52 protein-coding genes and 1 tRNA gene (2 of these 53 running past the window's edge) are annotated in these 55068 nt (G+C 69.4%); 22 read left to right on the forward strand and 31 right to left on the reverse strand.

What is annotated here, in order from left to right:
• From EP26_RS00520 to EP26_RS00540, 5 genes are all read right to left on the reverse strand, one after another.
• On the reverse strand, nucleotides 1–609 hold the 5' portion of the coding sequence (locus EP26_RS00520; RefSeq protein WP_043334481.1) for an MBL fold metallo-hydrolase. It extends 384 nt beyond the left edge of the window; only the first 609 of its 993 coding nucleotides appear in the window; it begins with the start codon at nucleotides 607–609; its stop codon lies off the left edge, out of view.
• A 75-nt stretch (nucleotides 610–684) separates the two neighbouring features.
• Nucleotides 685–1932 carry a class I SAM-dependent RNA methyltransferase gene (locus tag EP26_RS00525; protein WP_245624250.1) on the reverse strand — a complete coding sequence of 416 codons (1248 nt, stop codon included), beginning with the start codon at nucleotides 1930–1932 and terminating at the stop codon, nucleotides 685–687.
• A 4-nt stretch (nucleotides 1933–1936) separates the two neighbouring features.
• Nucleotides 1937–2221 (reverse strand): DUF2721 domain-containing protein, encoded by a 285-nt coding sequence (locus EP26_RS32890; RefSeq protein WP_084112225.1) that lies wholly within the window; start codon nucleotides 2219–2221, stop codon nucleotides 1937–1939.
• A 150-nt stretch (nucleotides 2222–2371) separates the two neighbouring features.
• Nucleotides 2372–3574 (reverse strand): acyl-CoA dehydrogenase, encoded by a 1203-nt coding sequence (locus EP26_RS00535; protein WP_043334484.1) that lies wholly within the window; start codon nucleotides 3572–3574, stop codon nucleotides 2372–2374.
• 103 nt (nucleotides 3575–3677) lie between these two features.
• Complete coding sequence (locus EP26_RS00540) at nucleotides 3678–5510, reverse strand: DEAD/DEAH box helicase (protein ID WP_245624252.1); 1833 nt, start codon at nucleotides 5508–5510, stop codon at nucleotides 3678–3680.
• A 275-nt stretch (nucleotides 5511–5785) separates the two neighbouring features.
• Here EP26_RS00540 and EP26_RS00545 point away from each other — a divergent pair, with 275 nt between their 5' ends.
• Entirely contained in the window at nucleotides 5786–6484 is a 699-nt protein-coding gene (locus tag EP26_RS00545; RefSeq protein ID WP_043334486.1) for an alpha/beta fold hydrolase, read from the forward strand.
• A gap of 3 nt (nucleotides 6485–6487) precedes the next feature.
• Here the strand turns inward: EP26_RS00545 and EP26_RS31535 are convergent, their stop codons facing one another.
• Nucleotides 6488–9268: a PAS domain-containing protein gene (locus EP26_RS31535; RefSeq protein WP_052388620.1), complete on the reverse strand. Its 2781-nt coding sequence runs from the start codon at nucleotides 9266–9268 to the stop codon at nucleotides 6488–6490.
• Between the two features lie 295 nt (nucleotides 9269–9563).
• Between EP26_RS31535 and EP26_RS31540 the strand changes: the two genes are divergently transcribed.
• The 3 genes from EP26_RS31540 (at nucleotide 9564) to EP26_RS00560 (ending at nucleotide 14111) form a co-directional block, all read left to right on the forward strand.
• A complete protein-coding gene (locus EP26_RS31540; RefSeq protein ID WP_052388621.1) occupies nucleotides 9564–11816 on the forward strand; it encodes a PAS domain S-box protein in 2253 nt (750 codons plus the stop codon).
• A 59-nt stretch (nucleotides 11817–11875) separates the two neighbouring features.
• Nucleotides 11876–12112, forward strand: coding sequence for a hypothetical protein (locus tag EP26_RS31545; protein ID WP_157033357.1), 237 nt, complete (start codon nucleotides 11876–11878; stop codon nucleotides 12110–12112).
• Between the two features lie 256 nt (nucleotides 12113–12368).
• Entirely contained in the window at nucleotides 12369–14111 is a 1743-nt protein-coding gene (locus EP26_RS00560) for a sensor histidine kinase (RefSeq protein WP_043334488.1), read from the forward strand.
• Here EP26_RS00560 and EP26_RS00565 read toward each other — a convergent pair whose 3' ends face one another.
• The 4 genes from EP26_RS00565 to dps all read right to left on the reverse strand — a co-directional run bounded on the left by EP26_RS00565 (nucleotide 14112) and on the right by dps (nucleotide 20206).
• Nucleotides 14112–17012 carry a PAS domain S-box protein gene (locus tag EP26_RS00565; RefSeq protein ID WP_043334490.1) on the reverse strand — a complete coding sequence of 967 codons (2901 nt, stop codon included), beginning with the start codon at nucleotides 17010–17012 and terminating at the stop codon, nucleotides 14112–14114.
• Between the two features lie 37 nt (nucleotides 17013–17049).
• Nucleotides 17050–17481, reverse strand: coding sequence for a hypothetical protein (locus EP26_RS00570; RefSeq protein WP_052388623.1), 432 nt, complete (start codon nucleotides 17479–17481; stop codon nucleotides 17050–17052).
• A gap of 99 nt (nucleotides 17482–17580) precedes the next feature.
• Nucleotides 17581–19575 (reverse strand): DNA topoisomerase IV subunit B, encoded by a 1995-nt coding sequence (parE, locus tag EP26_RS00575; RefSeq protein WP_043334497.1) that lies wholly within the window; start codon nucleotides 19573–19575, stop codon nucleotides 17581–17583.
• A 124-nt stretch (nucleotides 19576–19699) separates the two neighbouring features.
• A complete protein-coding gene (gene dps, locus EP26_RS00580) occupies nucleotides 19700–20206 on the reverse strand; it encodes a DNA starvation/stationary phase protection protein Dps (RefSeq protein ID WP_043334499.1) in 507 nt (168 codons plus the stop codon).
• A 242-nt stretch (nucleotides 20207–20448) separates the two neighbouring features.
• Between dps and EP26_RS00585 the strand changes: the two genes are divergently transcribed.
• Nucleotides 20449–20643, forward strand: coding sequence for a hypothetical protein (locus tag EP26_RS00585; protein WP_043334502.1), 195 nt, complete (start codon nucleotides 20449–20451; stop codon nucleotides 20641–20643).
• On the opposite strand, the gene EP26_RS00590 is transcribed toward EP26_RS00585, so the two are convergent.
• A complete protein-coding gene (locus EP26_RS00590) occupies nucleotides 20644–22245 on the reverse strand; it encodes an MFS transporter (RefSeq protein ID WP_043334506.1) in 1602 nt (533 codons plus the stop codon).
• 89 nt (nucleotides 22246–22334) lie between these two features.
• Nucleotides 22335–23051 (reverse strand): glutathione S-transferase, encoded by a 717-nt coding sequence (locus tag EP26_RS00595; protein WP_052388624.1) that lies wholly within the window; start codon nucleotides 23049–23051, stop codon nucleotides 22335–22337.
• A gap of 110 nt (nucleotides 23052–23161) precedes the next feature.
• Between EP26_RS00595 and EP26_RS00600 the strand changes: the two genes are divergently transcribed.
• The 4 genes from EP26_RS00600 to EP26_RS00615 are packed head-to-tail and all read left to right on the forward strand — an operon-like array spanning nucleotide 23162 to nucleotide 27280.
• Entirely contained in the window at nucleotides 23162–24382 is a 1221-nt protein-coding gene (locus EP26_RS00600) for a polyhydroxyalkanoate depolymerase (protein ID WP_043334508.1), read from the forward strand.
• 2 nt (nucleotides 24383–24384) lie between these two features.
• The gene (locus tag EP26_RS00605; protein WP_043334510.1) at nucleotides 24385–25674 is read left to right on the forward strand and encodes an NCS2 family permease; all 1290 of its coding nucleotides are present in this window, start codon (nucleotides 24385–24387) and stop codon (nucleotides 25672–25674) included.
• Nucleotides 25675–25676: 2 nt separating this feature from the next.
• Complete coding sequence (locus EP26_RS00610; RefSeq protein ID WP_043334511.1) at nucleotides 25677–26333, forward strand: polysaccharide deacetylase family protein; 657 nt, start codon at nucleotides 25677–25679, stop codon at nucleotides 26331–26333.
• Nucleotides 26330–27280 carry a Bug family tripartite tricarboxylate transporter substrate binding protein gene (locus EP26_RS00615; protein WP_043334513.1) on the forward strand — a complete coding sequence of 317 codons (951 nt, stop codon included), beginning with the start codon at nucleotides 26330–26332 and terminating at the stop codon, nucleotides 27278–27280. Before EP26_RS00610 ends, EP26_RS00615 begins: the two co-directional genes overlap by 4 nt.
• Here the strand turns inward: EP26_RS00615 and EP26_RS00620 are convergent, their stop codons facing one another.
• The 5 genes from EP26_RS00620 to EP26_RS00640 all read right to left on the reverse strand — a co-directional run bounded on the left by EP26_RS00620 (nucleotide 27281) and on the right by EP26_RS00640 (nucleotide 32229).
• Nucleotides 27281–27700 carry a hypothetical protein gene (locus EP26_RS00620; RefSeq protein WP_043334516.1) on the reverse strand — a complete coding sequence of 140 codons (420 nt, stop codon included), beginning with the start codon at nucleotides 27698–27700 and terminating at the stop codon, nucleotides 27281–27283.
• Nucleotides 27701–27777: 77 nt separating this feature from the next.
• Complete coding sequence (locus tag EP26_RS00625; protein WP_052388625.1) at nucleotides 27778–28950, reverse strand: aminotransferase; 1173 nt, start codon at nucleotides 28948–28950, stop codon at nucleotides 27778–27780.
• On the reverse strand, nucleotides 28947–30158 hold the full coding sequence (locus tag EP26_RS00630; protein ID WP_043334519.1) for a CaiB/BaiF CoA transferase family protein: 1212 nt from the start codon (nucleotides 30156–30158) through the stop codon (nucleotides 28947–28949). The genes EP26_RS00625 and EP26_RS00630 overlap by 4 nt, the downstream gene beginning before the upstream one ends.
• 94 nt (nucleotides 30159–30252) lie before the next feature.
• Nucleotides 30253–31674 carry a type I glutamate--ammonia ligase gene (glnA, locus tag EP26_RS00635; RefSeq protein WP_043334522.1) on the reverse strand — a complete coding sequence of 474 codons (1422 nt, stop codon included), beginning with the start codon at nucleotides 31672–31674 and terminating at the stop codon, nucleotides 30253–30255.
• A 216-nt stretch (nucleotides 31675–31890) separates the two neighbouring features.
• Nucleotides 31891–32229, reverse strand: coding sequence for a P-II family nitrogen regulator (locus tag EP26_RS00640; RefSeq protein WP_043334525.1), 339 nt, complete (start codon nucleotides 32227–32229; stop codon nucleotides 31891–31893).
• A gap of 288 nt (nucleotides 32230–32517) precedes the next feature.
• On the opposite strand from EP26_RS00640, the gene EP26_RS00645 reads away from it, so the two are divergent.
• From EP26_RS00645 to EP26_RS00655, 3 genes are all read left to right on the forward strand, one after another.
• Nucleotides 32518–33714, forward strand: a complete 1197-nt coding sequence (locus EP26_RS00645) for an aminotransferase (protein WP_043334528.1) — start codon at nucleotides 32518–32520, stop codon at nucleotides 33712–33714.
• Between the two features lie 47 nt (nucleotides 33715–33761).
• Nucleotides 33762–33834 (forward strand) — tRNA-His (locus EP26_RS00650).
• 65 nt (nucleotides 33835–33899) lie between these two features.
• Nucleotides 33900–34685, forward strand: a complete 786-nt coding sequence (locus EP26_RS00655) for an SDR family oxidoreductase (protein ID WP_043334531.1) — start codon at nucleotides 33900–33902, stop codon at nucleotides 34683–34685.
• A gap of 19 nt (nucleotides 34686–34704) precedes the next feature.
• On the opposite strand, the gene EP26_RS00660 is transcribed toward EP26_RS00655, so the two are convergent.
• A complete protein-coding gene (locus EP26_RS00660; RefSeq protein WP_052388626.1) occupies nucleotides 34705–35061 on the reverse strand; it encodes a hypothetical protein in 357 nt (118 codons plus the stop codon).
• Between the two features lie 115 nt (nucleotides 35062–35176).
• On the opposite strand from EP26_RS00660, the gene EP26_RS00665 reads away from it, so the two are divergent.
• On the forward strand, nucleotides 35177–35989 hold the full coding sequence (locus EP26_RS00665; RefSeq protein WP_245624253.1) for an aspartate dehydrogenase: 813 nt from the start codon (nucleotides 35177–35179) through the stop codon (nucleotides 35987–35989).
• Here the strand turns inward: EP26_RS00665 and yddG are convergent, their stop codons facing one another.
• Nucleotides 35990–36829: an aromatic amino acid exporter YddG gene (yddG, locus tag EP26_RS00670; protein WP_043334720.1), complete on the reverse strand. Its 840-nt coding sequence runs from the start codon at nucleotides 36827–36829 to the stop codon at nucleotides 35990–35992.
• Nucleotides 36830–36895: 66 nt separating this feature from the next.
• Between yddG and EP26_RS00675 the strand changes: the two genes are divergently transcribed.
• A complete protein-coding gene (locus tag EP26_RS00675) occupies nucleotides 36896–37237 on the forward strand; it encodes a phage holin family protein (protein ID WP_043334535.1) in 342 nt (113 codons plus the stop codon).
• Between the two features lie 686 nt (nucleotides 37238–37923).
• Here the strand turns inward: EP26_RS00675 and EP26_RS00680 are convergent.
• The 5 genes from EP26_RS00680 to phbB form a co-directional block, all read right to left on the reverse strand.
• Entirely contained in the window at nucleotides 37924–38904 is a 981-nt protein-coding gene (locus tag EP26_RS00680) for a glycosyltransferase family 2 protein (RefSeq protein WP_052388627.1), read from the reverse strand.
• 106 nt (nucleotides 38905–39010) lie between these two features.
• Entirely contained in the window at nucleotides 39011–39622 is a 612-nt protein-coding gene (locus EP26_RS00685) for a GDSL-type esterase/lipase family protein (protein WP_052388628.1), read from the reverse strand.
• On the reverse strand, nucleotides 39619–40269 hold the full coding sequence (locus EP26_RS31550; protein ID WP_052388629.1) for a YciI family protein: 651 nt from the start codon (nucleotides 40267–40269) through the stop codon (nucleotides 39619–39621). The genes EP26_RS00685 and EP26_RS31550 overlap by 4 nt, the downstream gene beginning before the upstream one ends.
• A gap of 54 nt (nucleotides 40270–40323) precedes the next feature.
• On the reverse strand, nucleotides 40324–40566 hold the full coding sequence (locus tag EP26_RS00700; RefSeq protein ID WP_211259339.1) for a hypothetical protein: 243 nt from the start codon (nucleotides 40564–40566) through the stop codon (nucleotides 40324–40326).
• A 150-nt stretch (nucleotides 40567–40716) separates the two neighbouring features.
• Nucleotides 40717–41439 carry an acetoacetyl-CoA reductase gene (gene phbB, locus EP26_RS00705; RefSeq protein ID WP_043334538.1) on the reverse strand — a complete coding sequence of 241 codons (723 nt, stop codon included), beginning with the start codon at nucleotides 41437–41439 and terminating at the stop codon, nucleotides 40717–40719.
• A 149-nt stretch (nucleotides 41440–41588) separates the two neighbouring features.
• Between phbB and EP26_RS00710 the strand changes: the two genes are divergently transcribed.
• Nucleotides 41589–42563, forward strand: coding sequence for a Bug family tripartite tricarboxylate transporter substrate binding protein (locus EP26_RS00710; protein WP_043334540.1), 975 nt, complete (start codon nucleotides 41589–41591; stop codon nucleotides 42561–42563).
• A gap of 107 nt (nucleotides 42564–42670) precedes the next feature.
• Here EP26_RS00710 and EP26_RS00715 read toward each other — a convergent pair whose 3' ends face one another.
• Entirely contained in the window at nucleotides 42671–43273 is a 603-nt protein-coding gene (locus EP26_RS00715) for a glycine zipper family protein (RefSeq protein WP_157033358.1), read from the reverse strand.
• Between the two features lie 87 nt (nucleotides 43274–43360).
• Nucleotides 43361–44506 (reverse strand): M20/M25/M40 family metallo-hydrolase, encoded by a 1146-nt coding sequence (locus tag EP26_RS00720; RefSeq protein WP_157033359.1) that lies wholly within the window; start codon nucleotides 44504–44506, stop codon nucleotides 43361–43363.
• Here EP26_RS00720 and EP26_RS00725 point away from each other — a divergent pair.
• From EP26_RS00725 to EP26_RS00745, 5 genes are read left to right on the forward strand one after another with little or no spacing between them, the layout of a single operon-like run.
• Nucleotides 44505–45629, forward strand: coding sequence for a pyridoxal-phosphate dependent enzyme (locus EP26_RS00725; protein ID WP_043334543.1), 1125 nt, complete (start codon nucleotides 44505–44507; stop codon nucleotides 45627–45629). The genes EP26_RS00720 and EP26_RS00725 overlap by 2 nt on opposite strands.
• Entirely contained in the window at nucleotides 45626–46726 is a 1101-nt protein-coding gene (locus EP26_RS00730) for an alanine racemase (protein ID WP_043334546.1), read from the forward strand. Before EP26_RS00725 ends, EP26_RS00730 begins: the two co-directional genes overlap by 4 nt.
• 11 nt (nucleotides 46727–46737) lie before the next feature.
• Nucleotides 46738–48045: a dicarboxylate/amino acid:cation symporter gene (locus tag EP26_RS00735; RefSeq protein WP_043334549.1), complete on the forward strand. Its 1308-nt coding sequence runs from the start codon at nucleotides 46738–46740 to the stop codon at nucleotides 48043–48045.
• 49 nt (nucleotides 48046–48094) lie between these two features.
• Nucleotides 48095–48502 carry a 4Fe-4S dicluster domain-containing protein gene (locus tag EP26_RS34575; protein ID WP_157033360.1) on the forward strand — a complete coding sequence of 136 codons (408 nt, stop codon included), beginning with the start codon at nucleotides 48095–48097 and terminating at the stop codon, nucleotides 48500–48502.
• Nucleotides 48493–49389: a (Fe-S)-binding protein gene (locus tag EP26_RS00745; protein ID WP_043334552.1), complete on the forward strand. Its 897-nt coding sequence runs from the start codon at nucleotides 48493–48495 to the stop codon at nucleotides 49387–49389. Before EP26_RS34575 ends, EP26_RS00745 begins: the two co-directional genes overlap by 10 nt.
• Nucleotides 49390–49393: 4 nt before the next feature.
• On the opposite strand, the gene EP26_RS00750 is transcribed toward EP26_RS00745, so the two are convergent.
• Genes EP26_RS00750 through EP26_RS00770 form a run of 5 tightly spaced genes read right to left on the reverse strand, consistent with a single transcriptional unit; the run spans nucleotide 49394 to nucleotide 54255 of the window.
• The gene (locus EP26_RS00750; RefSeq protein WP_043334554.1) at nucleotides 49394–50374 is read right to left on the reverse strand and encodes a Bug family tripartite tricarboxylate transporter substrate binding protein; all 981 of its coding nucleotides are present in this window, start codon (nucleotides 50372–50374) and stop codon (nucleotides 49394–49396) included.
• A 30-nt stretch (nucleotides 50375–50404) separates the two neighbouring features.
• The gene (locus EP26_RS00755; RefSeq protein ID WP_052388630.1) at nucleotides 50405–51370 is read right to left on the reverse strand and encodes a Bug family tripartite tricarboxylate transporter substrate binding protein; all 966 of its coding nucleotides are present in this window, start codon (nucleotides 51368–51370) and stop codon (nucleotides 50405–50407) included.
• A gap of 1 nt (nucleotide 51371) precedes the next feature.
• Nucleotides 51372–52334 (reverse strand): Bug family tripartite tricarboxylate transporter substrate binding protein, encoded by a 963-nt coding sequence (locus tag EP26_RS00760; protein WP_052388631.1) that lies wholly within the window; start codon nucleotides 52332–52334, stop codon nucleotides 51372–51374.
• A 49-nt stretch (nucleotides 52335–52383) separates the two neighbouring features.
• Entirely contained in the window at nucleotides 52384–53010 is a 627-nt protein-coding gene (locus EP26_RS00765) for a trimeric intracellular cation channel family protein (protein WP_043334556.1), read from the reverse strand.
• A gap of 9 nt (nucleotides 53011–53019) precedes the next feature.
• Nucleotides 53020–54255 (reverse strand): MFS transporter, encoded by a 1236-nt coding sequence (locus EP26_RS00770; RefSeq protein WP_052388632.1) that lies wholly within the window; start codon nucleotides 54253–54255, stop codon nucleotides 53020–53022.
• A gap of 80 nt (nucleotides 54256–54335) precedes the next feature.
• Between EP26_RS00770 and EP26_RS31555 the strand changes: the two genes are divergently transcribed.
• A complete protein-coding gene (locus EP26_RS31555; RefSeq protein WP_052388633.1) occupies nucleotides 54336–54602 on the forward strand; it encodes a hypothetical protein in 267 nt (88 codons plus the stop codon).
• Nucleotides 54603–54654: 52 nt separating this feature from the next.
• A protein-coding gene (locus tag EP26_RS00775) for a glutathionylspermidine synthase family protein (RefSeq protein ID WP_052388634.1) crosses the window boundary here: on the forward strand, nucleotides 54655–55068 show its 5' end (the start). 651 nt of this gene lie beyond the right edge of the window; 414 of the gene's 1065 nt are visible here — the first part of the coding sequence; its start codon is at nucleotides 54655–54657; its stop codon lies beyond the right edge, outside the window.

Below are 55068 nucleotides of genomic sequence, written 5' to 3' on the forward strand. Positions count from 1 at the left end.
GCTGTTGGCGAAATTGCCGCGTTGGCCCTCCGGGCTACGCGTCTCGTTGCCGGTGTCGCTCCACCAGGCCCATTCGGCAGCGGGGACGACGACCTCGGCATTGGGGAAGGCGGCAGCGCCGGCGCCGTTCAGCAACCCGTTCACATGGTCGCCGTGGAAATGGCTCATCACCACCAGATCGACCTTGGCCGGGTCGATGCCGGCCGCGGCCATGTTCTGGATCATCTTCCCCTGGGTCGCGGTCGCGGGCAGCACGCCGTTGCCGCTGTCGAAGACCACCAGCCGGCTGCCGGTGTCGAGGAAGGTGACGGTGAAGGGGATGCGGAAGCTGTCGGTCGGCAGGAAGCTCTCCGCCAGCACCTTCTGCACCTCGGCAAGCGGCGCGTTGCGGATGAAGCCCTCCAGCGGCCGCACGAAAAAGCCGTCATGCACCGTGGTGACGGTGAAGCTGCCGACCTTGAAGCGGTAGAAGCCGGGCGCCTGCGACACCTGAGCTGGGGCTGGGGCCGCCGGCGCGGTCTGCGCCGCGGCGCTCCGCAGCAGGGCCGGGGCGGCCAGCCCGGCAGCAAAGCCGCCGAGCGCTAGGCGGCGGCTGGTGGTGTCGGTCATGACTCTCTCCTGCGAATGTCGCGCCGCCTATTGGTGGGGAGGGACCATCCGGGATCAAGCCATTCCGCACCTCGATCAGCGCGTGAAGGCGACTACTGCCTCCAAATGCGGCGACCAAAGGAACTGGTCCACCGGCACCGCCATGGAGACGCGGTAGCCGGCAGCCTTCAGCGGCTTCGCATCGCGCGCCAGGGCGACCGGGTTGCAGGAGACATAGAGGATGGAGGGCACTCCGGCGCGGGCCAGCAGCGCCGTCTGCTCGGCCGCGCCGGCATAAGGCGGATCCAGCACCGCAGCGGCGAATTCGCGCAGTTCCGGCCCCGCCAGCGGCTGCCGGTCGAGGTCGCGCCGCACGGCCTTCACCCGCAGCCCGGCCTTGCCCGCCGCCGTGCCGAGGGCCGCGACCGCCTCCGGCACCGCCTCGAAGGCGGTGACCCGGGCGCGCGCGGCGAGCGGGAGGCTCAGCGTACCGAGTCCGGCATAGAGATCGGCGATGGCCGCGCGCCCGGGGAGCTTGCGCGGCAGCCCCTCCAGCAACGCGGCAATGATGGCCGCCTCACCCTCCGGGCTCGCCTGTAGGAAGGCACCCGGCGCCGGCACCACCTGCGCGCCGGACAGCAGGTGCCGCACCGGCCCGAGCTGGGCCGCCACTTCCGCCGGCCCGCCCTTGCCACCCCAGGCGATGCGCGGGATGCGTTGCGCCGTGGCGAAAGCGGCCAGCAGGCGGCGATCCGGCATGGAGAGCGGCGCATCGGTACGGAGCAGAATGTCCGGCCCGCTGGCCAGCATGTTGATCACGGCCGAGCCGAGGCGGCGCAGGCCCTCGATATGGCGGAGCGTCTCGGCCAGCGGCCCGAGCAGCGCGACCAGCCCGGGTTGCAGCACATGGCATTCCAGCATCGGCACCAGCGCCGTGGTGCCGCGCTGGTGGAAGCCGATCTGCACCCTGCCGTCGGGTAGCCGCTCCAGCCCGAGATCGGCGCGCTGCCGGGAATTCCGTGGCGTCGTCACCAGCGGGGCAACCGGGGCATCGGGGAAGCCGGCGCGGGCAAGCGCCTCGACCAGCCTGCCGCGCTTCCATTCGGCATAGGGCTCCGCCGCCCAGTGCTGCAGCACGCAGCCGCCGCAGGTGGGGAAATGCCGGCAGGGCGGCGCGACGCGTGCCGGGCTTTCCTCCAGCCAGGCGTCCACCTCGGCCCGCTTGCCGGACAGGCGCGCCCGCACCCGCTCGCCAGGCAGCGTCTGCGGCAGGAAGACCGGGCCGCCGGCCGCCTGCGCCACGCCGTCGCCGGCCGCGCCCATCGAGTCGATCAGCAATTCCACAGGATCAGCCTTCGTCGCCGGTGAGCGGCAAATGGTGGGAGGCGACACGCACCTCGGCCAGGAAGAAGCCGAGCGCCGAGGCCAGCAGCAGCATCGCGCCGATCAGCAGCCCGGCCAGGACCCAGGCCACGGCAAGGCCGAGGAAGGCGCCGCCGAAGGAGAGGACGATGAGCATGCAAAGCGCCATGGCGGCCAGCACACAGCAGGTGATGGCGCGATAAATGAGCCAGGCCCGCTCGGCGAGGCGCCGCCGCTCGCCGAGAGGGGCAGGGAAGAGGCCATTGCGGATGGCCCTCCCCGGTCGATCAGCCGGGCGAGCCGCCCGGCCAGCACGTTCAGCGCCGAGAAGATGCCGGTCAGCAGGAAGGCCGGCGCGATGGCAAGCTGGATCGTCCGCTCCAGCTCGGCCACGTCATGGGCGCTGAACACCGCAGCGCCATCAGCCCCCGAAGGCGTTCAGCCCGGTGATCGCCCGGCCGAGGATCAGCGCATGGACGTCATGCGTGCCCTCGTAGGTGTTCACCGTCTCGAGGTTCATGACGTGGCGGATGACGTGGTACTCGTCCACGATCCCGTTGCCGCCATGCATGTCCCGCGCGACGCGGGCGATGTCGAGCGCCTTGCCGCAATTGTTGCGCTTGACCAGGGAGATCATCTCCGGCGCCACCTTGCCCTCATCGAAGAGCCGGCCGACCCGCAGCACGGCCTGCAGGCCGAGGCTGATCTCCGTCTCCATGTCGGCGAGCTTCTTCTGCACCAGCTGGGTCTGGGCGAGCGGGCGGCCGAACATGGTGCGGTTCAGCGTGTATTCACGGGCCGCATGGAAGCAGAACTCGGCAGCGCCGAGGGCACCCCAGGCGATGCCGTAGCGCGCCCGGTTGAGGCAGGAGAAGGGGCCTGCGAGGGACTTCACGCCCGGCAGCCGGTTCTCCTCGGGGACGAAGACCTCGTCCATCATGATCATGCCCGTGGTCGAGGCGCGGAGCGAGAACTTGCCCTCGATCTTCGGGAAGGTGAGGCCCTTCATCCCCTTCTCGAGGACGAAGCCGCGCAGGATGCCCTCATCGTCCTTCGCCCAGACCACGGCGAGGTCGGCGATCGGCGCGTTGGTGATCCAGGTCTTGGAACCGGAGATCAGGTAGCCGCCATCGACCTTCTTCGCCCGCGTCCGCATGGAGGAGGGATCGGAGCCGGCATCTGGCTCGGTCAGGCCGAAACAGCCTACCCATTCGCCGGTGCGCAGCTTCGGCAGGTATTTCTCCCGCTGCGCTTCCGAGCCGAAGGCATGGATCGGGTACATCACCAGCGAGGACTGCACCGAGAAGGCCGAGCGGTAGCCGCTATCGACCCGCTCGACCTCGCGCGCCATCAGTCCGTAAGCGACATAGGAGACGCCGGCGCAGCCATAGCCCTCGAGCGTGGCGCCGAGGAAGCCCATCTCGCCGAACTCGTTCATGATCTCCCGGTCGAATTTCTCGTGCCGGTTCGCCATGAGGACGCGGGGGAACAGCTTCTCCTGGCAGAACTGATGCGCCGACTCGCGGATCATCCGCTCGTCCTCGGTGAGCTGGTCCTCGAGGAGCAGCGCGTCCTCCCAGGCGAAGCTGGCCAGGCGCTTGGGGGGCTGGGTGACGACGTTCATGGCTGGCTCCTCGGGGCTCTTCTGCCGCGGGTATTTGGCGCCTGGGGCGCGGTCGGACAACGGGTAGCAAGGCGCCCGCGGGATATTGCCCGCGGGCCGGGGATCACGCCGCCTCGGCCTCATGCTCCGGCTGCTGGTCGCGGCGCGGGCGGGGAATGGGGATCAGCATGAAGGCGGGCACGGCATCGCCGAAGCCGACCACCGACGGGCCGAGATCGTCGCGGTCCCGGTCGCGCCGGCGCGGCGCCTCGCGATCCCAGCGGCGCTCCTCACGCGGCGCCCGCTCCTCGCGGACCGGGCGCTCGTCGCGGGCTGGACGCTCCTCGCGGGCGGCGACGGGGGCACGGTCCCGGTCGCGGTTGCGCTCGGGCCGATCACGTTCGCCACGGCTCCGCTCGGGGCGGTCGCGGTCACGCCCGCCGCGCTCCGGCCGGTCGGCCTGCGGCGCCGGACGGCGGTCGCGGCTGCCGCGATCCCGCTCGCGCCCGCCGCCACGGCCGGCGCTGCCGCCGCGCCCGCGCTTGGGCCGGGAGGCCGCCTCGGCGATCTCCTCATTGCTGATCGGGTCGAGGCCTTCGACCTCAATGCGCGGGATCGGCTTGCCGGTCAGGCTTTCGATGGCGGCGACGTTGCGCGCATCATCCGGCGTGGCGATGGTGAAGGCCGCGCCCTGCTTGCCCGCCCGGCCGGTGCGGCCGATGCGGTGGACATAGTCCTCGGCGTGGAAGGGCACGTCGAAATTGAAGACGTGGCTGAGCCCGCCGATATCGATGCCGCGCGCGGCGACATCCGAGCAGACCAGCAGCTGCAGTTCGCCCGCCTTGAACTTGTTCAGCGTGGCGAAGCGGCTCGGCTGGTCCATGTCGCCATGCAGCGCGCCGACCGAGAAGCCGTGCCGCTTGAGCGACTTGTAGAGGACATCTACCTCGATCTTCCGGTTGCAGAAGATCAAGGCGTTCTGCACCTCCTCGCGGCGGATGAGGCGGCGCAGCGCCTCACGCTTGTCGAGCTCGCGCGTCCAGAGCAGGCCGGCGGTGATGGTCGTCGCCACGCTGGCAGGTGCCGAGACCGAGATCTCCTTCGGGTTCTGCAGGAAGGCGTCGGCGAGCTTCCTGATCTCCGGCGCCATGGTGGCGGAGAAAAACAGCGTCTGCCGCATGGGCGGCAGCATGGAGACGATCCGCTCCACATCCGGGATGAAGCCCATGTCGAGCATGCGGTCGGCCTCGTCGATGACGAGGACCTTGCAGTCGGCGAGCAGGATGCGGCCGCGCTCGAACAGGTCGAGCAGGCGGCCCGGCGTCGCGATCAGCACGTCGACACCCTTCTCGAGCACGGCGCGCTGGTCGTTCATGCTCTCGCCGCCGATCAGCAGGGCATGCACCAGGTTGAGGTGCTTGCCGTACTTCACGAAATTCTCGGCAACCTGCAGCGCCAGCTCGCGCGTCGGCTCGAGGATCAGGCTGCGCGGCATGCGCGCCTTGGCTCGGCCGCTGGCCAGGATGTCGAGCATCGGCAGGGTGAAGCCGGCGGTCTTGCCGGTGCCGGTCTGGGCGCAGCCGAGCACGTCGCGGCCCATCAGCACGATGGGGATGGCGGCTTCCTGGATCGGCGTCGGCGAAACGTAGCCAGCCTCCGCGACGGCCTGGAGAATCGGCTCGGAGAGGCCGAGATCGGCGAAGGTGGTGCGGGGCGTCTCGTCCTCGCCGTCCTCCTCCTCGTCCTCGCTCTCCTCCTCTTCGTCGTCCTGCTCCGCCTCCGGCTCCGCGGCGGCGTCGATCGCCGGCGGCGGCAACTCGGCCGGGTCAGGGATGGCGGCAGGGGCCTCGGCGGCAGGTTCTATGACCGCAGGGGCGCTCTCCGCCATCAGGGACTCGGGCGCATCCTCGGGCGCCGGCGCAGGCGCGGGCTCAGCCGCCATGGCTGCGGCGGGCATGGTTTCGGCCTGATGGCCCTCAGCCTGATGTTCGTTGTGCGCAGTCTCGGCCGCGTCAGAAGCGGGCCGGTCGGGGGTGTCGGTCAAGTGCGGTCGGTTCCTTCGCCGGGACAGCGGCGGCATGGCGGCCCACATGGCCGAAAACCGACGCCCGGCTCGTCCTATTCCAAGACTGCCGTTCCAGGTCCGCCGCGCATATGCGCCAACAGCGCCTGAAAATCAAGGCGCGGCGGGGCTTGTCCCGGCTTTTCCCGCCTCGTAGAGGCAGGATCGCCATGCCAGACCCCATCGATCTCCTCCTGTTGCCCGGCCTGCTCTGCGATGCCGCGCTATGGCAGGCGCAGATCACCGGTCTCGACGGCGTGGCGCGGTGCCATGTCGCCGATGTGGCGCAGGATGACAGCCTCGCCGCCATGGCCGCGCGCGCCCTGGCCTCGGCCCCGCCGCGCTTCGCCCTGGCCGGGCTGTCCATGGGCGGCTACCTCGCCTTCGAGCTCCTGCGCCAGGCGCCGGAGCGGGTGACGCGGCTCGCCCTGCTGGACACCTCCGCCCGGCCCGATACGCCGGAGCAGGTGCGCCGCCGCCGCGCGCTGATCTCGCTCGCCCGCAGCGGGTTGTTCAAGGGCGTCACCCCAAGGCTATTGCCGCAACTCGTCCACCCGGACCGGCTGGATGGGCCGGTCGGCCAGGCGGTGATGGCGATGGCAGAACGCGTCGGGCGGGATGCGTTCCTGCGCCAGCAGGCGGCGATCCTCAGCCGCCCCGATTCGCGTCCCGATCTGCCCCGGCTGCGCCTGCCGACGCTGGTCGCGGTCGGGGAGGCCGACCAGCTGACGCCGCCGGACCTGGCCGAGGAGATCGCCGCCGGCATTCCCGGCGCCCGGCTGCACCGCCTCCCCGGCTGCGGCCACCTGCCGCCGATGGAGGCACCAGAGGCGGTGACCGGGCTGCTACGCGACTGGCTTCTGTCCTGATCCTCAGGCCGCCGCCTTCTCCGCCGCTTCCACTCCATCATGGCGCGCGAGCGGCATGGTGATCTCGCAGACCAGCCCGCCCGGCAGCCAGCGCCGCGTTACCGTGCCGCCAAGCTGCACCTGCACCGTCTGCTCGATGACGCGGGAGCCGAAGCCGCGGCGGGCCGGATTCGCAACCTCCGGCCCGCCGCGCTCGCGCCAGAGCAGGCTCAGCACCCGCTGCGCGGCATCGAGCCGCCAGCTGACTTGCAGGTGCCCGCCGCGGCGCGAGAGGGCGCCGTATTTCATCGCATTGGTCGCCAGCTCATGCACCGCCATGCTGAGCGGCTGCGCGGCATGGGGCGCGATGGTCACCGCCGGCCCCTGCAATTCGGCCCGTGGCGCGTCGAGCCGGATGCCGGTGAGGAAGGCGGCCAGCTCGCCCTCCAGCAGCGCATGCAACTCCGCTCCTTCCCAGCGGCGGCGGGCGAGGATGGTCTGCGCTCGGGCCAGCGCCGCGACGCGCCCCTCGATGATCCGAACCAGTTCCGCCGGCGTCTCCGCCCGGCTCAGCCGCAGCGCCGCCTGCACGACGGCGAGGGCATTCTTGGCGCGATGGTCGACTTCGCGCATCAGCAGCTCGTTGCGTTGCTCGGTGCGCTTGCGGGCGGTGATGTCGAGGGCGAGGCCAGTCAGCCGCACCGGCCAGCCATGTTCGAAATGCACCTGGCCGATCGTGAAGATCCAGCGCTCCTCCTGCGCCTCGCCGCCCAGCACCCGGAATTCGGCCTGGTAAGTGCCCGGCCCCTTCGGGTCCTTGGCGCGGCGCATGGCAGCCCGCCGCAATGCCCTGTCCTCCGGATGGAGGCCGGCGAGCAGATGGCGGCTGGTTATTGGCACTGCCTCCGCCAGCCCCCAGAAGGCGCGCATCCGGCTGTCCCAGGTGACGGCGCCGGTACGGAAGTCGTGATCATAGATGCCGAAGCCTGCCGCCTCCTGGGCCAGGCGGAGCCGCTCCCCACTCGCCGCCAGGGCCGCCTCGGCACTGTGCCGCTGGGTCACGTCGAGGATGATGCCGGCGGCCAGGCGTGGAGCGAAATGCCCCGGATGGCGCGGCTGAGCCTCGCCGCGCGCCAGCAGCCAGCGAAAGCTGCCATCTGCTTGGCTGATGCGGAATTCCAGGTTGAAGCCGCCGCCATGTCGCCCCAAACCGCGATAAGTGCTGGCGAGCAGCCGGCAATCCTCCGGATGCAGGCGGGAGGCGAGCCTGGCTAGCGTCAGCGGCTCGGTCGGCGACAGGCCGAAGAGGCCCGGCATGGCGGCATCCGCAACCACGGAGCCATCCTCGGCGAGCTCGAAGGCCACCGCCCCGCTCGCCTCCTGCGCCCGCTGCAGCCGCGCCTCGCTGCGGCGGAGCGCGTGCTCCGCCTGGTGCAGGGCGCTGAGATCGGTCCGCGTGCTGACGATGGATTGCGGCATGCCGGTCTGTGGGTCGCGGCGCAAGGCCCAATGGGCACTGATGACGATCGGGATGCCGTCGCGCCGGTACTGCCGCAGCTCGCCCTGCCACTGCCCATGCCGCAGCAACGTGGCCAGCAACCCCTCGCGGCCGCCCGCGGCGAATTCGGTGCACAACAGCGCAGCCACCGGCCGGCCGAGCGCCTCCTCGCGGCTGTATCCGTAGAGCCGCGCACAGCCCTCCGACCAATGCAGGATGACGCCTTCCAGATCCGTGATCATGCAGGGGGTCAGGTCCAGCGCTTCCGAGATCTCGGCGAACGCGGCGGTGCGCTCGGCAACCCGTGTCTCAAGCCGGTCATTGGCGGCGATCAGCCGGCGCTGGCCGCGCCAAACCAAGGCGGTGAGGCCAAGCAGTGCCAGCATCGCCGGCAAGGCGATGGCGAGCTGCGGCAGCATCGTCTCGCGCCAAGCGGCGACGATCGCAGCGCGGGGGCGGAGGGCAGCGACATAGGCCGGGAAGCCTTCCAGCCGGCGAAGGCCGATCAGCCAGGGCTTGCCGTCGAGCGCGGCATCGCCGGCGACGACCGCCCGTTCGATCCCGGCCGCGCCGATGGCCAGAAGCTGCGCCGTCGCCGGCAGCGGAGCGGCGAGGCTGCCTGTGCGGGCAAGAATGCTGCCATCGCTGCCCACAAGGGCGATGATGTCGTCCCCGGTGGCACGCAGTCGCCGCAGTCCTTCGGCGATGGCCTCCGGCTCCACGACTATGTTGATCACCCCATCGAATCCGTCGACCATGGGCGGGTTGCCCGTCCGTGTCCGCCGCCGGGTGATGGAGAGGATCGCCCTGCCGTGCAGCGGACTGGCGAAAGCGTCGCTGAGATGCAGTGGCGGCGCACCGGGTTTGCGCATCGCCGCGAAGAAATCACGGTCCAGCCCGCTCGCGCCCGGCGGCAGGGGGTAGTCGTCCGTCGCCAGCAGCATCGCACCGTGCCGGTCGAAGACGGCCGCGTTACCGAGATGGGGTAGTTCGGCGTTCAGAGCCCGGGCCATCGGCCGCAAGGCGGCAGCCTGCACCAGGACCTCGGCATCGCTCAGTCCATGCAAGAGGTCGTCGAGGCGGCTGGCGCCGATGCCGTAGTTGAGCAGCAACCGCGTCGCGTATTCCGCGCCGGCATCCGCCCCCTGCGCCACCTCGTTCCGTGCCTCTCTCCAGGCGTCCTGCCATGCTAGCCAGCCGCTCGCGGCGAGCAGAAAGGCCGGCAGGCCGATCGCCGCAACCAGCAGCCAGACAAGGAGCCAGTTCAGCGGACGGGCGGCGAGCCGGAACCCGTTCGCCTGCTCCACCGGCGCGGATCGGTGTGCAGCATTTCCATGTCGATGCGATTTTGGACCGGTTCTTCGACGCATGCGACGAAATACCGTGATCAGTGGCTAGTAGGCTGATTCTCGCAAAAAGGTGATTCAAATGTAAAGTTCGACGCGATTTTCGTCAGGGATATTTCCCGTGAAAGTTGCCTGACGAGAACAAACGCATCATTTGGGTGTTCTGTGGCACGGACGGGCAAATAGTCCATGCGATAGTAGCAAAATTTTATGATCTGCAGTTACGGACCGCCCCTACGCTCGGGAGAACGCCGATTTGGCCCTGATCGCCTTGCGTGAGGTCGAAGTCACGGCGAGCGTGTTCCAGGCCCTCGGTGATTGCTCTTATGTCCTGGACAGCAACTTCTGTTTCCTCGCCTGCGATGAAGCCGCCTCCGCCTATTTCGGTCAGCCCATCAACATCCTTCTAGGCCGATCCATTTGGGAGGTCTTCCCCACTACGGCCGCGGCTCCGTTCGGCCCCCTGCTGCGCCAAGCGATGACGGATCGGCGCCCGGTGCGGGCGGAGATGGCGGGCACGATCCGCCCCGAACGCTGGCTTGAATACATCATCTTCCCGACCGCCGACGGGCTGGGGGTGGGGGTCGCATTCCGCGATCGCACTATGGTCCACCGCGCCACCGAAACGCTGCAAGCGAGCGAGGTGCGGCTGCGCGATCTGCTGGCGACGCTCGACCTCGGCAACTCCATGGCGCGCGACCTGGACGGCACCATCCGCTACTGGTCTGGCGGTTGCGCCCTCCTTTATGGCTGGACAGCGGAGGAGGCGCTCGGCCGATCCGCGCATCAACTGCTCGGTACGCAATTCCCGGTGCCGGTGGACGAGGTGTTGGCGGCGCTCGGACACACGGGCGAATGGAGCGGCGATCTGAGCCAAGTGGCGCGCGACGGCCGCCGCCTGATCGTCGCCGCCCGCAAGGTGCTCCGGCGCGATGCCGAGGGCCGGCCCGTCCCGGTGCTGGAGGCACTCACCGACGTAACCGCCCAGCGCGAGGCCGAGGCAGCGCTGGCCGAGAGCGAGGCGCGCCTCGCCTTGGCCACCGCCGCGGCCGAGATCGGCATCTGGGACTGGACGCTGAGCGCCGACCGTCTGATCTGCACCTTGCATGTACCGGCCATCTGCGGCCTCGATCCGGCCGCCGAGGTGACGCTCGCATTGGCCTGGCGGCTGGTCCGGCCGTGCGACCGTCGCCGCATGATCCAGGCCCTGCGTGAAGCGCGCGACCCGGAGCGGCGGGCCCGACTCGACCTGGCCTGCCGCATCCGCCGGCCGGACGGCACGGTGCGCCAGGTGGTGATCCAGGGCGAGCCGGTCTTCGCCGAGCGGGCGGCAGGAACCGCCGCCGTCCGGCTCGTCGGTACGCTGCGCGACGTGACCGAGCGTTGGCAGATGCAGGAGGAGCGCCTTTCCAACGAGACGCGGCTGCGCCTCGCGCTCGGCGCCGGGCGCATGGCAGTCTCGGACGCCGACCTGCTCCAGGGCCGCGTGACCGGCTCCGCCGAACTGGCTCGGCTGTTGAGCTTCCCGGATGACGCGTTGCCGGATCTCGACACGATCCGCGCGCGCTTCGCCCCGGGCGAGCGCGCCCGGCTCCGGGTCGCCTGGGCGGCGGCGCTGGCGAATGGCGAGCAGTTCCTCGAAGCCGAGTTCCGCTACCTGCGGCCGGATGGTGAGATGCGCTGGCTGATGCTGCGGACCGAATTCATCGTCGATGCGATGAAACGCCCGACCCGCGTGATGGACGTGGTGCTCGACATCACCGAGCGCCGACGTACCGAGGAGGCGCTGCGCGAAAGCGAGTCCCGGCTGCGCCTCGCCGTCGCCGCCGCCGGACTGGTGTCCTGGGAGATCGACATCGATACCGGCATTGTCCGGCGCAGCGCATCAGTCCGTCAGACCAGCCTGACGTTCGAGGAAATCCCGCTATCGGATATCCTCGGCCGCATTCATCCCGAGGATCGCGCAGGGGTCGATGGCTGGCTCGCCGGCATTGCTGAGGGACGTTTCGAGGAATTTGCCGTTGAATACCGTCTGCGGACCGCTGGGGATGAGGACTGGCATTGGGCCGAGACGCATGGTGCCGTCGCCGACCGGGACAGGGTGACCGGTCGGCCAGTGCGGATCGCCGGCATCACCCGCGACATCACCGAACGCAAACAGGCGGAGGAGCGCCAGGCGCTGCTGGCCCGCGAAGTCGATCACCGCGCGAAGAACGCCCTTGCCGTGGTGCAGGCTGCGCTGCGACTGACCCCGAAAGAAGATTCGGATGCCTATACGCGCGCCGTCGAGGGCCGCGTCGCCGCTTTGGCCCGCGCGCGGACCCTGCTGGCCCGTGGCCGCTGGAGCGGCGCCGAGTTGCGCACCCTGCTGGAGGGCGAACTGGCTCCCTTCCTCGCCGAAGGGGCCGGCGCCCCTCGTGCCCGGCTGACCGGGCCACCGGTCCTGCTCTGGCCGGCGGCTGCCCGGCGCTTTCCATGGCATTCCATGAGTTGGCGACCAACGCGGTAAAGCACGGTGCTCTTGGGCGTCGCGGTGGGACTGTGGTGGTGCGCTGGCGCGTCGAGCCCATGGAACGGCTCCTCCTCCGCCTTGAATGGCGGGAAAGGGGCGGACCGCCGGTGCCGGGCAGCCCGAGCCGGCGCGGCTTCGGCTCGCGGGTCCTGGACGGGACGGTCAGGGCCCAGCTTGGCGGCAAGGTCAGGCAGGGCTGGTCCGCCGAGGGGATCGAGGTGGAGTTGGATATTCCCCTCCTCGGGGGCAAAGCCCCACCTCTGCCGACAGATACCGCCGCGACCTTGGACTGACCTGTTGCAATTAGATCAGTTTGCATAACTTCGGAGAGCATGCCGAAAGCCATACTCGCGGCGCGGGAGAATTTGCAGTAGACGGGTGATCAACCATACGGTTCCTGCCCCCTTCTCCACCCTCTTCGGAGACATCATGCCGGCCGATCCCGTTCCGGCGTCTTCCGGCACCGTTGATGGGGCTTCGCCATCGCTCGTGCCCACGGTCTCCCGCGTTGGTATCCGCTCCCGCGTCCTCGCTCTGGCATTGATGAGCATGGCCATTCCCGCCCTGCTGGCTGGCGCCTATTTCGAAAGCCGTGCCCGCGAGCGGTTGCACCTCGCGGAGCTCCGCGCCGAAGACGAAGCGAAGGCCGGTGCGCGGGAGCTTGATGCTCTGATTGTCCAGACCCGCATGCTGGTCACCACCCTGGCGGCAATTCCCGAAATCCGCTACGGTGAGGGAGCGGCCTGCGCCGATACGCTGCGGCGCTTGCTGCCAACAGCCGGCTGGCTGGTCAGCCTTTCTGTCATCCGCGCCGATGGGTATGTGCTTTGCAGCACCAACCCGACCGTGCCCGGCCTCAATGTCGGCGACCAGCCGCATCTCCGCCAGGCGCTGGCGACCCGGCAATTCGTCTTCTCCGACCTGGCTGCCTCGCGGGCGCGCAACGCACAGCCCAGCCTCTATGCGGTGGAACCTGTGCTGCGGCGGGAGGACGGTTCGGTCGAGGTGCTTGTGGTGGCCGCACTCGACCCGGAATGGCTGCTGCAAAGCCTCATCGCCCGGTTAGAGGATGAGCGGCGCATCGGCATCGTCGACGGTCAGGGCATGCTGGTGGCGCGTTACCCGCCGGTTCCGGAGGCGATTGGCAGAAGCTTCGGGGATGGCCCGGTCGTCACCGCCGCCCGCGCCAACCGGAACGGCCACGTCCTGGCTCCCGGCCTCGACGGCCGCCCCATCGTCTTCGGCTTCGCCCCCGTCGAGGCCTCGGGCGCCTGGGTGTTCGTGGGCCGCGAGGCTTCGGCTATCCTCGGCCCGATCGAGGCGGAGAGCCGCAGCTCCTACCTAGTCCTCGCCCTGTCCGGCTTGTTGGTCCTGCTGGTCGGCCTGGCCGGCGGCGAGTGGCTGCTGATCCGTCCGATCGCCGCCCTCCGCCGCACCATCGACCGGCTGGCCGACGGCGATCTCTCCGCCCGGGCGCGGCTTGGCCAGTTCTCGGCACCCGAACTCGCCGCGCTCGCCGCCCAGGTGGCACGGATGGCCGAGCGCCTGGGGACGAAGGAGCGCGAGCTGATCGAGGCCCGCGACGCGGCGACGGCGGCGAGCGCCGCCAAGAGCTGGTTCCTCGGCGCCGCCAGTCATGAGTTGCGGGCGCCGCTCAACAGCGTGCTCGGCTGGGCCCAGGCATTGCTGATCGACCCGCGCCTGCCACCCGCGCTCCGCGATCAGGTGGAGGATATCGGCCGCGCCGGCTGGCGGCTGAACGCGATCGCCTCACGCTTGCTCGAGGCGACGCGGCTCGAGACCGAGGCGCCGCAGTTGGGCGACATCGACCCTGCTGGGCTGGGAGAAGCCTGCCTCGACCTCGTCCGTCCCGCCGCCGCCGAGGCCGGCCTTGCCCTGGTACTTGAGGCCGGCCCCGCCCTACCGCCGCGGGTGCGCACGGATGAACGGCGGCTGCGGCAGATCCTGCGTAGCCTCCTCGAGAATGCGGTGAAGTTCAGCCGCGACGGCGAGGTGCGGCTGCGGCTCTCCTGGCAGGCGGCAAGTGGGTTGCTGCGGGCCGAGGTGTTGGATCACGGTCCTGGCGTCCCAGCCGGGTTACGCAACAAGCTCTTCCAGGACTTCGCCCATCACGATCCGGGCGGTCAGGTGGGGCGGGGCCTCGGCCTCGGCCTCTCGGTCTCGGCCCGGCTCGCCGTGCAGCTCGGTGGCGAGGTCGGGCATGCCGACCGGCCAGACGGACGGCCCGGCAGCCTCTTCTGGCTTCAGGTGCCGGCACCGAGCGCCGCCTGATCAATCCTTGATCTGGGCGAAGAGCGGCCGGTCCGAAGCGCCCTCGTCGAGATCGGAGGCCAGCCGGCCAAGCGGCACTTCCAGCGTGCAGTCGAGCCCGGCCGCGGTCCAGTCGTGACGGACCGCTCCTCCCAGCTGGTCGCGGATGGTCCCCTCCATGACCCGGCTGCCAAAGCCGCGGCGCTCCGGGGGCGCGGTGATCGGCGGACCGCCTGTCTCGGTCCAGCGGATTCGCAGCAGCCCGGCCGGATGGTCGAGCGCCCAGGACAGCCGCACCACTCCGCCCGGCGCCGAGAGCGCGCCATGCTTCGTCGCATTGGTCGCCAGCTCGTGCAGCGCCATGGAGATCGCCTGCGCCGCGCTCGGCCCGAGCAACACGGCGGCGCCGTCCAGCACCACCCGTGGCGCCCGTACATCGCCGCCGGTGCGGGCGGGGAGGAAGGGCGCCAACTCTCCCTCGGCCAGTTGGTGCAGCCTGGTGCCGGACCAGCGCGCCTGGGCCAGCAGGTTGTGCACCCGGGCAAGGTTGTTCACCCGCCCTTCGACCGCCTGGGCATAGCGGGCGGCATCGTTCTTCGGCGTCAGGCGCAACGCCGCCTGCACCACGGCGAGGGCGTTCTTGGCCCGGTGGTCCACTTCGCGGGCCAGCAGCCGCAGCCTTTCCTCCGCCTCGCGCCGCTCGGTCACGTCGATGGCGACGCCGATGAAGCGCACGGCCTGGCCGCTTGCCGGGTCGCGCAGGACGCTGGCGCGGCCGTTGATCCAACGGACGGCGCGATCGTTCGGGCGGACGATGCGGAATTCCGTCTCCCAGACGGTGGCGGTCCCGGCGAGCGTGGCGTCCAGCATCGATTCCACGCGTAGGCGGTCCTCCTCGGAGATCAGCTCGCGCCAGGCGGCATCGGTGAGGGGTTGCGCCGGATCGGTGCCATGCAGGCGGTGGCAGCTCTCCGACCAGTAAAGCGCACCCGTCACCACCTCCCATTCCCAGGAACCGATGCCGCCGGCCTCCTGGGCCAGGCGCAGCCGCTCCTCGCTGCGGCGAAGATCCTCCTCCGCCTGACGCCGCTCCGTCACGTCCTGGATGATGCCGCGGTGGCCGATGAGGTGCCCGTCGGCGGCGTAACTCCGCTCGCCGACCGAGAGAAGGCGGCGTTCCGCCCCGTCCGAGGCGCGGCGGATGCGGAATTCGACCTCCACCGGATGCGGACCGTCCGGGTCCAGCACGACCTGCTGCTGGCGCATCATGGCTCGCTGGTCATCGGGATGCACCAGCGACAGGATGAACTGCTCCTGGATCGGTGTGCCGGGTTCGAGGCCCCAGAGCCGGTAGTTCTCGTCCGACCAGCGGGTCGTGCCGGTTTCGAAATTAGTGTCCCAGGAGCCGATGCCGCCAGCCTCCTGGGCCAGGCGCATCCAGGCCTCACTGCTGCGGCGCGCCGCCTCCGCCTCGTGCTGCGCGGTCACGTCGAGCACCACCGCCATGGTGCGGACCGGATGACCTTGCGAATCGCGCACCGGGGACGAGGCGATGCGCGCCCAGCGCACAGAGCCGTCCGGCCGGACGAATCGCTTCTCGCCTTCGTATGAGGGCACCTCGCCTCGCGCCATGCGCCAGAAGCCGGCGAGATCGACCTCGCGGTCCTCCGGATGGGTGAATTCGGTGAAGGGCAGGCCGATGAGCTGCTCCGCCGGCCGCCCAAGCAACTGGCAGAAGGCGCGGTTGACGCGGAGAAAACAGCCTGTGGCGCAATCGGTCTGCTGCATCGGCACGGCGGATTGCTCGAAGGCGGCGCGGAATTCGGCCTCGCCGGCGCGCAACGCGGCATCGGCCCGCTCCATCACCTGGCGCAGCTCCTCGAATTCCGCGACGGAACTCTGCGGCAGGGCGAGCGGCTCGGCCACGGCGGGCCCGCTCGCCGCCGCATCGGCCCGCCGTACCAAGGCGAGGACGGGGCTGCGAATGCGCCGCCCAAGCGCGAGCGCCAGGCCGAGCCCGAGCCCGAGCGCAAGGCCACCGCCCGCGAGCAGGACCAGCAGCGGCCGCAGCCAGCTCGTCCGGTAGTCCGCCAGGGGTTCGCCGACGACGACGCTCCAGCCGGGTGCACGGCGCAGGCGACGGAAGGCATAAAGCAGCGGCATATCCTCGGCGACGACCCGGAACATGCCGCTCGTATCGGTCCCGCTGCCTAAAGGTACGGTGACGATGGCCGCGTCGCCGCCGGAGAGGCGCCCGTACTCGCCGGAACGGGCGACAATTCGGTTTTGCGCATCGACGATGGCGACGACGGCGCCGCCGTTCGGTCTCTGATCGGCCAGCAGCCGGGCAAGCCGCTCCGCTGGGATCGCCATCGCCACCACCGCCTGGGCATCCGGCGTCGGTGCCGCGGCGGCGGCCAGCGGACGGTCGGAGGCCGGGTTCTCGAGCAGGTTGGCGATGGTGGGCTGTCGGGTCAGCAAGCTGCGCTGGACCAAGTCGGCGGTGGCTGGCGGCGTCGGGGCCGGGCGAGGCGCCGCACCCTCGGGATGCAAGGTGTTCAGCAACTGCGGGTAGCCCGGCGCCGCTTCATGCACCGCCACGGCGCCGCCGAGCCGCGTCGTCGCCGTCACCGCCCAGGCGCGGAAGGGACGGATATCCTCGAGCCGGAGCAGCGGCGAACTGGCCAGGGCAAGGACGGCGGTCTGGAAAATCTCCAACTCACCATCCACCGCCAGCGCCAGGGCACGGGCGGTATCGTTGAGCCGCGCCTCGGAGGCAGCGCGGTAGAGCCCGGCCAGATGCCATGCCGTGGCGCCGCCGAGGGCGAGACTCGGCACCAGCACCGTCAGAACCAGCCCGAGCAAATGCCCGGCGAGACCGACGCGCCTGTGATTGTCCAGGCGCCCGCCTCGCCTTGCCATGCCGCTCCTCAGCCTTCCGGAGTGCCGATAATGCCCTCTATCGGCGCAACGACGCCAGCCGCGATTGCGCAGCCTTGGGCAGCAACATCGACAGGATGATGCCGACCCCGACTCCCCAGCTACCGTTGATGAGCACGGAGATCAGCATGCGCGTCGGATCGAAGCCGCCGGCCACCGGCTGGCCTTTCAACGGCGCAACGACGAACCAGCCGACCAGCGCCGCCAGCAGGCCGAGCAGCAGGCCGCTGAGCCAGCCTGGCATCCGCACCAGCCGCGGCAGCGCCAGCCCGTAAACCATGCCATAGAGCCCAGCCCAGAAGCAGAAATTCAGCAGCAGCGGCACGCCGAGCGGGCCGGACGGATTCAACGGATAGGGCGGCCGCGCCATCCAGCCGGCAAGATACAGCAGCCCCCACATGCCTTGATGAAAGGTCAGCACGGAAAGCGCCGCGGCCAGGAAGCCGAGCAAGGCGCGAATAGATGTAGTCATCGTTGATCCTTGTCGAGCAGGAGACCAGCGTCGCGGCTTGCGATGTGGTATGACCGATCAACGATAGTGCTGACTACTTCATACATCCACCTCCGCCTCGTCGAGCTTCGCCGCATTCTCCTGAATGAATTTGAAGCGCAGCTCGGGCTTTCGCCCCATCAGTGCTTCCATCAGCTCCGCGGTTCGGGTGCGCTCCTCGGGCGGGAGAACGACCTTCAGCAGGGTACGGCGCTTCGGGTCCATCGTCGTCTCCTTCAGCGCCGAGGGCGGCATCTCGCCAAGGCCTTTGAAGCGGCTGACCTCGACCTTGTGGCTTGGCTTGAACTCGCGCTTCAGGATGCGCTCGCGGTCGGCATCGTTCATCGCATAGACCGACTTGCCGCCATGCTGCAGCCGGTAGAGCGGCGGCTGGGCGAGGTGGAGCCGCCCCTGGCGCACCAGCTCCGGCAGTTCCTTGTAGAAGAAGGTCATCAGCAACGCGGCGATATGCGCGCCGTCCACATCGGCATCGGTCATGATGACGATGCGGCCGTAGCGCAGGCGGCCGAGGTCGAAGCGCTCGCCGGCGCCGCAGCCGAGCGCCTCGATCAGGTCCTTCAGCTCCTGGTTCTGCCGCAGCTTGTCGGCCGAGGCGGAGGCGACGTTCAGGATCTTGCCGCGCAAGGGGAGCACCGCCTGGGTCTCGCGGTCGCGCGCCTGCTTTGCCGAGCCGCCCGCCGAATCGCCCTCGACGAGGAAAAGCTCCGTGCCTTCCGCGCTCTCACGGGAGCAATCGGCCAGCTTGCCAGGGAGCCGAAGCTTCCGCGTCGCCGACTTGCGCGGCGTGTCCTTCTGCTCGCGGCGGCGGATGCGTTCCTCCGCGCGCTCCATCGCCCAGATCAGCAGGTTGCCGGCGGTGGTCGGGTCACCTGCGAGCCAATGGTCGAAATGGTCGCGCAGCGCCGTCTCGACCAGCTTCGTGGCCTCGGGGCTGGTCAGCTTCTCCTTGGTCTGGCCCTGGAATTGCGGGTCCCGGACAAAGACGCTCAACATGCCGGCGAGGCCGCCGAACAGATCCTCGGCGGTGACGCTGGCGGCGCGCTTCTCCTTCTTCAGCTCGCCATAGGCGCGGAGGCCCTTCACCAGCGCGCCGCGCAGCCCGGCCTCATGCGTGCCGCCCTGCGGGGTCGGGATGGTGTTGGCGTAAGTGGAAAGGAAGCCGTCGCCCTGCTCCAGCCAGGTCACTGCCCACTCACAACGCCCTGCCCCCTCGGGGAAGGTCGCCTCGCCGACATAGGGGGCGGGGACGACTTGGCCGCGGCCCTCGAGCGCCGAACCGAGAAAGTCTGCCAGGCCGCCCGGGAAGTGCAGCGTGGCGCTGGCCGGCGTCTCGCCAGTGGCGAGCGAAGGGTCGCAGGCCCAGCGGATCTCGACGCCGCGGTAGAGATAGGCCTTGGAGCGGCAAAGCCGGTAGAGGCGGGCGGCGGAGAAGTCGAGCTTGCCGAAGATCTCCGGGTCCGGCCTGAACCGGATGGTGGTGCCGCGCCGGTTGTGGATCGGCCCGGCATTCTTCAGCTTCCCGAGCGGCTTGCCGCGGGCATAGGCCTGGATGAACAGCGTGCGGTCGCGCGCCACCTCCACCTCCAGCCGCTCCGCCAGCGCATTGACGACCGAGGAGCCGACGCCGTGCAGGCCGCCCGAGGTTTCATAAGCCTTGCCGGAGAATTTCCCACCTGAATGCAGGGTGGTGAAGATCACCTCGAGGGCGGAGAGCTTTGGGAATTTCGGATGCGGGTCGGTCGGGATGCCGCGCCCGTTGTCCCGCACGGTCAGCCAGTTGTCCGGCTCCAGCGTGACCTCGATGCGGTCGGCATGGCCGGCCACCGCCTCGTCCATGGCGTTATCGATTATCTCGGCGGCGAGGTGGTGCAGCGCGTTCTCGTCGGTGCCGCCGATATACATTCCCGGCCGGCGACGGACGGGCTCCAGCCCCTCCAGCACCTCGATATCCTTGGCGGAATAGCTGGCCGCTTCGGTTGTGGTGGCGATGCCGCCCTTGCCACCGGGGCGGCGGCCGCCGAAAAGGTCGTTCATGTCTTGTTCCCCTGTTGCGGCAAAGATAGCCGCCAGAGGCGCCCGATACAATGAGGGCGGCGGGTTGCCCCGCCGCCCGGTCCGTCACTGTGACTTTCGGAGCGCCCCTGTCAGGATACCCGGCTCAGGGAGCCTTGTCCTGCGGCAGGTGCGCCTCGATCATCCACAGCATCTTGTCGGCGGCGCGGGACTGCTCGGTCAGCAGGTCGGCCGTATCGGCGTCGCCTGCCTCGTCCGTGGTGTCGATGCCCTCGCGCAGCGCCTTGCCGACCATGGCATAGCGGTCGGCAAGCTGAACCACATGGTCCATGCCGGCATAGACATCGGTCGGGTAGGGCGGCAGGCGAGTGCTGGCGGCGAGGGTCTGGGTCACGCCATTGGCGGTGCCGCCGAGCTGGACGATGCGCTCGGCCAGGTCGTCGGTCGACTCCTGAAGCGCGTTGTAGAACTCCTCGAACAGCTTGTGCAACTCGCCGAAATGCGGGCCCTTCACGTTCCAATGCGCCTGACGGGTGGCGTTGTAGAGGTCGATCGTGTCGACCAGGCAAGCCTGCAGGACGCCGATCGAGACCTGCTTCGCATTGCTCGGCACGTCGTTACGGGTAGTGTGGGTCTTGGCGGCTTTCGCCATGGATAACTCCTCCAATCGGTCACGGTATCATGTGGAGCGTCAAGGCCCGAGGGAAGCCCCCCGCGCCTCATCCGCTGCCCTGCCGCAGCGCAGAAGCCCCGCCCGGGACGCGCGAGGCTGCAATGACAAACCCGTGTGCAGCGTCGTTCCAGCAAAGATGGGGCGTCTGTCAGCCCGCGGTCATGCCGGAGCCATACCGGGGCGCGCAAGCTCGGCCGCATGACAACCGTGGAGGTGGCGTGATGGACGGGCTGACGCATGTGTTGCGGACGAATAGTTGGCTGTCGATCGCCGTCTCGCTGCTGGTGGCAGCGGGACTCACCGCCATCGGCCAGACCCAGCTCGCCTCGCTGCTGGCCTGCATCGGGGGGATACTGCTGATGTGGAAGAGCGAGCGCGACAATACGAGCAGGCCGCCAGAGCTCGACGCCGTCTGATCAAGGATGGACGTTGAGAAAGCGCGCCGCTTCCGGCGCCTCGCCGTCGCCGCCCTGATGCAGGCTGGCGGCGCGAGCGAGGGCAGCGCGGTCGGCCTCGGTCATGCGGGATTCCTCGCGCAGGTGCTCGGTCCAGCTGTCGACTGTCCATAGCTCCACCCAGCGCTCCGGATGGGCGATATCCTCGTAGAGGCTCCAATTCCCTGCCCCCGACCGGAGGCGGACGCGCCGGACCTCCTGCATGGCAGCGAGGAAGGTACGGCGCTGCGTCGGGTCGATCCGGTAGCGGACCACCTCCATCACCCGGCCGGAGGTTTCGCCCAGCAGGCCGCGCAGCTCGGCCGCCGGCGCCTCCGGTTGCGGCATGGCGGCGGAGGCGGCGGGTGTCTCGTTCAACGCCAGGCTGTCGATCCGCCAGGGCCTGACCAGCAGGGCGGCGATGGCGCAGCCGGCCGCCGCCAGGCCGAGGGCGAGCGGCACGCTGAAGCTGCCGCCGAGCCAGCCCGCCAGCGCCGAGCCGAGCGCCATCACCCCGAAGAAACTGAGCTGATAGATAGCGATCGCCCTCGCCCGCACCCAGCCGGGTGCAGCCAGCTGCGCCGCGGCCGCCAAGGTGCTCCCGGCCGTGATCCAGGCCGCGCCATACAGCAGCATCCCGAGCGCCGCCGGCGCCCAGTGGTGAGAGACGGCTAGAATCGCCATGGCGACGGCGGCGAGGATGGAGGCCCAGAATACCGTGCCGCTGCGGTCGAGCCGCCCGCGCAGCGCCGGCAGGGCGAAGCCGGCGGCGACGGCCGCGAGGCCCATCACACCCAGCATCAACCCAAAGGCCTGCGGGCCGAGGCCCAGCTGCTCCCGGACGAGGATCGGCAGCAACCCCCAGACTGCCGCTGTGAAGAGGAAGAAGGCGCAGGCCCTGAGGATCGCCGCCCGCATCGCCGGGCTTGCCGAGACGAAGCGCATGCCGGCCCGCATGGCGGAGAGCAGGTGCTCCTTCGGCATCCGCCGTGGAGCCTCGGTCCGCCGCCAGAAGAGCAGGGCTAGGATCAGCACGAGGAAGGCGACCGCATTCAGCCCGAAGGCCGCCTCCGGGCCTGCCGCGGCAATGGCGAAGCCGCCCAGCGCCGGCCCCACCGCCCGCGCCAGATTGAAGCCGATGCCATTCAGCGCGATGGCGCCGACCAGATCCTCGCGCGGCACCAGCTCGTTGGTGGTGGCGGCCCAGGCAGGGAAATTCATCGCGCTCCCGATCCCGATGGCGAAGGTGAGGGCCAGCAGCCCCCAGGGACCGATCGCATCCGTCGCCGTCAGCACGGCGAGGATCAGCGCCATCAGCAGCACCCAGGCCTGGGCGCCGAGCAGGAAGAGCCGCCGGTCGACGATATCGGCGAGCGCCCCGGCCGGCAGGGCAAGCAGGAAGACCGGCAGCATGGTCGCTGCCTGCACGAGCCCGACCATGAAGGGGGAGGGGGAGAGGCTGGTCATCAGCCAGCCGGCGCCGGTGTTCTGCATCCAGCCGCCAATATTGCTGGCCAGCGTCGCCAGCCAGAGCGTGCGGAAGATGGAATGACGGAGGGGAGCGAATGCACGGGGAAGAGCCATGCCGCCAGAGTGCCAGCCTCACCCAGCCCTGCCGATAGCGAAACTCTTGTGGCGGCCCGGTTCGTGGCCTGCCCGGTGCGGCGGCTGCCTCAGAATTCGGCGTCGAATTCCAATTCGGTGATGCGGGCCTCCGGCTCCTGCCGCGCCGCGGCGATCCATTCCTGCACCTCGGGCCACCCGAGGATGGTCTGCGCGTAGGCTTCGCAGGCTGCGTCCAGCGCCACGTCGTAGCTGCGGCAGCGCAGCACGACCGGGGCATACATCGCATCCGCCAGGCAGGGTCGCTCGCCGAACAGCCAGGGCCCGCCCCAGTGCCCTAGGCAGTCGCGCCAGAGGGAAAAGATGCGTTCCAGATCGGCGCGCGCCGCCGACCAGACGGTAAAGCCGGGCACCTGGGCGCGGAGATTCATCGGCAGGGAGGAGCGCAGCGCATGGAAGCCGGCATGCATCTCGCCGCAGATCGAGCGGCAGCGCGCCCGGGCCAGCCGTTCCTCCGGCAGCAGCCCCGCCTCCGGGCGTAGCTCGTTCAGGTATTCGGCGATGGCGAGCGTATCCCAGAGCTCGGCGCCGTCATGCAGCAGACAGGGAAGGAGGATGGAGGAGGATTGCAGCAGCAGCTCCGCCCGCGTCGCCGGATCCTCCGGCGAGACCAGTTCGGTGTCGAAGGGCAGGCCGGAGAGGCGGAGGATCAGCCAGCCGCGCAGCGACCAGGAGGAGTAGTTGCGGCTGCTGATGCGGAGGACCGCCTGCGGCGGTTCGGAGGCTTGCGGCGGGCGGGGGGTCCTGCGACGCCTGGTCTCCGACATCCCGCTCTCCCCTGCTGCCCCGCCTCAGGCTAGCAGCCGGTTCACTGTTGCGAAACCGCGCTCTGCTGTCACGATGTACCGCCAAAGGTGAGGCGCGACAGGGACCGCCGATGATCTATCAGACGCTCCAGGCCGGCCAGGACGTGCTCTCCCCCTGGCGGTTACAGGCACGGGGCTGGGCGGGCATCCTCTCCCGGATGCCGGCGCGGCATCCAGCCTTCGATGGGCTTCGCGTGCTGCGAGGCACGCTCCAGACCTTCGGCCATGCCGGCATCACCCATCGCCGCCCGGATTTCGAGATCGGCCCGGTCCGCGTCGGCAACCGGCTGGTGGAGGTGGAGGAGCGCGTCGTCGCCGCCACGCCCTTCGCCAGCCTCGTGCATTTCAGGAAGGAGATCGACATCCGCCTGCCGCGGGTGCTGGTGGTGGCGCCGATGTCGGGCCATTTCTCGACCCTGCTGCGCGGCACCGTGCAGGTGCTGCTGCAGGACCACGACGTCTACCTCACCGACTGGCACAATGCGCGGGATGTCCCGGTGGAGGCCGGGCGCTTCGGCCTCGATGAGTTCATCGAGCATGTCATGCGCTTCATCGAGCAGGTCGGGCCGGGCGGCCATGTGCTCGCCGTCTGCCAGCCGGTGGCCGCGGTGCTCGCCGCCGTCGCGCTGATGGCCGAGGACCGCAACCCCTGCTCCCCCCGCACGATGACGTTGATGGCCGGGCCCATCGACACCCGCCAGCAACCGACGGAGGTGAACAAGCTGGCCAAGACCCAAGCCATCGAATGGTTCGAGCGGAGGTTGATCGACCGCGTGCCCTGGCGGTACCGGGGCGCGGGGCGACGGGTCTATCCCGGCATGCTCCAGCTCGCCGCCTTCATGACGATGAATCTCGGCCGGCACCTGCACGCGCATCACCAGCAGGTCTGGCACATCGCCGATGGCGAAGTGGCGAAGGCAGCCATGCACCGCCGCTTCTACGACGAGTATTTCGCGGTGATGGATCTGCCGGCCGAATTCTTCCTCGAGACGGTCGCCACCATCTTCCAGGAGCATGCGCTGCCCGAAGGCCGTCTCGCCTGGCGGGGCCGCCCGGTCCGGCCCGAGGCGATCCGCCGCACCGCCGTCATGACCGTCGAAGGCGAGCGCGACGATATCTGCGGCATCGGCCAGACCATGGCGGCGCTTGATCTCTGCCGCAGCGTGCCGGTGACGATGCGGCGCCACCACCTGCAGACGGGCGTCGGCCATTACGGCGTCTTCAGCGGAAGGCGCTACGCGCAGGCGATCTACCCGCGGGTGCGGGAGATGATTCAGGCACACGAGGGCTAAGGATGCTGGAGAGGCTGTTTTCCATCGCCGCCCGCGGCAGCACGCCGCGGCGGGAGGTGCTGGCGGGTGCCACCACCTTCCTCACGATGGCCTATATCGTCATCGTCAACCCGCAGATCATGGCCACCACCGGGATGGATGCCGGCGCCGCCTTCGTCGCGACCTGCCTCGCCGCCGCCATTGGCTCTGCGTTGATGGGGCTGCTGGCGAATTTCCCGATCGCCCTCGCGCCGGGGATGGGGCTCAACGCCTATTTCGCCTTCGCCGTGGTCAGCGGCATGGGCGTCTCCTGGCAGGTGGCACTCGGCGCGGTTTTCCTTTCCGGGCTGATCTTCCTCGCCGTCTCGCTGCTGCGCGTCAGGGAGTGGCTGGTGAACGGCATCCCGCTCGGCCTCAAGCTCGGCATCGCCGCCGGCATCGGCTTCTTCCTCGGCCTGATCGGGCTGAAGGGAATGGGGCTGGTCGTGGCGCATCCGGCGACCCTGGTGACGCTCGGGCCACTCTCCGAAACCTCGACACTGCTCTCTTGCCTCGGCTTCCTGCTGATCGCGGGGCTCTCGGCACGGCGGGTGCCGGGGGCGCTGGTGATCGGCATCCTGGTGACGGCGCTGCTCGGCCTGCCCTTCGGGCTGACGCAGTTCGGCGGCATCGTCAGCGTGCCGCCCTCGCTGGCGCCGACCTTCCTGCAGATGGACATCGCCGGCGCGCTCGGCCTCGGCATCGCCGGCATCGTCTTCACCTTCTTCCTCGCCGACCTGCTAGACAATACCGGCACGCTGATCGCCACTACGCACCGCGCCGGGCTGATGCGAAAGGACGGCACCGTGCCCAATCTCGGCCGCGCGCTCTTCGCTGATAGCGGCGGAGCGATTCTGGGCGCCGCGCTCGGGACCAGCACGACGGTCAGCTACATCGAAAGCGCTGCCGGCATCCAGGCCGGCGGCCGTACCGGGCTGACGGCGCTGACCGTCGCCGCCCTTTTCCTGCTGACGCTCTTCCTGGCGCCGTTGGCGACGGCGATCCCCGGCTTCGCCACCGCGCCCGCGCTCGTCTTCGTCGCCTGCCTCATGGCCCAGGCCTTGCGGTCGGTGGAGTGGGACGAGATGACGGAATACGTTCCCGCCATCATCACCGCCCTCGCCATGCCCTACACTTTCTCGATCGCCACCGGCATAGGCATCGGCTTCATCACCTATGCGGCGCTGAAACTGCTCGCCGGGCGGGCGGCCGAGGTGAGCGGCGCGGTCTGGCTGATCGCGGCGCTCTGCATCGCCAAATTCGGGCTGGCCTGACCATGCAACCCATCTGCCTCAGCTTCGACAACGGCCCGACGCCGGGCGTAACGGAGACAGTGCTGGAGGTGCTGGCGCGCCGCCGCATCCCGGCAATGTTCTTCACGGTCGGCGAGCGGCTGCGTGACCCTGCCGCGCGCAAGCTCGCCGAGCGTGCACGGGCCGAGGGCCATCCGGTCGGCAACCACACGCTGACGCATGGCGCGCCGCTTGGCTGCCGCGGCGGCATCGAGGCCGTTTATGAAATTCAGGAGACGGATGCGCTGCTCGGCCCGCTGCGCGAACCGGAGCGCTTGTTCCGCCCGAATGGCGGCGGCGGCGCGCTCGGGCCGCATCTGCTGAATGCCTCGGCGGCCGCGCATCTTCAGGCGGGCGGGCATACGGTGGTGCTGTGGAATGCGGTGCCGCGCGACTTCGCCGATCCCGAGGGCTGGCCGGAAACCGCCCTCGCCATGGCCGAGGCTGCGACCACGCCGCTGCTGATGGTGCTGCACGACCTGCCGAATGGCGCCATGCGCCATGTCGACCGCGTGCTGGGCATGCTTGTCGATCGTGGTGCGCACTTCCTCGCCGAGCCGCCGGCGAAATGCGTGCCGCTCCGCGCCGGCCAGCCGATGCCCGGCTTCGCTGCCTGCGTCTCGGAGGATCCGATGCCATGAAGCGCCGCCACCTTCTCGCACTCGTCTTGCCGACCACGGCCGCGCGGGCGCAGGCTTGGCCCTATCATCCTGTCCGGTTGATCGTACCTTTTGCCGCCGGGACGACGACCGACATCCTCGGCCGCATCGCTGGCGCTGCCATCGCCCAAGGAGTCGGTCAGCCCGTTGTCGTGGATAACCGCAGCGGCGCCGGCGGCACGGTCGGCACGGCGGCGGTGGCGCAGGCGGCGCCAGATGGGCACACGCTGCTCTTCGGCACCAGCGGCACCATGGCGACCAACTCGGCGATCATGCCGAATCTGCCCTATGACCCGCTGCGCGACTTCGCGCCGGTCGCCAGCTTCGCCCGCACCTCCGTGGTGCTCGGGGTCAGGCCACAGCTCGGCGTGGCGAGCCTCGGCGACTTCCTTGCCCTGGCGCGGCGACGGTCGTTATCGGTCGGTTCGGCGGGCACCGGGACGACAGGCCATCTCACCCAGGCCTTGCTGCAATTGCGCAGCGGCGTGGTGACGACGCATGTGCCCTACCGCGACGGGGTACGGGCGGTGACCGATCTGCTGAATGGCACGCTGGATGCGATGGTCTATCACCCGCTCGGCTTCCTGCCACATATCCAGTCGGGTGCAATCCGGCCACTCGCCGTCACCGGTGCGACGCGGCATTTCCTCTTCCCCGAGGTGCCGACCATGGCGGAGGCCGGCCAGCCCGGTGTGGTGGTGGAAGGCTGGTGGGCGATCTATGCCCCGGCGCGGACGCCGGCGCCGGTGATTGCGCGGCTCAATGTCCTGACGAATGCCGCGCTGGCTGCGCCCACGACCCTGGCGGAACTGCGCCGCCAGGGCCTTGAGGTGATGGGTGGCACGCCCGAGGCGCTGGCCGAACAGACCCGCGCCGAAGTGGCGGCGCAGCGCGAACTCGTCCAGGCCGCCGGCATCACCGCCGACTGATCAGCGGTTCTCCTTCAGCCGCCCGTCATGCTCCGGGTCCTTCACCCTGCCCTGGCCGCCATGCTCGACATCCTGGCGCCCATCCGTGGTGTGCTTGGAGATACCCTGATCACGGTTCTCCTTCAGCCGCCCGTCATGCTCCGGATCCTTCACCTGACCGCGCTGGCCAGTGTGGTCGGCCTGCTGGCCGCCGCTGTGCTGGCCGCCGCTCTGGCCGCCCTCACCGCCACGGTTGCCCTTGAGACGCCCGTCATGCTCGGGGTCCTTCACCTTGCCGCGCTGCCCGGTGTTGTCGGCGTGCTGGCCGCCGCTCTGGCCGCCCTCGTTGCCACGGTTTTCCTTGAGGCGGCGATCCGTCTCCGGATGCTTCACATCGCCCTGGCCATGATCCCCGTGACGACCATCCTGCTTCGTTGCCATGTCATGGGCTCCCGTTGCTGTGTGACGCGCCTTCCAACGGGCGCCGCGCGGGACTGTTCGACGGGAGCACGAAAACTTCAGGCCCTTGCGGTTGCGTCGTTGCCTATCCTGGTGGCGACGGCGGCGATCGCCGGCAACTCGACATTGGCGAAGGCAAGGCGCAGATGCCGCTCCTGCCTCGGCCCGAAGAAGGGTCCTGGTAGGCCGAGCAACCCGCGCTCGGTCGCCAGCGCCTCGGCCGCCGCCATGGCAGGCGGGCTGGCTTCCGGCAGGCGGAGATAGGAGAAATAGGCGCCGAGCGCGTCGAGCCTCCAGCCGGGTAGTCGTGCCGCCACCTTCTGGAAAGCCTCGCCGCGTTCCGCCATGATGGCCCGGTTGCCCGCACGCCAGTCGCGCAGCGCCGGCACCGCCCAGGCGAGCGCCGCCTGAGCCGCCCGTGGCGGGCAGATCTGCTGCGTATCAAGCGCCTTCAGCAGCGCCTCGCGGAAGACCGGCCCGCAGGCGATGGCGCCGACGCGGTGGCCCGGCACGCAATAGGCCTTGGAGAAGCTGTAGAGATGCACGAGCCCGTCACGCCAGCCGGCGTCACGGAACAGATCATGCGGCGGGCAGGATTCAGCCGGGAGGAAGTCCCGGTAGGTCTCATCCAGCACCAGCCAGGCGCCATGCTTTCGGCAGAGCGCCGCCGCCTCGGCGATCAGCGCGGCGGGGTAGACCGCCCCGGTCGGGTTGTTCGGCGTCACCAGCACCAGAACGCGTCCGCCGGCTTTGAGTGCAGCCTCGATCCCGTCGCGCGTCGGCACGAAGCCGTCTTCCGCGCGGCAGGGCAGGGGGATCGCCGGGATGCCAGCCATCTCCAATGCCATGTGATGGTTGAAGTACCAGGGCACCGGCAGCACCACCGGCCCGCCCAGCACCGCCATCGTCATGCCGAAGGCGAGGTTGCAGCCTGCGGTGATGGCGATGTCGGCGGCGTCGATCTCGGCGCCGTAGAAGCCTGCCATGTCCTCCGCCAGCGCCTCGCGTAGTGGCAGGTCGCCATCGATCGGCCCATAGCCGGAGGTCGCGCGGTCGCCCGCCAGCGCCGCCAGCCGCGCCAGCAACTCGGGATGCGGCGGGTAGCCCGGCACTGCCTGGGTGAGGTCGATCAGCGGCCCGGCCGCACCCGCATAGCGCGCGGCCCAGGCGCGCACGGTCGGGATGGCGGGTGCCGCCGTCGCCTGGATGCGGGGCGAGAGAGTAGGTGTCATGCTTGCCGGATCACCTTGCGCGTCTGCATGTCCTCGATCTCCTCTGTGCTGAAGCCAAGCTCCTTCAGCACCTCCACCGTATGCTCGCCGAGGCGCGGAGCGAGGCGGCGGATATTCGCCGGCGTCTTCTCGAATTTCGTCGGCGGCTTCGCCATGCGGATGCGCCCCTCGCTCGGGTGGTCGTGCTCCTCGAACATGCCGACCGCTTTCAAATGCGGATGCTCCAGCACATCCTCGACGCGGGTGAAGCCGGTCGCCGGGATGTCGTGCTGCTCGCAGAGCGCCAGCCACTCCGCCGTCGTCTTGCCCTGCGCGATCTCCGCCATCGCCGCATAGACCGCGTCGATATTGGCGTTGCGCCTCACCGGGTCACGGACGGAGAGCGTTTCGATCAGGTCCTCCCGCCCGGCGATGGTGAAGAAGGTGACCCAGTTGGCGGTGGAATAGGGCAGCAAGGTGATATGCCCGTCCTTGGTCGGCGCCGGCTTGCGGTGGCGGAGCCGCTTGTAGCCCGCCTCGCCGTTCCGCGGCTCAAAGCCGAGGCCGCCCAGATGCTCGACGCTCATGAAGGCCGTCAGCGTCTCCAGCATCGGCACCTCGACAAGCTGACCCTCGCCGGTCCGCTCGCGGTGATAGAGGGCCGCCAGCACGCCGGAAAGCAGCTGCATGCCCGTCACCTTGTCGGCGATGAGGGAAGGCACGAACATCGGCCTGCCCTGGTCCTCGCCGACGATATCGGCGAAGCCCGAGGAGGCCTGGATGATCTCGTCGAAGGCCGGCCGTGCACGATAAGGCCCATCCTGCCCGAAGCCGGTGGCGACGGCGAAGACCAAGCGCGGGTTCAGCGCGCGGCACTGCTCCGGCCCGAAGCCAAGCCTGGCCATGCCGGCCGGGCGGATATTCGTCACCAGCACATCCATCTGCGGGATGAGGCGGCGCAGCACCTCGGCGCCTTCGGGCGATTTCAGGTCGATGGCGAGGTCGCGCTTGTTGCGGTTGATGCCGAGGAAGACCGAGGCCATGCCGCGATTCCGGTAGACACCCGAATTGCGCACGATGTCGCCGCTCGGCGGCTCAACCTTGATGATCTCGGCGCCCCAGTCGCCCAGCATCTGCGTGCAGAAGGGGCCGAGCACGACGGCGGTGAGGTCGAGCACGCGGAGGCCCTTGAGCGGGCCGGTGGCGTCCTTGGGCATTTCGTCAGGCATGGCATTCCCCCGTTGCCGGAAGGATAGGGCGGCTGGCCCTGAATCGAAAAGGGCCGCGCCTCGCGGCGCGGCCCCCTTTCGACATCGGTTCCGATCAGACTGAGTAGTACATCTCGAACTCGACCGGGTGCGGGGTGTGCTCGAAGCGATAGACCTCGCCCCACTTCAGCTCGATGTAGCTCTCGATCTGGTCCTTGGTGAAGACGTCGCCGGCCAGCAGGAACTCGTGGTCGGCCTCGAGCGCGCCGAGCGCCTCGCGGAGCGAGCCGCAGACCGTCGGGATGCCCTTCAGCTCCTCCGGCGGCAAGTCGTAGAGGTCCTTGTCCATCGGGTCGCCCGGATGGATCTTGTTCTTGATGCCGTCGAGGCCGGCCATCAGCATCGCAGCGAAGGCGAGGTAGGGGTTCGCGCCCGGATCGGGGAAGCGGACCTCGACGCGCTTCGCCTTCGGGCTTGTCGCATAGGGGATGCGGCAGGAGGCGGAGCGGTTGCGGGCTGAGTAGGCCAGCAGCACGGGGGCCTCGAAGCCCGGGATCAGCCGCTTGTAGCTGTTGGTCAGCGGGTTGGTGAAGGCGTTCAGCGCCTTGGCGTGCTTGATGATGCCGCCGATGTAGTAAAGCGCCTCCATTGACAGGTCGGCATAGCCATTGCCGGCGAAGAGCGGCTTGCCATCCTTCCAGATCGACTGGTGAACATGCATGCCCGAGCCGTTGTCGCCGTAGACCGGCTTCGGCATGAAGGTCGCGGTCTTGCCGTAGCTATGGGCGACGTTGTGGATGCAGTACTTGTAGATCTGCATGAAGTCGGCCTGCTGCACCAGCGGGCCGAACTTGGTGCCGAGCTCGTGCTGCGACTGCGCCACCTCATGGTGGTGCTTCTCGCCGGGGACGCCCATCTCGATCATGGTCGAGAGCATCTCGGCGCGCAGGTCGACCTCGCTGTCGACCGGGTTAACCGGGAAGTAGCCGCCCTTCACGCCGGGCCGATGGCCCATATTGCCTTCCGGGTAGTCCTTCATGTTGGCGCCCGGGCCCTCGATGCTCTCGAGGGAGAAGTGGCCGAAATTGCCGCCCGTGCCGAACTTCACGCTGTCGAACACGAAGAACTCAGCCTCGGGGCCGAAGAAGGCGGTGTCGCCGATGCCGGTCGACTTCAGGTAGGCCTCGGCGCGCTTCGCGGTCGAGCGCGGGTCGCGCGAGTACATCTGGCCGGTTGAGGGCTCGATGATGTCGCAGAACAGGATCAGCTGCGGCTTGGCCGAGAAGGGATCCATGCAGGCATTCTCGGGGTCCGGCATGAGGATCATGTCGGACTCGTTGATCGCCTTCCAGCCGGCGATCGAGGAGCCGTCGAACATGATGCCGTCCTCGAACATCTCCGCCTCCATGGTGGAGACGTGCTGGGCGGTGTGCTGCCACTTGCCGCGCGGGTCCGTGAAGCGGAAGTCCACGTACTCGACGCTGTGCTCCTTGATCATCTCCATGACCTTGGAGACGGCGGCTGCCTTATCCGACATGCGCTTTATCCTGTACCGTTGGTCCCGAGGCCCCTTGCGGAGCCCCCATGATGCCCCCTGCCGCGCCACGGGCCGGGCCCGCCGCGCGCCCCGGCCGATGGGCCGGGTTTTCCACCGCCAGCCGCGGGTGCGACCCGGCTGCGGCTGATGGCCCGCACTGATGCACCATTCCGGCTCGTGGCGAAATCCGGAATCCGTGATGCATCGGCGTCCTGGCTAGACCGCGTCGTCGCCCCGTTCGCCGGTGCGGATGCGGATCACCTCCTGGATCTCGGAGATGAAGATCTTGCCGTCGCCGATCCGCCCGGTGCGCGCGGCCTGGGAGATGGCCTCCACGGCACGCTCCACCAGGTCGTCGGTGCAGATCACCTCGATCTTCACCTTGGGCAGGAAGTCGACGACGTATTCGGCCCCTCGATAGAGCTCCGTATGGCCCTTCTGGCGCCCGAAGCCCTTGGCCTCGACCACGGTCAGGCCTTGCAGGCCGATCTCGTGCAGCGCGTCCTTCACCTCGTCGAGCTTGAAGGGTTTGATGATGGCCTCGATCTTTTTCATCGGCTCCGCTTTGCGTTCCAGCGTTTTGGTCCCTGCCGGGACACCGACCCCCGGACCCCTCCGGCCTGACATTTCCCGCGGCGGACACCCGCTGCGCCATCGCCGTGCGGGATGTTTTGCACGGCCCGTGCCACGGGTTCAATCGGCCGCGACCGGGGAATCCACTGGTTTCGGACCCGAAGCCGCCTCACTTCGCGTCATTCTGCCTACAGGACGGGCATTTGCCCCCAGGGCCGAGGGATCGGTATAAGGCGGGACTGTCACACCGCTGCGAAAGGCACCGGGCGGATGAAGCCCCAGAACGACCTGCTTTCGGCCACCGGCACGACCATCTTCACCGTCATGTCGGCGCTCGCCGTCCAGCATGGCGCCATCAACCTCGGCCAGGGCTTCCCCGACTACGACGGACCAGATGACGTCATCGAGGCTGCCGCCGCGGCGTTGAAGGACGGCCGCAACCAGTACCCGCCGCTGACCGGCGTGCCGGAGTTGCGCGCGGCCGTCGCCGCCCACAACAAGCGGTTCTACGGCATCGAGGCAGACCCGAATTCCGAGGTCATCGTCACCTCCGGCGCGACGGAGGCGATCACCGCCTGCCTCATGGCCGTGCTCAACCCGGGCGACGAATGCGTGCTGATCGAGCCGCTTTACGATACCTACCTGCCGGTCGTGCGGATGCTCGGCGCCATCCCGAAGCTGGTCCGCCTCTCCCCCCCGAAATGGGAACTGCCACGCGCCGAGCTGGCCGCCGCCTTCGGGCCGAAGACCAAGGCGATCCTGTTCAACACGCCGATGAACCCGACCGGCAAGGTCTTCACGAGTGCCGAGCTCGCCTTCCTGGCCAGCCTGGTCGAGAAGCACGACGCCTACGCCATCTGCGACGAGGTCTATGAGCACCTGACCTTCGACGGCTGGAAGCACATCCCGCTGATGACCCTGCCGGGCATGCGGGAGCGCTGCATGCGCATCGGAAGCGCGGGCAAGACCTTCAGCCTGACCGGCTGGAAGGTCGGCTACATCACCTGCGACCGCTCGCTGGCCCCGAACGTCGCCAAGGCGCACCAGAACCTCACCTTCACCACGCCCCCTAACCTGCAGCGGGGCGTGGCCGTCGGCCTGGCGAAGGAGGACGCCTATTTCGAGGGCCTCTCCACCAGCCTCCAGGCCCGGCGGGACCGGCTGGCCAAGGGCCTTGCCGAGCTCGGCTTCGGCGTGTTGCCGACCCAGGGCAGCTACTTCATCACCACGGATTTCCGGCCCTTGGGTTTCAACGGCGATGACGTGGCCTTCTGCCGCATGCTGACCGAGGAGGCGAAGGTAACGGCCATCCCCGTCACCGCCTTCTACGCCAGCGCCGATGCGCCGAGCCACTATGCCCGCTTCGCCTTCTGCAAGGGGGAGGCGGTGATCGATGCGGCGCTGGAGCGGATGCGCAACTGGCTTGCCTCGCGTAGCGGCCGGCAGTTGACGGCGGTGGCCGGCTAGCTCTATCTCCTGCCTGCGCCGTGGTGCCAGCCGCGGCGTTCGATGTGGCGGCCTTAGCTCAGCTGGCAGAGCGTCGGCTTGTGGTGCCGAATGTCACGGGTTCGAGCCCCGTAGGTCGCCCATCCCTTTCCCCTTCCTCGCGGCCGGCGCAGGATGCGCCCCGACAGGATAAGGGGAAACGCTCCATGCAACTGACACTCGACGGCCGCGCCGCGCTCATCACCGGCGGCTCCAAGGGGCTCGGCCTCGCCATGGCGAAGGCCTTCGCCGAGGCGGGCGGCCATGTCGCCATCGTCGCCCGCGGCCAGGCGGCGCTGGACGAGGCCGCGGCCGCCATCCGCGCCACGGCACCCCAGGCCAAGGTCGCCGCCATTGCCGCCGACGTGGGGACCGCCGAGGGCTGCGCCGCCGCCTTCGCTGCGGCTGAGCAGACGCTCGGCCAGGTCGATATCCTCATCAACAATGCCGGTACCAGCCAGCGTGGTCCCTTCCTCGAGTTGTCCGATTCGCTCTGGCAGACCGACCTCGACTTGAAGCTCTTCGCCGCCATCCGCCTGGGACGGCTGGCGTGGCCGGGGATGCAGGCTCGTCGCTGGGGCCGGATCATCAATGTGCTGAACATCGGCGCCAAGGCTCCGCCCGCCGAGGGCGCGCCCACCGCCGTCAGCCGCGCCGCCGGCATGGCGCTGACCAAGGTGCAGGCGAACGAGGGGGCAAAGCACAACATCCTGGTGAACGCGATGCTGGTCGGCATCATCGAGAGCGACCAGTGGGTCCGCCGCCATGCGGCCGACCAGCGCAACATCACCTGGGAGGAGTGGAAGGAAGAGATGGGAAAGCCCGTGCCCGTCGGCCGCCTCGGCAAGCCGGAGGAATTCGCCGGGCTCGCGCTCTATCTGTGCAGCCAGGTCGGCGGCTACGTCACGGGCACGGCAATCAACGTGGATGGCGGGCGCAGCCCGGTGGTCTGAGCTGCGCCCACCGCCTGCCTTACCGGCGGGCCGGATAGGCGCCGGAGGTGTTGGAGCCAGTGGCGCGGTCATAGGCGCGCTCCGCCGCCGTGCCCGGCGGGTTGCCCGGACGGCCATCGGCCTGGCGCGGATAGGCGCCGGAGAGGTCGGTGCCGGCGGCACGGTCCACGGCCCGCTCGGCGGCGGTGCCGCTCGGGTTGTTGCCACGGCCATCGGCCGAAGTGCGGGGGCTGTCCGTCGCCCGGTCATAGGCGCGCTGCAAGGCCGTGCTCGGCGGGTTGCCGGCAGTGCCATCGCGCGGGCCGCTGCTGCAGGCGGCGAGACCGGTTAGCATGGCGGTCGCGGCGAGGGCAGGCAGCAGGCGAGGGAATGTCATCGAACTGGCTCCTTGTGGTTGTGTCGTTGCGATAAAGCAGGGGGCACCCGCGGGTTCCGTACCGATCGCGGTTCCGCTACAGCGCGATGACGAACGATTTCGGGAGGGTATGGACATGGCAGGCAGCTTGCGCGTGGCGATCGGCGGTCTAGGCGCCATCGGCGGCCATTTGGCTAAGGCGCTGGATGTAGGGGTGGAGGGCCTCCGCCTTACCGCCGTCGCGGCGCGGGACCAGGGTAAGGCCCTCCAGGCGATCGCCGGCTTCCGCAACCCGCCGGCGCTCGTCCCGCTCGCCAAGCTTGCCGAACAGGCCGATGTGGTGGTCGAAGCTACCCCCGCCGCCGTATTCGAGACCATCGCCGAGGCTGCCATCGCCGGCGGCCGCATCTTTGTCCCGAGCAGCGTCGGCGCCCTGCTGTCGCGGATGCATCTGATCGACCGCGCCCGGGAGACCGGCGCCCGCATCATCGTCCCGACCGGCGCTCTGCTCGGCCTGGATGCCGTCCGCGCCGCTGCCGAAGGGCCCGTCGCCAGCGTCACCATCGAGACGAGGAAGCCTCCCCGCGGCCTCGAAGGCGCGCCTTACCTCGTCGAGAACGGCATTGAGGTATTGGGCCTGGCGGCGCCGCGTCTGGTCTTCAAGGGCAATGCCTTCGACGCCGCACGCGGCTTCCCGGCCAATGTGAACGTCGCCGCCGCGCTGGCGCTGGCCGGCATCGGCCCTGAGCGCACCATGGTCGAGATTTGGGCTGACCCGGCGGTGACTCGCAACACGCACACCATCCGCGTCGAGGCCGCCGCCGCCCGCCTGACTATGACCATCGAGAACGTGCCGAGCGAGGAAAACCCCCGCACCGGCAAGATCACCCCGCTCTCGATCCTCGCCTGCCTCCGCGGCCTCACCAGCACCCTGAAGGTTGGGACCTGATCAGGCGCGGGCGGCCAGCACCCCGCCGCCCGCGACCAGCCCCGCCGCCGCCGCGACCTGCCAGGTGAGTACTCCCTCGCCGAGCGCGATCAGCAGCAGTGTGGAAGCAATCGGGGTCGCATAGGCCAGCGTGCCGAGCAGCCGCGGGTCACCCCGCTTCATCCCGATATCCCAAAGGAAGAAGGCCGCTCCCATCGGCCCGAGCCCCATCAGCAGCACCGCCAGCCATTGCCGCGGCCCCGGCATGGCGGGCTGCTCGAAGCCGAGATGCGCGGCGAGCGCCAGCAGCGCCGAGACCAGGCAGAACCCCGCCACCGCCTCGGTCGGCACACTCGACAGTCGCCCGGAAAGCACTGAGTAAAGCGCCCATGTCAGCGCCGCCCCGATGGCGCAGGCGAAGCCCGCCGTCGCCTCGGCCGGGAAGCGCGCCCCGCCCGCCAGCAGCACCGCCGCCCCCGCCGCACCGAGCGCCACCCCGGCCAGTCGCCGCCCGCCGAGCGGCAGCCCCAGGATCGGTGCCGCAAGCAACACGATCAGCAGCGGCCAGAGATAGTTCAGCAGATTGGCCTCGAGCGGTGGCGCCAGGGCGAGCGCGGCGAAGTAGAGCGCATGATACCCTGCCAGCCCGCCCACACCATGCGCCCAGGCCAGCGGCGGCTGCCGCAGCGCGCCGAGCCGCCCTCGTGCCCCCACCACCGCCAGCCCGAGCACCCCGCCAGCGGCAAAGCCCAACGCCGTAAGCAGTAGCGGCGGCAGCGGCTGCGCCAGCCGGGCAAGCGGCGCAAGGAAGGCCCAGAGCGCGAGCGCAGCGCATCCGGCGAGCGTGGCTTTGTTCGACACGTTGAACGGGTTCCCAAACGGCGGCGGCACCATATGCTGCACTGCAGCTTTTGCGGAGACGCCTCCATGGGATTCCTCGCCCACTTCGTCATCACCGCCTTCGCCCTCTGGGCCGCAACGCAGATGGTTTCCGGCATCGCCGTGCGCGGCATGCCGAGCCTGCTGCTGGCGGCGCTGATCTTCGGCCTGGTGAACGCGGTGGTGCGGCCGGTGCTGGTGCTGCTTTCCCTGCCGCTGACGATCCTGACCCTCGGCCTCTTCCTGCTGGTCATCAACGCGGCAATGCTTGGCCTCACCGCCGCGCTGCTGCCCGGCTTCCGCGTCGATGGATTCTGGCCGGCGCTGCTTGGCTCGATCGTGGTCTCGGTGGTGAGCTGGGCGGCGGCTCGGCTCTTCGCTGGGCCCTAACCGCCGAAGGTGATCGACCGCCGGATGCGGCTCCCGCCCTTCGCAGGAATAGGGGTAGCGGCGCAGGAAGCGGTCGAGCACCGGCGAGGCGCCCATCGGCCGCTCGTCCATCGAACCGATGACGGTGATGTCGGCCCGGGTGCAGACGAGAACGATCTCATCGGCGATGATAAAGCTCCGTCCGCTCGATCGGCTGCCGCTCGAAGCGGGGAAAAGGATGACGCGAACTCATATATTGCGCGCCGGCTCGCGCTGGCAGGCGGTGATGGCATGGCAGGCGGCGTCATACTCCTCGAAGCTCAAGTCGATGGGCAGGCGCATCAGCGCCGCCGAGTGCTTCAGCCGCGGACTGTGCCGCCGCGTGGCAAGCAAGCCGAAACGGCCGTCAGGCGGCCAGAAGCCCTTCAGTCCCTCGACGACATTGTTTCCACGCTAGCAGCCCTTACAAGTGACATGCAGCATCGCCTCTTCCTAGGACCGCACTTGGCCATTGGCATAGATTCAGAGCGGCCGCTGTGGCTTGAGGGAGAGTGCCGATATTTGATCCATGGTTGTTTCCGCGGGACCTGCCGTGAGCTCGTTGCGGTATGTGGCGGATTGTAAGTGCGGCTATCCTCGTCGAATGCACGTTTATCTGTTCACAGCGGTGATGACATTTGACGTCGAGTTGTAATGGTGCTCTGACGTTATTTTCCGCTCAAGCCGTCATGTGCATGCCTTGCCTCGCCTTGCAGGCGATGCACCGGCACAGCGGTGAAGGGACTGTCTGCGGCCTCGATCGCCGGCGTGAAACGAAGCCCAGCCAACAGGCCGCGCAGGATGACATTCGACTTGCCGAACTCCCAGGCGATGGCGAGGTCGAGCGCCACCATCGCCTGCTTCCGCAGCACCCGCAATACCGCCCGCCAATCCTCGAACCGGCGTTTGAGGAAAACATCGTTGCGGGTCTTGTAGAAATAGTAGGCGATCCGCGCCGGCTCTTGCTCCGTGTGAATGGAAAGCTCTCCGGAGATACGACGGAGATGCTGTGCGCCGCTGGCGCCGACAATAAAGCCCGGCCCGTCCTTGGTGACCCGAAGGGTGAATTCAGTATCTTCGCCCCAGACGTACATATCGGCGATCGGCAGGCCATGCCGCTCCAGCGTCTCCCGAGGCACGAGGTCGGAGACCAGCGCCGCCCGGATGACGGGTACCATCCCGTGCTCCAGCAGGGCCGGCCAATCCTCGTAGGCGAGCGCGTTCCGCCGGCGGTCGACCTCAGGCACGTTCATCGTCTCGCCGCTCGGCCCTCGCACGACCGAGCTGAGGAAGGCCGGCCGTATCTGCCGCTCCGCCAGCAGGTCGGCAGCCCGAAGCAACTGCTCGAGCGCATCCGGCTCCGGCAGCACGTCGTCATCCATCACCCAGACATAGTCGGCACCCGTCTGGTAGCCGAGCCGCATCATCAGGTTGAAGCCGCCCGCCGCGCCGATGTTGCGCTCCAGCACATGCACCTCGACCCGGCCGAGCCACTCCGCCTCCAGCATGGCGGGCGTGCCGTCGGTGCTGGCATTGTCGAGGACGATGATGCGGTCGCACGGCCTTGTCTGCGCCGCGACCGCGGCGAGGCAGCGACCGAGCAACTCCTTTCGGTTATAGGCCAGGATCACTGCACAGACCTGCGCCATGCCAAGGCATCTCCGTAAACCAGGTGTGGAAAGGCGCATGGCGGGAGGGGCAGGGCAAATATCCTCTCGGACAGACTGGGCAACAACTCGGTGAGCCGGAGCGGATCTAGCCGCCGGTCAATGCCCGCCAGGGCGCCCAGGTCTCGATCAGCGCCGCCATGGCGGCATAGCCCGCGCTGTCGGGATGGATGCCGTCGCCCTTCGCCGCGCCATGCCGCCAGGCGCCGTTCCCTGAGAGCGGCGCATGCAGCGGCAGGAAGGGCACCTGCACCGCCGCCGCCACCGCCGCCAGCTCGGGCGAGAGCGCGGCTGTGCGCGCATCATGCCCGGCATCGTGCAGCGCCGGCGGCGGACCGAGCATCAGCGTCGTCCAGCGCGCCGCCGACCAGCCGAGCAGCGCCGCGGCATTGTCGAGCGTCGCCTCCAGCGGCACCCGTGGCATGCCGTCCTCAAGCGTCACGTCATTGGCGCCGAAGCAGAACACCACCGCATGCGTATCGCCGCTGGCGGCGACCAGCCGCGCCAGCACCTCCGCCTCAGCACGCCGGCGGATATCGGCGCTGGTGTCGCGGCGGATGCCAAGATTGTAGGAAGTCGTCGCAACCCGCCGGCCCCAGGCCGACGCCGTGATGCGTCCGACATAGCCGAGCGCCGTCTCGTCGCCGGTGCCGGCGGTGAAGCTGTCGCCGACGAAGCAGATTCGCAGGTCGTGGCTCATGCCGCGCCTGGCAACGGCCGGTAAGGCAGTGGGGCGAAGCGGGTAGGGTAGAGCCTGGTTTCCTGCCACACGCCGCCGGTGACGTAAGGATCCTCCGCCAGCCAAGCACGGGCCGAGGCCTCGTCCGGCCTGGCGATGACGGCGATGGAGCCGATCATCCGTCCCTCCGGCGCATCGAGGATGGCGCCCCCCATGGCGAGCATCCCCTTCTCGGCCATCGGCCGCACCCGCTCCATATGCGCCCCACGTACGGCAAGGCGTCGCTGCTCCGCCTCGGCATCCTGCCCATCCATGGCGACGACGACAGTGTGCGTCGGCGCGCTGGCGACCGGCGCGCCGGGCTGCGGCAGCGGCCGGTAGGGCAGGGGGGCGATGCGGAACGGATAGGTCTCCACCCGCTGCCACACCCCTCCGTTGTTGAAGGGCTCGGCAGCGAGATAGGCGTCGAGCCCAGCCTTATCCGGCACCTCCAGCACCATCAACGAGCCGGCTGGCCGTCCCTTCGCATCGAACAGCGGTACGCCGAGCGCCAGCCGCCCATCCGCCGCCCACTCATTGATGACGGCGAGATGCCGATCCCGCGCTGTCATGCGCCGATCAAGCGCGCCCTCGTCGTCACCATCGAAAGCCAGGACTGCGTAACCCATGCCGGAACCCTCCCACGCCAAGCATGGCGCGCGGGACGGCTCAGGGCCAGACGGTTATTTGTTGGTCCGCCCGCGGCTGTTCGGCACCACGGCACCCGAGGGACTGACATCGTTCAGCACGTCGCCCTCGATGGTGTTGTCGCCCTCGATCACCTCCGGATCGGCACCGGTGCGGGAATAGACACCTTTGGAGGTGCCGATGCCCGGGTTGCGCTCCAGGTCGTCCGGCGGACGCGGGGTGTCGACGCTGCGGCCATCGCCGGGATTGTCCGAACCGATATTGTGCTTGCTGCTCACTGGCATCTCCCCTCGTCCAGAAGATGCCCTGAACGGCTGGCGGCGGATGCTGTTCCCCGCCGCCGTGGATCCTTTCGCAGCCTTGCCGCGCAAGGAACGCACGCTCCTCGACACGGCGCGCGAACCGGGGGCCGCGGCGCCGTGAAGATGTCAGTACATATGTTGGCCGCCGTTGATGGACAGCGTCGAGCCGGTGATGAAATCCGCATCGTCTCCGGTCAGGAAGACGACGCCGCGGGCGATGTCCTCCGCCGTGCCGAGCCGCCCGCGCGGGATGCGGGCGATGATCTTCTCCAGCACGTCGGCCGGCACCGCGCGCACCATCTCGGTGTCGACATAGCCTGGCGCGATGGCATTGACGGTGATGGAAAGCCGCGCCCCTTCCTGCGCCAGAGCCTTGGTGAAGCCATGGATGCCGGACTTGGCCGCGGCGTAGTTCACCTGGCCATATTGCCCAGCCTGGCCGTTGATCGAGCCGATATTGACGATGCGGCCGAACTTCCGCGCCGACATTCCGTCCCAGACCAGCTTCGCCATGTTGTAGCAGGAGCCGAGATTGGTATCGATGACGCTGTCCCACATCTCGCGGGTCATGCGCTTCATCGTGCCGTCGCGGGTAATGCCGGCGTTGTTCACTAGGATATCGATCGGTCCCACCTCGGCCTCGATCTTCTCCACCGCTTCGGCGCAGGAGGTGAAGTCCGAAACGTCGAATTTGTAGCAGGGGATGCCGGTGCGTTCGGTGAAGGCGGCCGCTGCCGCATCATTCCCCGCATAGCTGGCGACGACCGTGCGGCCGGCGGCCTTCAGCCCCTCACTGATCGCGGCGCCGATGCCGCGTTGCCCGCCGGTGACCAATGCAACCCGTGCCATGAGCCTTCTCCCCTGTTTGTTTGCTCCCCTAGGTCAACGCGGAAAGCGGCACGGGATCAAGCGCCAATGATGCAACGACGATGGTATTGCGCTGCCCCGCAGCCGGGATTAGGGCGACAGCGATCAGCCACACGCTCGGGAGACCTGCCATGATCCGCCCAGCCCGCCGAAGCCTGCTGCTCGGCCTTGGCGCCGCCGGCCTCGCCCGCCCCGCCTTCGCGCAGGCGACCCGCGCCGTCACCATCGTCGTGCCCTATGCAGCCGGCGGGGGCACCGACATCACCGCCCGTGAGTTCTCCCAGCTCTTTGCCCCGGAGATTGGCCAGACCGTGGTCGTCGACAACCGCGGCGGCGCCGCCGGCCAAGTCGGCTCGGTCAGCGTGGCGCGCTCGCGGCCGGATGGGACGACGCTGCTTTTCGCCGTTTCCACCAATATCGTTGTCAACCCGCATCTGCAAAAGGGCGATCGGCTGGACCTCGCCACCGCGTTGCAGCCAGTGGCGCAGGTTTCCTCCTACCAGTACGTCCTGGTCGTCCATCCGGACGTGCCGGCGAAGACCCTGCCGGAATTGCTCACCTATGTCCGCGGCCGGCCGAAGGGAGATCTGACCTATTCCTCGGGCGGCATCGGCAATGCCAACCACCTCGCCGGCGTGCTCTTCTCGGAAGCGGCGAAGGTTGAGATGGAGCACGTCCCCTATCGCGGCACTGCCCCCGCCCTGCTCGATGTCGTGGCTGGGCGGGTGACGATGAATTTCTCCTCGCCCCCGCCGGCCCTGGCCCTGGTGCGGGAGGGCAAACTGCGCGCCATCGCCGTGACCGGCGAGCGCCGCATCGCCGCCCTGCCGGATGTGCCGACCCTGACGGAGGCGGGTCTGCCCAATGCCGTCATCACCGGCTGGCACGGCGTCTTCGCTCCCGCCGCCACGCCGGCGGAGCTGATGGGCCGCATGGAAGCCGCCGCCCGTCGCGCTGCCGCCACGCCGAAATTCGCCGAGCGCCTGGCGCATGACGGGCTGGAGCCCGCGCCCGACCGCCCTCGCGCCGCCTTCGCCGAGGCGGTCATGCACGAGAGCGGCTACTGGGCCCGCAAGGTGAAGGAGCTGGACCTCCAGCTGGAGTAGACCATGAGCGTCGGAGGCTGGAACAACCAGCGGCGTGAGGCATGCGACAAGACAACACGCTGGAGCATGATCCGCGGTCGATTGACGCCGGATCGTGCTCCAGCCGCCTACCAGCGCCGCCAGCCCCAGGGCCGGCCGTAATAACCACGCCCACCATAGAAGCCGAAGGATACGCTCGGCCCCCAGTAATAGGGATAGGCCGGGTAGGCGTAGGGTACGGCATAGCCGTAGCCATAGGCCGGCACGGGATAGGCGGTGATGGCCGGCTGCGGCGCCTGCATCGTGTTGCCGGCGCTGGTCATGCACTGGGCATAGGCCATGTCGTAGCGCCCCTGCAGGTTGCCCGACGAGGCCTGAGCATTGTTGGCACCGACCGCGGAGCCGGTGAGCAGCCCGGCGCCGGCGCCAATCGCCGCCCCGGCCCCCGCCGCTCCGCCAGCCGAGCCGATCAGCGCCCCCGCCGCGGCACCGAGCGCCGTGCCGACCGCGGCGCTGCCGACGGCCGATTGGTTCGCCGCCTGGGCCGGCGTGGCGCCGCCGATTGAGGCCTGGGCGTAGTTCCGACAGCCGATATCCTCGTTCTGGAACTGGGTCAGGTCCTTGCCCTTGGCCGGCATGGCATAGAGGCTTGGCCCGCTCGGCGGCGCCACCGCGCAGGCAACGAGGGAGAGCGGGAGGATCAGCGCGAGGCTGGCACGTGCGGGGCTCATCGTGACTTGTCTTCTTCAGCGGGGAATATTGATTCAGATATATGGAGCCGCCGCCGATTGCTGCATCGTTCGTTGCATTTCAAGGCGTTAAGACCCTCGTGAACCCTCGGTGAGCAGCCGGGCAAAGAGTGGCACCGCTGCCTCCAGCGCCGCCAGCTCCACGCATTCCCGCGGCGTATGCGCCGAGCCGATCGCGCCCGGCCCGAGCACGACGCAAGGAGCGAGGGCCTGCAGCTCCGAGGCGTCCGTCCCGAAGGCCGCGGTGCGCGCCGGCTTGCCGGCCAGCCGCACCGCCTGCCGCACCAACGGATGGTCCTCGGCCAGCTCCGGCGGCGGCCCCTCGGCCGCGATGGCAAGCTCCACTCCCGCCCGCCCCGCCGCCGCGCGGATCTCGGCGAGAATCGGCCCCCGGTCCAGGCTGCGGCTGGCACGGAACTTGATGCGGCAGGTGGTCAGCGGCACCGTCACGTTCACCGCAGTCCCGTGGTTGTCGATCACCAGGTTGAAATCGGTGAAGGGCGGATCATAGGCTGCATCCTGCAGGGCCGGGTCCTCCCGAAGCCGCAGATGGATCACCCGCATCTCGGCGAGGAAAGGGATCAGCGCCCAATTCGCGTTGCGCCCCGCCGCGCTGGAGGAATGTGCCTGCACCCCATGCGCGCGGGCGGTGATGTTGACGGAAGAGCGGTGCCCCCGCACCGGCACGAGGCCCGTCGGCTCCGCGACGACGATCCCCCTGAGGCCGAGCGACCGCGCCAACGCGCTGCCTGCGACAGCCCGCGCCCCGGCCTTGGTCGTCTCCTCGTCGGTGGTGATGAGAAGCGTCGCCGGCACGCCCTCCGGCACCGCCCGGGCCGCCAGGATGCAGGCGGCCACCGCCCCCTTCATGTCGACGCTGCCAAGCCCATGCAGCACGCCGTCTTCGATCCGTGGCGCCCAGGGGTCCTCCGTCCAGCCCGTCTCCGGCACCGTGTCCATATGGCCGGAGAGGGCGAGGCCCCCCGGCGGCCCGCGATGGGCGACAAGCGCACGCTTCGCCACCCCCGCGGCATCGGTGTAATCCAGCCGCTCGACCTCGAACCCGCCCAGCTCCGCCTCGATCCGTTCGGCGACGGCAAGGTTCGAGACAGCGGAGCGGCTGTCGATGGCGACGAGGTCGGCGGCGAGGCGGTGCAGGCTGTCCATGCCGCCGAGCCTTGCCGCGGACGGGCGAAAGGGCAAGTCTTCGCCCATGGAAGCCCTTGCCTATCTCGACCCGCGCACCGGCCGTACCTGGCCGCTCGGCGCTCCCCGCTGGTGCGGCGATAACCGGGAGCCCTTGCTCCTCACCGACCTGCCGGGCATCGGCCGCGACCAGGTGGAGGCCGGCACCCGCAGCCTCTGGCGCTACCGCGCCGCCCTGCCGCCGCTGCAGGGCGAGCCCATCACCATGGGCGAGGGCTGCACGCCGCTCATTCCCCGCGCCATCGGCGGGGCGACCGCCCTGCTGAAATGCGAATGGTTCATGCCGACCGGCAGCTTCAAGGACCGCGGCGCCTCGGTGATGCTCTCCCTGCTCCGCGCCGAGGGCGTGCGGGCGGTGCTGGAGGACAGCAGCGGCAATGGCGGCGCCGCCATCGCCGCCTATGCCGCGGCCGGCGGGATGCAGGCGAAGATCATGGTCCCTGCCAGCACCTCGCCGGCCAAGACGGTGCAGAGCCGCGCCGCCGGCGCCGAGATCGAGTTGGTCCCCGGCAGCCGGCAGGACTGCGCCGATGCGGCGCTGCGCGAGGCAGCCAGCATCTTCTACGCCAGCCACAACTGGCACCCCTATTTCCTCCAGGGCACCAAGACCCTCGCCTATGAGCTCTGGGAAGATCTCGGCTTCCAGGCGCCCGACAACGTCATCATCCCCTGCGGCGCCGGCTCCAACGTCCTCGGCTGCGCCATCGGCTTCGGCGAGCTGCTGCGCGCCGGCAGCATCGACCGGCTGCCTCGCATCTTCGCCGCGCAACCGGCGAATTGCGCCCCCATCGCCCGCGCCTTCCTCGACCTCGACCCGGAGCCGGCACGGCCGACCATCGCCGAGGGCACGGCGATCGCCCAGCCGCTGCGGCTGCCGGAATGCATCGGCGTGCTGCGTCAGACCCAGGGCGGCGCGGTGATGCTGAGCGAGGGAGGAATCGCCGCCGCGACGCTCGACCTCGCCCGCACCGGCATCTATGTCGAGCCGACCTGCGCGCAGGCGGCGGCGGCCTTCGCCAAGCTGCTGGAGGCAGGGACGATCCGCCCGTCCGAGCGGACCGTGGTGGTGCTGACCGGCACCGGGTTGAAGGCGACGCCCCGGATCGCCGAGTTGATGGGAGTGGCGCTGTGACCCTCGATGATTTGCCAACCCCCTGCCTCGTCCTCGACCTTGGCCTGCTGAAGCGGAACCTCGCCGCCATGGAGGCGGCCGTCGCCCGCCATCCGGGCCTCGTCCTCCGCCCGCATCTCAAGACAGCGAAGAGCCGCGAGGTCGCCCGCCTCGCCTCGCCCGACCACGGCCCGATCACCGTCAGCACATTGGCCGAGGCGCGCTACTTCGCCGAGGCCGGCTGGCGCGACCAGATCTATGCCGTCGGCATCGTGCCGGCGAAGCTCGACGCCGTCGCCGCGTTGAACGAGGCCGGCGCCGCCGTGAAGGTCATCACCGACGACCTCGACCTGGCCCGCGCCATCGCCCTCCATCCCGGCCCCATCGAGGCGCTGATCGAGGTCGATGTCGGCGAGGGCCGCGGCGGGATCGCGCCCGAGGACCCGCTCCTGGAGGCGATCGGCGCCGCGCTCGGCCCGCGCCTCGCCGGCGTGCTCAGCCATTCCGGCCACAGCTACAACGGCCGCTCGCCCGAGGACATGGCCGCCGTGGCGGAAGCGGAGCGGGCCGGCATCACCCTGGCGGCGGAGCGGCTGCGCGCGGCGGGGCTGCCCGTCCCAATCGTCTCGCTCGGCTCCTCGCCCACCGCGCTGCATGCAAGGCGGATGGACGGCGTTACCGATGTCCGCGCCGGGGTCTATATGTTCGGCGACCTGTTCCAGGCCCAGCTCGGCACCCATGCGGTCGGCGACATCGCGCTGACCGTCCTCGCCTCCGTCATCGGCCGCAGCTCCGTGCGCAATACGCTGCTGCTGGATGCCGGTGCGCTGGCCCTTTCCAAGGACCGTAGCACCCAGGCGGCACCGCGCGACTACGGCTTCGGACTGGTGCTCGACCAGCTCGGCCGGCCGAGCCTCGGCGAGGCAATCATCGCCCGTGCCTACCAGGAGCATGGCGAGGTCCGCAACGAGGCACCGATGCCGGCATTGCCCCTTGGCACGCGGCTCCGGGTGGCGCCCAACCACTGCTGCCTCACCGCTGCGGCGCATGACCGCTACCACGTCGTGGATGGCGACGAGCGGGTGATCGCGGTCTGGGACCGGGTGAACGGCTGGTAAGGAAACGCAAGATGGCGAAGCGCTGGCTTTCCCTGCTCTATGTCCAGGTGCTGGTCGCAATCGTCCTCGGCGTCACCCTTGGCGCGATCTGGCCCGAGACCGGCGCGGCGCTGAAGCCGCTCGGCGACGGCTTCATCAAGCTTATCAAGATGGTCATCGCCCCGGTTGTCTTCCTCACCGTGGTCCACGGCATCGCCAGCGTGAAGGACGCTGGGCGCATCGGCCGCGTCGGCATCAAGGCGCTCGTCTATTTCGAGGTGGTCTCCACCTTCGCCCTCGCCATCGGGCTGATCGTCGCCAAGGTCTTCCAGACCGGGTTGGGCTTCAACATCGACCCGAGCCAGCTCGATGCGAAGGCGGTGCAGGGCTACGCACAGCGCGCGCAGGCCGACAGCGTGGCCGACCACTTCATGCACATCATCCCGAACACCTTCATCGGCGCCTTCGCCGGCGGCGACCTGCTGCAGGTGCTGTTCCTCGCCGTGCTGACCGGCTTCGCCATCAACGCCCTGCCGGAGCGGGCGCGGGATGCCGCCAGCCACGCCGTCGACAGCCTTAGCGCCATCTTCTTCAACGTGGTGAAGATCGTGGTACGGGCGGCGCCGGTCGGGGCCTTCGGCGCCATGGCCTTCACCATCGGCGCCTATGGCTTCGGCTCGCTGATCCGCCTCGGGGAGCTGGTGGCGGCCTTCTACCTCACCTCCATCCTCTTCGTGCTGCTGGTGCTCGGCAGCATCGCCCGCTTCTGCGGCTTCTCCATCATCCGCTTCATCGCCTATATCCGCGAGGAGCTGCTGATCGTCCTCGGCACGTCCAGCAGCGAGAGCGTGCTGCCGCAGATCATGCAGAAGCTCCAGCGCCTCGGCTGCTCGCCCAATGTGGTGGGGCTGACCGTGCCGCTCGGCTACAGCTTCAACCTCGACGGCACCAACATCTACATGACGCTGGCGACGATGTTCCTCGCCTATGCGACGAACACGCCGCTGACGCTCGGGCAGGAGCTGACCATCCTGCTGGTCGCCATGCTGACCTCGAAGGGCGCCTCAGGTGTGACCGGCGCCGGCTTCGTGACGCTGGCGGCGACGCTCTCCGTCATCCCCGATATCCCGATCACGGCGCTGGCGGTGCTCGTCGGCATCGACAAATTCATAAGCGAGTGCCGCGCGCTCACCAACCTGATCGGCAACGGCGTCGCCTGCGTCGCCGTCAGCCGCTGGGAGGGCGAGCTGGACTCCACCCGCCTTGCCGCCGAGCTGGCGCGCGGGCCGAACACCCATGCGCTGGAGGATGCGGCGCCGATCCGCGCGCCGGCGGAATAGCTTGCAGGCGGCGCTGCGCCGGGCGAGGCTTCGCCCGGAGGTGCCCAACATGAGCCTCGCCGACCACATCCGCGCCGAGAGCGCCCGCCTCGCCGCGCTCTGCACCGCCTGCGGCGACTGCGTCAGCGCCTGCCCGATGACGCCCTATGCGCCGGGCGTCGCGGAGGCCGGGCCCGCCGCCGTCGCCGCCGGCCTGCGCGACGTGCTGCTCGCTGGTCCCGGCACTCCCGAGGCCCGCGCCTGGATCGCCGCCTGCACCCGCAGCGGCGTCTGCACCCCCGCCTGCCGCGAAGGGATCGACCCAGCCTTCATGCTCCGCCTCGCCACCTGGCGGGCCAAGGGTGCGCTCGGCGAAGCGCCGCTGATCGCGGTGAAGGAGGACACGCAATTCTCGCCCAAGGTGAAGGCCTTCGCCCGCCTCACCCTCACCGAGGAGGAGCAGCGCGAATGGCTGTAGGCAATCCCGGACCGGCCGATTCAGACCTTCGGGCTGCGCCCTCCGGTCATCGGACGGCCGAGCAGGCCATCTTCTGGTATGGCTGCAACATGACCCGCCATGGCGAGGTCATCCGGGCAACCGCCCGGCTGCTTGAGGCGGTCGGCGTCGAGGCCTCGCCGCGCGGCGGCCCCGCCTCCTGCTGCGGCAGCCCTAAGGACGCCAATGCCCGCATCAACGAGGGCATGGCCCGCCGCACCATCGAGGCCTTCAATGCCACGGGCCATGGCACTGTCGTCACTTGGTGCCCCTCCTGCCACATGAACATGCAGGACAGCATGGCGCCGGTGACTCCCACCAATTTCGAGACCGTGCATGTGACGGAGGTGCTCCACGCCCGGCGTGACGCGCTCCGCCCGCTGCTCACGCGCCCCGTCCCGGCGCGGGTATTGTTGCACGCGCATCTCGGCTTCAACGGCAGCGTGCCGGTGAACGGGCTGGTGCCGGACCTGCTCCGCCTTATCCCCGGCCTCGACGTGATCGAGCACCCTTATCGTGCGCCTGGCCATATGTGTTCCTCCCTCGCCGCCGTGTCGGGCGCACTGGCCGATGCGCAGCGCGCGACGCTCGCCGCCATGGCCGAGGCGGGCGCCGACACGCTCTGCACCATCTTCCATTCCTGCCACCGCGAATGCGTGGTGCTGGAGCAGAACTACCCGGTCAGGGTGGTGAACTGGGTCCACCTCCTCGCCTGGAGCGCCGGCTGGGAGGCGGAGGACGGCTACAAGGCAATGCGCAACGCCGCCGATCCACGCGCCGCCCTGGGTGAGGCGCTGGTCGAAGCCGCGGGCGAGGTGCCTTTCACCCGGCTGGTGAAGCCGGAACTGCGCAAGCCACCAGCGATCTGAGTCGCTACTCCACCTGCATCCGCAGCTCCGCCACGAGTGGCCGGACCTGGGCCAGCTGGGCCCGTACCGCTGCCCCGAATTCCTCTGCCGAGTTGCCGCCCGGCTCAGCCCCGAGATCAGCAATCCGTCTGGCCACGTCCGGATGCCGCGCCGCGGCTGCAATCTCCTGCTGCAGCCGGGTCAGGATCGGGGCCGGTGTTCCCGCCGGGGCAAAGAACCCGTTCCATCCCAACAGCTCGATGCTTGGATAGCCCTGCTCGCGCGCTGTCGGCACCTCCGGCAGTGCGCTGGCGCGCTGGGCGGCGAGGGTGGCGACCGGGCGCAGCACCCCGGCCCGGATATTCGCCAGCGAGGATGACAGCTGGTCGCCGCCGAATTGGACCCGGCCGGCCAACAGGTCCTGCACCAGGGGCGCTGCGCCCCGGAAGGGGATGTGGTCCATGCGGATGCCGGCGTCGCGCTTCAGCACCTCGCCCACCAGGTTGATGGTGCTGCCGGGCCCGGTGGAGCCGTAGAACAGGTTGCCACGCTCCTTCGCCACTGCGACGAATTCGCGCAGGTCGCGCGCCGGAACCGACGGGTTCACCAGCAGCATCATGGGGACGTTGGCGCCCATCGAGACCGGCGCGAAATCCTGCTCGATCCGGTGCGGCGCGCGGCCGGCGAATTCCAGCGCCGCCGTCGTCGTGCAGAAGGTCAGGTTGTGGAACAGCAGCGTGTAGCCATCGGGCGCGGCCTTCGCCACCACATCCGCCCCGATCGAGCCGCCGCCACCACCACGGTTCTCGATTACGACGGATTGCCCGAGCGTTTCCGTCAGCCGCTGGGCATAGAGCCGCGCCAGCAGGTCGGTCGTGCCGCCTGCCGGGAAGGGCACAATGATGCGCACCGGCCGCGCCGGCCAGGCTTCCTGCGCCGCCGCACTGCCGGCCAGCGCCGTGGCCAGCCCCCCAAGCACTCCACGCCGTCCCATCCGCATCGTCATGGCCTCCTCCCTTGGGATCGCCTCAGAGCATCAACCTTCGATGCTGAGGTTCAGCCGTTCGGCGATCTCGGTCCATTCGCGCAGGTTGCGCGCGATTTGCGCCCGGAAGGTGGCCGGGTCCTGGTAGCTCGGGATGGTGTCGATCGCCAGCAACCGCTGATGCGTCTCGGGCTTGGCCGCAGCCAGCCGGAAGGCTTCGACCAGCCGGTCCAGCACCGGCTGCGGCGTCCGCGTCGGCGCCAGCAGGCCGGAGAAGCCGCTGAAACTGAAGCGGCTGGAGAAGCCCAGTTCCTTCAGGTTCGGCACATCCGGCATGGAGGGAACGCGGCGGTCGCCGCTCGCGGCGAGGGCCCGGATGCGCCCGGCCTTCATCATCTCGCCGGCCGCCGCCATGCTGTGGAAGCCGCCATGGATGTTGCCGCCCAGCATGTCCTGCAGCATCGGCGTCTCGCCGCGATAGGAGACATGCGTCATCTCGAGCTTCGCCTCCTCCGCCAGCATCAGGGCGAAGGCATGGCCGGTGCTGCCCGGCGCATAGGAGCCGAAGGAGAGATCCCGCCCGCGCCCCCAGTCGGTGAACTGCGCCATGGTCCTGACCTCGGCCGGCACCTTCGACCCGACGCAGAACAGGATGGAGGTGGTGCCGAGCCGCCCGATCGGGGCGAAATCCGCGACCGGGTCGTAGGGGAAGCGCCGCATCACCACTGGAGTCTGCACATGGGTGGTGATGGTGAAGAGCAGCGTATAGCCATCCGCCGGCGCCTTGGCCGCAACCTCGGTGCCGATCAAGCCGCCGCCGCCGCCGCGATTCTCGATGACGATGGGCTGGCCGAGCTCCGGCTGCATCCCCTCGGCCGCGATCCGCGCCCAGGTATCGGTGCCGCCACCGGGCGGGAAGGGGACGAGGAAGCGGATCGGCCGATCCGGATAGCTGCCCTGCGCATGGGCGATAGTGGGCAGGGCGAGCAGGCCGGCCAGGGTGCGTCGACGGATCATCTCAGCCATCCACGGTCAGGTTCATTGAGGTCGCCAGCTCCGTCCATTGCCGGAGCTGCATCGTCATCTCCGCCTTAAACTCGGCCGGTGACAGATAGCCGGGGATGGTGTCGATCTCCAGCAGCCGGCGCAGCACGGCCTCGTTCCGCATCGCCCCGGCGAAGCTCTCCGCCAGCCGCGCCACGATCGGCGGCGCCACCCGCGCGGGGGCGAAGAGCCCGATGAAGCCGGAGTTGCCGAAGGCCTCCGGATAGCCGAGGTCGATGAAGCTCGGCAGGTCGGGCATGGAGGGGATGCGCCGCCGCCCGAGCGTCGCCAGCGGCCGCAGCCGGCCGGAGCGGATATAGTCTCCCGCCGCCGTCATGCTGTGGAAGCCGCACTGGATGCGCCCGCCGAGGATGTCGGTCAGCATCGGCGCCTCGCCCCGGTAGGCGATATGCGTCATGCCGAGCTTCTCGACATCGGAGAAGAGCTGGGCAAAGGCATGGCCCGAGGAGCCGGTGGCGTAGGAGCCGAAGGAGAGATCCTTGCCGCGTGCATAGGCGACGAATTCGGCGAGCGTCTTCGCCGGGATCTCCGGCCGGATGCAGAAGGGCAGGGGCGTCGTGCCCATCTTGCCAATCGGCGCAAAATCCTCGAGCGGCTGGTAGGGCCAGCGGCGGAACACCACCGGCGACTGGATCAGCGGGCTGATGGTGAAGAGCAGCGTATAACCATCCGTAGGGCCCTTCGCAACGTATTCGGCACCGAGCATGCCGCCCGCGCCGCTGCGGTTCTCGATGACGATGGGCTGGCCGAGATCGGCGCCCATCGCCTCGGCGGCCAAGCGCGACCAGATATCGGTCGCCCCGCCGGCCGGGAAGGGGACGATGAAGCGGATCGGCCGGTCCGGATAGGCGCCCTGCGCCAGCGCGGGCGTGGCGAGCAGCGCAGCCCCGAGGGCAGGCAGGCTCCGGCGATACATGCGTTCCCTCCATCTTTTGGAGGCAGAGTGGCCGAGCTTCGCCGCCGCTTCAATCCCGCCGCGCCGCATAGGCCGGCAGCGACCACCCGCGGGCGATGGAAGCGGCGCGGATGGCGAAGCAGAGCGCCATGCCGGCCAGCAGTGCCGTATCCCGCCAGATGCCGTGCATCCGCAGCAGCACGAAGGCCGCGGCGCCGGCCAGGGCGGCGAGCCCATAAATCTCCTTCCGCAGCAACAGCGGGATCTCGTTGCAGATCACGTCCCGCAGCACGCCGCCGAATGTCGCCGTGGCGACGCCGAGCAGCACCGCCGCCCAGGGCACGATGCCGCCGATCAGCGCGATCTCCGCCCCGAGCACGGCGTAGAGCGCGAGGCCCACCGCATCCGCCCAGAGCAAGGCGCGGAAGCGGTTCTCGATCCGGTGCGCCGTGAAAAAGACCAGCACGCCGACGGCGCTGGCGACGGCCAGCAGCACCGGGTCGCGCAGCCAGAAGACCGGAGTGCGGCCCATCAGGAGATCCCGCACCGTGCCGCCGCCGAAGCCGGTGACCGCGGCAATGAGCACGAAGCCCACCACGTCCAGCTGCTTGCGCGAGGCGACCAGCGCCCCCGAGGCGGCGAAGACCGCGATGCCGGCCAGGTCCAGCCAGCGCAGCAGGGTCTCGAAGCCGGTCACAGCGCGCGTCTACACCGCCTGCACCACCTCGGCCCGCGCCGCGGCCGCGCTCCCCTTCGCGCTGCCCGCGCAGAGCAGCGAGAGGCCGAGCAGCCCGGCGACCACCGGCAGCACCAGCCCTGGATAGCCGAGGTCGATTAGCATCCCCATCGGCACCGGCGTAATGGCCGAGCCGAGCGGCAGCCCGGCCGAAACGAAGCCGAAGACCTTGCCGACCTGCCCTGGCGGGCAGGCATCCTTCAGCATCACGTCGCGCGGGGTGCGCGAGGTGCCGAGCGCCAGCCCCGCCACCACCGCAATCACCGGCAGCAGCGCTTCCGGCATCGGCACGATTCCGAGCGATAGTAGCAGCGCCATGGCGACGAGAGTCAGCACCGTCACCATACCGAGCAGGTTGCGCTTCGACTTGTCGGCGATCCAGCCGCCGACCAGGGTGCCGCAGGTCGCACCCACCATGTAGCCGGTGAGCGCCCCGGAGGCGACGAGCACCGGTGTCCCCCAGAGCTTGCCCAGCACCGTCACCAGCCAGGCCTGCACGCCGGAGCCGGCCATGGAGGAGAGCAGGAAGAAAGCGAAGAACAGCAGCATCGGACGAGACAGCAGCACCTCGCGGCTCGAGAGCGCCTCCTCGGCCTTGGCCGGCTTCACCTGATCCTTCAGCACGCCGCTCTGCAACAGGATCGCCGCCACCACCGGCACGCCGAGCAGGCCGACCGTCAGCAGCGCGCCGCGCCAGTCCATCACCCCGAGCAGCAGGGCGATGACCGGCGGGGCAAGCGCGAAGCCAAGGTTCCCGGTGAAGGTGTGCAGCGCGAAAGCCCGTCCCATGAAGGATTTGTTCACGCTGCCCGTCAAAATCGCATAGTCCGCCGGATGGATGACGCTGTTGCCGATGCCGGACAGCACGGCCAATGGCAGGATCATCCAGAAGGCCGGTGCGAAGGCCATGGCGGAAACCGAGAGCGCCATCAGCAGCGTCCCGCCGATGAGGAAGGGACGCGCCCCCCAGCGATCCACCCAGAACCCGACCGGCGTCTGCAGCACCGCCGTCGTCGCGCTCATCAGCGCCACTGACAGGCCGAGCATGGCGTAGGACACGCCGAATTCCGCCCGCCATTGCAGGAAGAGCGGCGGCAGGCAGAGCATGTAGAAATGCGACAGGAAATGCCCGGTGCCGATCAGCGCGACGATGCGCATGTCTCGGCCGCCGGCGGTGCTGGCTTCGGGTTCAGGCAGGCGGGTCATGGGCAGGCCCCGATGATGTGTCGCCGCGCCGTTCCGGCCGGCGCTGGCAGTGTCCGGCCATTCCGGGTTAGCCTTCCGTCATGCGGCGCGCAACCGGGATTGGCCTCGTCCTGCTGGGCGGCGGCATCGCCTTCGGCTTCAGCCAGTGCGACAACACCTCGGAGCAGTGCCGCGAGGCCCGCGCCCAGGGCCTGCCCAATGCCGAGGAGCTGTGCCGCAGCTCGCGGAGCGGCGGCCATTCCTCGTCCTTCACCTCCTCATCCTCGCATCGCAGCAGCTCGACCACCACGACTAGCGCCCGCGGCGGCTTCGGCGGCTCGGCCAGCCATTTCAGCGGGGGCGGCTGATGCAACGCCTCGCGCAATCCCCCGCCCGGACCGGCTGGAGCGCGCCCGCCGCATGGGCTTCGCCTTCGCCGAGATCGAGGGCGAGCCCTATTGGGACGAAACCGCCTGCTACGCCTTCACCGCCGCCGAGATCGACGCGCTGGAGGCAGCAACCGCCGAGCTCGAGCGCCTCACCCGCCTCGCCTGCGCGCATGTGGTGCGGGAGGATACCGGCCGTGCCCTTGGCCTGTCGGAGACCGCCTGGACGCTCGCCAAGCGCTCCTGGCTGCGTGGCGAGCCGAGCCTCTACGGCCGCATGGACCTCCGCTGGGACGGCGCCGGCCCGCCCAAGCTGCTCGAATACAATGCCGACACCCCGACCGCCCTGTTCGAGGCCGCGGTGGTGCAATGGGAGTGGCTGCAATGCACCAACCCGGCCCTCGACCAGTTCAACGGCCTGCATGAGGCGCTGATCGTCGCCTGGCCG

Source organism: Belnapia moabensis DSM 16746 (genome assembly GCF_000745835.1).
Classification (GTDB): domain Bacteria; phylum Pseudomonadota; class Alphaproteobacteria; order Acetobacterales; family Acetobacteraceae; genus Belnapia; species Belnapia moabensis.

What these genes read in the sequence shown, in the direction of transcription:
- EP26_RS00535 (WP_043334484.1), bottom strand. Translation starts at nt 3,574, where the DNA reads ATGAACGTCGTCACCCAGCCCCCCAAGCGCCTGGCCAGCTTCGCCTGG.
- EP26_RS00540 (WP_245624252.1), bottom strand. Translation starts at nt 5,510, where the DNA reads ATGCCCGCCGCAGCCATGGCGGCTGAGCCCGCGCCTGCGCCGGCGCCC.
- EP26_RS00545 (WP_043334486.1), top strand. Translation starts at nt 5,786, where the DNA reads ATGCCAGACCCCATCGATCTCCTCCTGTTGCCCGGCCTGCTCTGCGAT.
- EP26_RS31545 (WP_157033357.1), top strand. Translation starts at nt 11,876, where the DNA reads ATGGAACGGCTCCTCCTCCGCCTTGAATGGCGGGAAAGGGGCGGACCG.
- EP26_RS00560 (WP_043334488.1), top strand. Translation starts at nt 12,369, where the DNA reads ATGGCCATTCCCGCCCTGCTGGCTGGCGCCTATTTCGAAAGCCGTGCC.
- EP26_RS00565 (WP_043334490.1), bottom strand. Translation starts at nt 17,012, where the DNA reads ATGGCAAGGCGAGGCGGGCGCCTGGACAATCACAGGCGCGTCGGTCTC.
- parE (WP_043334497.1), bottom strand. Translation starts at nt 19,575, where the DNA reads ATGAACGACCTTTTCGGCGGCCGCCGCCCCGGTGGCAAGGGCGGCATC.
- dps (WP_043334499.1), bottom strand. Translation starts at nt 20,206, where the DNA reads ATGGCGAAAGCCGCCAAGACCCACACTACCCGTAACGACGTGCCGAGC.
- EP26_RS00585 (WP_043334502.1), top strand. Translation starts at nt 20,449, where the DNA reads ATGGACGGGCTGACGCATGTGTTGCGGACGAATAGTTGGCTGTCGATC.
- EP26_RS00590 (WP_043334506.1), bottom strand. Translation starts at nt 22,245, where the DNA reads ATGGCTCTTCCCCGTGCATTCGCTCCCCTCCGTCATTCCATCTTCCGC.
- EP26_RS00595 (WP_052388624.1), bottom strand. Translation starts at nt 23,051, where the DNA reads ATGTCGGAGACCAGGCGTCGCAGGACCCCCCGCCCGCCGCAAGCCTCC.
- EP26_RS00600 (WP_043334508.1), top strand. Translation starts at nt 23,162, where the DNA reads ATGATCTATCAGACGCTCCAGGCCGGCCAGGACGTGCTCTCCCCCTGG.
- EP26_RS00605 (WP_043334510.1), top strand. Translation starts at nt 24,385, where the DNA reads ATGCTGGAGAGGCTGTTTTCCATCGCCGCCCGCGGCAGCACGCCGCGG.
- EP26_RS00610 (WP_043334511.1), top strand. Translation starts at nt 25,677, where the DNA reads ATGCAACCCATCTGCCTCAGCTTCGACAACGGCCCGACGCCGGGCGTA.
- EP26_RS00615 (WP_043334513.1), top strand. Translation starts at nt 26,330, where the DNA reads ATGAAGCGCCGCCACCTTCTCGCACTCGTCTTGCCGACCACGGCCGCG.
- EP26_RS00620 (WP_043334516.1), bottom strand. Translation starts at nt 27,700, where the DNA reads ATGGCAACGAAGCAGGATGGTCGTCACGGGGATCATGGCCAGGGCGAT.
- EP26_RS00625 (WP_052388625.1), bottom strand. Translation starts at nt 28,950, where the DNA reads ATGACACCTACTCTCTCGCCCCGCATCCAGGCGACGGCGGCACCCGCC.
- EP26_RS00630 (WP_043334519.1), bottom strand. Translation starts at nt 30,158, where the DNA reads ATGCCTGACGAAATGCCCAAGGACGCCACCGGCCCGCTCAAGGGCCTC.
- glnA (WP_043334522.1), bottom strand. Translation starts at nt 31,674, where the DNA reads ATGTCGGATAAGGCAGCCGCCGTCTCCAAGGTCATGGAGATGATCAAG.
- EP26_RS00640 (WP_043334525.1), bottom strand. Translation starts at nt 32,229, where the DNA reads ATGAAAAAGATCGAGGCCATCATCAAACCCTTCAAGCTCGACGAGGTG.
- EP26_RS00645 (WP_043334528.1), top strand. Translation starts at nt 32,518, where the DNA reads ATGAAGCCCCAGAACGACCTGCTTTCGGCCACCGGCACGACCATCTTC.
- EP26_RS00655 (WP_043334531.1), top strand. Translation starts at nt 33,900, where the DNA reads ATGCAACTGACACTCGACGGCCGCGCCGCGCTCATCACCGGCGGCTCC.
- EP26_RS00660 (WP_052388626.1), bottom strand. Translation starts at nt 35,061, where the DNA reads ATGACATTCCCTCGCCTGCTGCCTGCCCTCGCCGCGACCGCCATGCTA.
- EP26_RS00665 (WP_245624253.1), top strand. Translation starts at nt 35,177, where the DNA reads ATGGCAGGCAGCTTGCGCGTGGCGATCGGCGGTCTAGGCGCCATCGGC.
- EP26_RS00675 (WP_043334535.1), top strand. Translation starts at nt 36,896, where the DNA reads ATGGGATTCCTCGCCCACTTCGTCATCACCGCCTTCGCCCTCTGGGCC.
- EP26_RS00680 (WP_052388627.1), bottom strand. Translation starts at nt 38,904, where the DNA reads ATGGCGCAGGTCTGTGCAGTGATCCTGGCCTATAACCGAAAGGAGTTG.
- EP26_RS00685 (WP_052388628.1), bottom strand. Translation starts at nt 39,622, where the DNA reads ATGAGCCACGACCTGCGAATCTGCTTCGTCGGCGACAGCTTCACCGCC.
- EP26_RS31550 (WP_052388629.1), bottom strand. Translation starts at nt 40,269, where the DNA reads ATGGGTTACGCAGTCCTGGCTTTCGATGGTGACGACGAGGGCGCGCTT.
- phbB (WP_043334538.1), bottom strand. Translation starts at nt 41,439, where the DNA reads ATGGCACGGGTTGCATTGGTCACCGGCGGGCAACGCGGCATCGGCGCC.
- EP26_RS00710 (WP_043334540.1), top strand. Translation starts at nt 41,589, where the DNA reads ATGATCCGCCCAGCCCGCCGAAGCCTGCTGCTCGGCCTTGGCGCCGCC.
- EP26_RS00715 (WP_157033358.1), bottom strand. Translation starts at nt 43,273, where the DNA reads ATGAGCCCCGCACGTGCCAGCCTCGCGCTGATCCTCCCGCTCTCCCTC.
- EP26_RS00725 (WP_043334543.1), top strand. Translation starts at nt 44,505, where the DNA reads ATGGAAGCCCTTGCCTATCTCGACCCGCGCACCGGCCGTACCTGGCCG.
- EP26_RS00720 (WP_157033359.1), bottom strand. Translation starts at nt 44,506, where the DNA reads ATGGGCGAAGACTTGCCCTTTCGCCCGTCCGCGGCAAGGCTCGGCGGC.
- EP26_RS00735 (WP_043334549.1), top strand. Translation starts at nt 46,738, where the DNA reads ATGGCGAAGCGCTGGCTTTCCCTGCTCTATGTCCAGGTGCTGGTCGCA.
- EP26_RS34575 (WP_157033360.1), top strand. Translation starts at nt 48,095, where the DNA reads ATGAGCCTCGCCGACCACATCCGCGCCGAGAGCGCCCGCCTCGCCGCG.
- EP26_RS00745 (WP_043334552.1), top strand. Translation starts at nt 48,493, where the DNA reads ATGGCTGTAGGCAATCCCGGACCGGCCGATTCAGACCTTCGGGCTGCG.
- EP26_RS00750 (WP_043334554.1), bottom strand. Translation starts at nt 50,374, where the DNA reads ATGACGATGCGGATGGGACGGCGTGGAGTGCTTGGGGGGCTGGCCACG.
- EP26_RS00755 (WP_052388630.1), bottom strand. Translation starts at nt 51,370, where the DNA reads ATGATCCGTCGACGCACCCTGGCCGGCCTGCTCGCCCTGCCCACTATC.
- EP26_RS00760 (WP_052388631.1), bottom strand. Translation starts at nt 52,334, where the DNA reads ATGTATCGCCGGAGCCTGCCTGCCCTCGGGGCTGCGCTGCTCGCCACG.
- EP26_RS00770 (WP_052388632.1), bottom strand. Translation starts at nt 54,255, where the DNA reads ATGACCCGCCTGCCTGAACCCGAAGCCAGCACCGCCGGCGGCCGAGAC.
- EP26_RS31555 (WP_052388633.1), top strand. Translation starts at nt 54,336, where the DNA reads ATGCGGCGCGCAACCGGGATTGGCCTCGTCCTGCTGGGCGGCGGCATC.